The sequence below is a fragment of the Pseudomonas sp. NPDC087029 genome (genome assembly GCF_044745345.1).
Classification (GTDB): Bacteria; Pseudomonadota; Gammaproteobacteria; order Pseudomonadales; family Pseudomonadaceae; genus Aquipseudomonas; species Aquipseudomonas faucium.
The window spans coordinates 1-55536 of record NZ_JBIVAB010000016.1 but is presented as its reverse complement, the minus strand read 5'-3'; the positions used below and the strand labels follow the sequence as shown (position 1 = coordinate 55536).

The 55536-nt window shown below is 65.7% G+C and carries 50 protein-coding genes (1 of these 50 only partly in view); 21 read left to right on the top strand and 29 right to left on the bottom strand.

Translation table 11 applies throughout. The features are described 5' to 3' along the window. Window positions 1–886 carry the 5' portion of a tyrosine recombinase XerC gene (xerC, locus tag ACIPG5_RS21470; RefSeq protein ID WP_176510800.1) on the bottom strand. 29 nt of this gene lie to the left of the window's left edge, so only the first 886 of its 915 coding nucleotides appear in the window; it begins with the start codon at window positions 884–886; its stop codon lies off the left edge, out of view. A 156-nt stretch (window positions 887–1042) separates the two neighbouring features. Here xerC and ACIPG5_RS21465 point away from each other — a divergent pair, with 156 nt between their 5' ends. Beyond that, complete coding sequence (locus ACIPG5_RS21465; protein ID WP_401377993.1) at window positions 1043–1690, top strand: DUF1345 domain-containing protein; 648 nt, start codon at window positions 1043–1045, stop codon at window positions 1688–1690. Window positions 1691–1974: 284 nt separating this feature from the next. Beyond that, entirely contained in the window at window positions 1975–2235 is a 261-nt protein-coding gene (locus tag ACIPG5_RS21460; RefSeq protein WP_176510798.1) for a DUF1652 domain-containing protein, read from the top strand. Window positions 2236–2288: 53 nt separating this feature from the next. Here ACIPG5_RS21460 and ACIPG5_RS21455 read toward each other — a convergent pair whose 3' ends face one another. Then, window positions 2289–2666, bottom strand: coding sequence for a hypothetical protein (locus ACIPG5_RS21455; protein WP_401377990.1), 378 nt, complete (start codon window positions 2664–2666; stop codon window positions 2289–2291). Between the two features lie 489 nt (window positions 2667–3155). On the opposite strand from ACIPG5_RS21455, the gene ACIPG5_RS21450 reads away from it, so the two are divergent. After that, complete coding sequence (locus ACIPG5_RS21450; protein WP_401377987.1) at window positions 3156–4286, top strand: hypothetical protein; 1131 nt, start codon at window positions 3156–3158, stop codon at window positions 4284–4286. Here ACIPG5_RS21450 and ACIPG5_RS21445 read toward each other — a convergent pair. From ACIPG5_RS21445 to ACIPG5_RS21405, 9 genes are all read right to left on the bottom strand, one after another. Continuing rightward, window positions 4279–6372 carry a putative bifunctional diguanylate cyclase/phosphodiesterase gene (locus tag ACIPG5_RS21445; protein ID WP_401377984.1) on the bottom strand — a complete coding sequence of 698 codons (2094 nt, stop codon included), beginning with the start codon at window positions 6370–6372 and terminating at the stop codon, window positions 4279–4281. The two genes, ACIPG5_RS21450 and ACIPG5_RS21445, sit on opposite strands and share 8 nt — an antisense overlap. 240 nt (window positions 6373–6612) lie before the next feature. Further along, on the bottom strand, window positions 6613–8100 hold the full coding sequence (locus tag ACIPG5_RS21440; protein WP_401377981.1) for an efflux transporter outer membrane subunit: 1488 nt from the start codon (window positions 8098–8100) through the stop codon (window positions 6613–6615). Continuing rightward, window positions 8097–11204 carry an efflux RND transporter permease subunit gene (locus ACIPG5_RS21435; protein ID WP_176510793.1) on the bottom strand — a complete coding sequence of 1036 codons (3108 nt, stop codon included), beginning with the start codon at window positions 11202–11204 and terminating at the stop codon, window positions 8097–8099. The genes ACIPG5_RS21440 and ACIPG5_RS21435 overlap by 4 nt, the downstream gene beginning before the upstream one ends. After that, window positions 11201–14299, bottom strand: a complete 3099-nt coding sequence (locus ACIPG5_RS21430; protein ID WP_236235733.1) for an MdtB/MuxB family multidrug efflux RND transporter permease subunit — start codon at window positions 14297–14299, stop codon at window positions 11201–11203. Before ACIPG5_RS21430 ends, ACIPG5_RS21435 begins: the two co-directional genes overlap by 4 nt. Next, window positions 14296–15597: an MdtA/MuxA family multidrug efflux RND transporter periplasmic adaptor subunit gene (locus ACIPG5_RS21425; RefSeq protein WP_176510791.1), complete on the bottom strand. Its 1302-nt coding sequence runs from the start codon at window positions 15595–15597 to the stop codon at window positions 14296–14298. The genes ACIPG5_RS21430 and ACIPG5_RS21425 overlap by 4 nt, the downstream gene beginning before the upstream one ends. A gap of 229 nt (window positions 15598–15826) precedes the next feature. Beyond that, the gene (gene tpx, locus ACIPG5_RS21420) at window positions 15827–16327 is read right to left on the bottom strand and encodes a thiol peroxidase (protein WP_176510790.1); all 501 of its coding nucleotides are present in this window, start codon (window positions 16325–16327) and stop codon (window positions 15827–15829) included. A 168-nt stretch (window positions 16328–16495) separates the two neighbouring features. Then, window positions 16496–17776 carry an HAAAP family serine/threonine permease gene (locus ACIPG5_RS21415; RefSeq protein WP_176510789.1) on the bottom strand — a complete coding sequence of 427 codons (1281 nt, stop codon included), beginning with the start codon at window positions 17774–17776 and terminating at the stop codon, window positions 16496–16498. Between the two features lie 285 nt (window positions 17777–18061). Continuing rightward, on the bottom strand, window positions 18062–19258 hold the full coding sequence (locus tag ACIPG5_RS21410; RefSeq protein WP_401377975.1) for an aromatic amino acid transaminase: 1197 nt from the start codon (window positions 19256–19258) through the stop codon (window positions 18062–18064). 141 nt (window positions 19259–19399) lie between these two features. Next, the gene (locus ACIPG5_RS21405; RefSeq protein ID WP_176510787.1) at window positions 19400–20425 is read right to left on the bottom strand and encodes an Ldh family oxidoreductase; all 1026 of its coding nucleotides are present in this window, start codon (window positions 20423–20425) and stop codon (window positions 19400–19402) included. Window positions 20426–20564: 139 nt separating this feature from the next. On the opposite strand from ACIPG5_RS21405, the gene ACIPG5_RS21400 reads away from it, so the two are divergent. The 8 genes from ACIPG5_RS21400 to ACIPG5_RS21365 all read left to right on the top strand — a co-directional run bounded on the left by ACIPG5_RS21400 (window position 20565) and on the right by ACIPG5_RS21365 (window position 27948). Next, window positions 20565–21428, top strand: coding sequence for a MurR/RpiR family transcriptional regulator (locus ACIPG5_RS21400; protein ID WP_286912267.1), 864 nt, complete (start codon window positions 20565–20567; stop codon window positions 21426–21428). A 21-nt stretch (window positions 21429–21449) separates the two neighbouring features. Beyond that, entirely contained in the window at window positions 21450–22202 is a 753-nt protein-coding gene (locus tag ACIPG5_RS21395; RefSeq protein WP_236235738.1) for a transporter substrate-binding domain-containing protein, read from the top strand. Window positions 22203–22365: 163 nt separating this feature from the next. After that, entirely contained in the window at window positions 22366–23085 is a 720-nt protein-coding gene (locus ACIPG5_RS21390) for an ABC transporter permease (protein WP_176510784.1), read from the top strand. Then, window positions 23082–23792, top strand: a complete 711-nt coding sequence (locus tag ACIPG5_RS21385; protein ID WP_176510783.1) for an ABC transporter permease — start codon at window positions 23082–23084, stop codon at window positions 23790–23792. The genes ACIPG5_RS21390 and ACIPG5_RS21385 overlap by 4 nt, the downstream gene beginning before the upstream one ends. A 16-nt stretch (window positions 23793–23808) precedes the next feature. Continuing rightward, window positions 23809–25053, top strand: a complete 1245-nt coding sequence (locus ACIPG5_RS21380; RefSeq protein ID WP_176510782.1) for an FAD-binding oxidoreductase — start codon at window positions 23809–23811, stop codon at window positions 25051–25053. A gap of 22 nt (window positions 25054–25075) precedes the next feature. After that, window positions 25076–25858 carry an amino acid ABC transporter ATP-binding protein gene (locus ACIPG5_RS21375; protein ID WP_176510781.1) on the top strand — a complete coding sequence of 261 codons (783 nt, stop codon included), beginning with the start codon at window positions 25076–25078 and terminating at the stop codon, window positions 25856–25858. Window positions 25859–26242: 384 nt separating this feature from the next. Further along, window positions 26243–27052, top strand: a complete 810-nt coding sequence (locus ACIPG5_RS21370) for a type 1 glutamine amidotransferase (protein WP_314615567.1) — start codon at window positions 26243–26245, stop codon at window positions 27050–27052. Between the two features lie 566 nt (window positions 27053–27618). Further along, on the top strand, window positions 27619–27948 hold the full coding sequence (locus ACIPG5_RS21365) for a hypothetical protein (RefSeq protein ID WP_236193318.1): 330 nt from the start codon (window positions 27619–27621) through the stop codon (window positions 27946–27948). A 48-nt stretch (window positions 27949–27996) separates the two neighbouring features. Here ACIPG5_RS21365 and ACIPG5_RS21360 read toward each other — a convergent pair whose 3' ends face one another. The 3 genes from ACIPG5_RS21360 to ACIPG5_RS21350 all read right to left on the bottom strand — a co-directional run bounded on the left by ACIPG5_RS21360 (window position 27997) and on the right by ACIPG5_RS21350 (window position 31236). After that, on the bottom strand, window positions 27997–28914 hold the full coding sequence (locus ACIPG5_RS21360; protein ID WP_176516454.1) for a LysR family transcriptional regulator: 918 nt from the start codon (window positions 28912–28914) through the stop codon (window positions 27997–27999). Window positions 28915–28941: 27 nt separating this feature from the next. Next, the gene (locus ACIPG5_RS21355; protein WP_401377969.1) at window positions 28942–29916 is read right to left on the bottom strand and encodes a quinone oxidoreductase family protein; all 975 of its coding nucleotides are present in this window, start codon (window positions 29914–29916) and stop codon (window positions 28942–28944) included. Between the two features lie 105 nt (window positions 29917–30021). Then, the gene (locus tag ACIPG5_RS21350) at window positions 30022–31236 is read right to left on the bottom strand and encodes a YeeE/YedE family protein (RefSeq protein ID WP_176516449.1); all 1215 of its coding nucleotides are present in this window, start codon (window positions 31234–31236) and stop codon (window positions 30022–30024) included. Window positions 31237–31435: 199 nt separating this feature from the next. On the opposite strand from ACIPG5_RS21350, the gene ACIPG5_RS21345 reads away from it, so the two are divergent. Continuing rightward, a complete protein-coding gene (locus ACIPG5_RS21345) occupies window positions 31436–32344 on the top strand; it encodes a LysR family transcriptional regulator (protein WP_401377966.1) in 909 nt (302 codons plus the stop codon). Here the strand turns inward: ACIPG5_RS21345 and ACIPG5_RS21340 are convergent, their stop codons facing one another. The 4 genes from ACIPG5_RS21340 to ACIPG5_RS21325 form a co-directional block, all read right to left on the bottom strand. Further along, the gene (locus tag ACIPG5_RS21340) at window positions 32345–32863 is read right to left on the bottom strand and encodes a DMT family transporter (RefSeq protein ID WP_401377963.1); all 519 of its coding nucleotides are present in this window, start codon (window positions 32861–32863) and stop codon (window positions 32345–32347) included. A gap of 106 nt (window positions 32864–32969) precedes the next feature. Beyond that, window positions 32970–33548 (bottom strand): hypothetical protein, encoded by a 579-nt coding sequence (locus ACIPG5_RS21335; RefSeq protein ID WP_176516443.1) that lies wholly within the window; start codon window positions 33546–33548, stop codon window positions 32970–32972. A 145-nt stretch (window positions 33549–33693) separates the two neighbouring features. Further along, window positions 33694–34986, bottom strand: coding sequence for a PQQ-dependent sugar dehydrogenase (locus ACIPG5_RS21330; RefSeq protein WP_401377959.1), 1293 nt, complete (start codon window positions 34984–34986; stop codon window positions 33694–33696). Further along, a complete protein-coding gene (locus ACIPG5_RS21325) occupies window positions 34983–35411 on the bottom strand; it encodes a DUF2231 domain-containing protein (RefSeq protein ID WP_401377956.1) in 429 nt (142 codons plus the stop codon). The genes ACIPG5_RS21330 and ACIPG5_RS21325 overlap by 4 nt, the downstream gene beginning before the upstream one ends. 178 nt (window positions 35412–35589) lie before the next feature. On the opposite strand from ACIPG5_RS21325, the gene ACIPG5_RS21320 reads away from it, so the two are divergent. Beyond that, window positions 35590–35889 (top strand): hypothetical protein, encoded by a 300-nt coding sequence (locus ACIPG5_RS21320; RefSeq protein ID WP_401377953.1) that lies wholly within the window; start codon window positions 35590–35592, stop codon window positions 35887–35889. Between the two features lie 110 nt (window positions 35890–35999). On the opposite strand, the gene ACIPG5_RS21315 is transcribed toward ACIPG5_RS21320, so the two are convergent. Continuing rightward, entirely contained in the window at window positions 36000–38186 is a 2187-nt protein-coding gene (locus ACIPG5_RS21315) for an OsmC domain/YcaO domain-containing protein (RefSeq protein ID WP_401377950.1), read from the bottom strand. Between the two features lie 296 nt (window positions 38187–38482). On the opposite strand from ACIPG5_RS21315, the gene ACIPG5_RS21310 reads away from it, so the two are divergent. Genes ACIPG5_RS21310 through ACIPG5_RS21300 form a run of 3 tightly spaced genes read left to right on the top strand, consistent with a single transcriptional unit; the run spans window position 38483 to window position 42549 of the window. After that, window positions 38483–38938: a (2Fe-2S)-binding protein gene (locus ACIPG5_RS21310; protein WP_176516433.1), complete on the top strand. Its 456-nt coding sequence runs from the start codon at window positions 38483–38485 to the stop codon at window positions 38936–38938. Further along, the gene (locus tag ACIPG5_RS21305) at window positions 38938–41187 is read left to right on the top strand and encodes a molybdopterin cofactor-binding domain-containing protein (RefSeq protein WP_401377946.1); all 2250 of its coding nucleotides are present in this window, start codon (window positions 38938–38940) and stop codon (window positions 41185–41187) included. The genes ACIPG5_RS21310 and ACIPG5_RS21305 overlap by 1 nt, the downstream gene beginning before the upstream one ends. Window positions 41188–41205: 18 nt before the next feature. Continuing rightward, window positions 41206–42549: a c-type cytochrome gene (locus ACIPG5_RS21300; RefSeq protein ID WP_401377943.1), complete on the top strand. Its 1344-nt coding sequence runs from the start codon at window positions 41206–41208 to the stop codon at window positions 42547–42549. 24 nt (window positions 42550–42573) lie between these two features. On the opposite strand, the gene ACIPG5_RS21295 is transcribed toward ACIPG5_RS21300, so the two are convergent. The 5 genes from ACIPG5_RS21295 to ACIPG5_RS21275 form a co-directional block, all read right to left on the bottom strand. Then, on the bottom strand, window positions 42574–43116 hold the full coding sequence (locus ACIPG5_RS21295) for a membrane integrity-associated transporter subunit PqiC (RefSeq protein ID WP_401377940.1): 543 nt from the start codon (window positions 43114–43116) through the stop codon (window positions 42574–42576). Between the two features lie 27 nt (window positions 43117–43143). Further along, window positions 43144–44784, bottom strand: a complete 1641-nt coding sequence (locus ACIPG5_RS21290) for an intermembrane transport protein PqiB (protein ID WP_176516425.1) — start codon at window positions 44782–44784, stop codon at window positions 43144–43146. Next, window positions 44768–45412 (bottom strand): paraquat-inducible protein A, encoded by a 645-nt coding sequence (locus tag ACIPG5_RS21285; RefSeq protein ID WP_176516423.1) that lies wholly within the window; start codon window positions 45410–45412, stop codon window positions 44768–44770. The genes ACIPG5_RS21290 and ACIPG5_RS21285 overlap by 17 nt, the downstream gene beginning before the upstream one ends. Further along, the gene (locus ACIPG5_RS21280) at window positions 45409–46005 is read right to left on the bottom strand and encodes a paraquat-inducible protein A (protein WP_176516463.1); all 597 of its coding nucleotides are present in this window, start codon (window positions 46003–46005) and stop codon (window positions 45409–45411) included. Before ACIPG5_RS21280 ends, ACIPG5_RS21285 begins: the two co-directional genes overlap by 4 nt. Window positions 46006–46207: 202 nt before the next feature. Further along, window positions 46208–46528: a hypothetical protein gene (locus tag ACIPG5_RS21275; protein WP_176516421.1), complete on the bottom strand. Its 321-nt coding sequence runs from the start codon at window positions 46526–46528 to the stop codon at window positions 46208–46210. A 255-nt stretch (window positions 46529–46783) separates the two neighbouring features. Between ACIPG5_RS21275 and ACIPG5_RS21270 the strand changes: the two genes are divergently transcribed. Genes ACIPG5_RS21270 through ACIPG5_RS21260 form a run of 3 tightly spaced genes read left to right on the top strand, consistent with a single transcriptional unit; the run spans window position 46784 to window position 49492 of the window. Next, window positions 46784–47446 (top strand): TetR/AcrR family transcriptional regulator, encoded by a 663-nt coding sequence (locus ACIPG5_RS21270; protein WP_401377936.1) that lies wholly within the window; start codon window positions 46784–46786, stop codon window positions 47444–47446. A 2-nt stretch (window positions 47447–47448) separates the two neighbouring features. Next, on the top strand, window positions 47449–48972 hold the full coding sequence (locus tag ACIPG5_RS21265; RefSeq protein ID WP_401377933.1) for an MDR family MFS transporter: 1524 nt from the start codon (window positions 47449–47451) through the stop codon (window positions 48970–48972). 46 nt (window positions 48973–49018) lie between these two features. Beyond that, a complete protein-coding gene (locus tag ACIPG5_RS21260) occupies window positions 49019–49492 on the top strand; it encodes a YMGG-like glycine zipper-containing protein (RefSeq protein WP_176516415.1) in 474 nt (157 codons plus the stop codon). Here ACIPG5_RS21260 and ACIPG5_RS21255 read toward each other — a convergent pair. From ACIPG5_RS21255 to ACIPG5_RS21240, 4 genes are read right to left on the bottom strand one after another with little or no spacing between them, the layout of a single operon-like run. After that, entirely contained in the window at window positions 49482–50285 is an 804-nt protein-coding gene (locus ACIPG5_RS21255; RefSeq protein ID WP_401377930.1) for a sugar phosphate isomerase/epimerase family protein, read from the bottom strand. The two genes, ACIPG5_RS21260 and ACIPG5_RS21255, sit on opposite strands and share 11 nt — an antisense overlap. Then, window positions 50282–51022 carry an SDR family NAD(P)-dependent oxidoreductase gene (locus ACIPG5_RS21250; protein ID WP_176516412.1) on the bottom strand — a complete coding sequence of 247 codons (741 nt, stop codon included), beginning with the start codon at window positions 51020–51022 and terminating at the stop codon, window positions 50282–50284. Before ACIPG5_RS21250 ends, ACIPG5_RS21255 begins: the two co-directional genes overlap by 4 nt. Further along, window positions 51019–52368 carry an MFS transporter gene (locus ACIPG5_RS21245; protein ID WP_176516410.1) on the bottom strand — a complete coding sequence of 450 codons (1350 nt, stop codon included), beginning with the start codon at window positions 52366–52368 and terminating at the stop codon, window positions 51019–51021. Before ACIPG5_RS21245 ends, ACIPG5_RS21250 begins: the two co-directional genes overlap by 4 nt. 42 nt (window positions 52369–52410) lie before the next feature. After that, entirely contained in the window at window positions 52411–53238 is an 828-nt protein-coding gene (locus ACIPG5_RS21240; RefSeq protein ID WP_401377925.1) for an amidohydrolase family protein, read from the bottom strand. 146 nt (window positions 53239–53384) lie between these two features. Between ACIPG5_RS21240 and ACIPG5_RS21235 the strand changes: the two genes are divergently transcribed. After that, window positions 53385–54338, top strand: a complete 954-nt coding sequence (locus tag ACIPG5_RS21235; protein WP_401377923.1) for a LysR family transcriptional regulator — start codon at window positions 53385–53387, stop codon at window positions 54336–54338. 3 nt (window positions 54339–54341) lie between these two features. Here the strand turns inward: ACIPG5_RS21235 and ACIPG5_RS21230 are convergent, their stop codons facing one another. Then, complete coding sequence (locus ACIPG5_RS21230) at window positions 54342–54821, bottom strand: isochorismatase family protein (protein WP_401377920.1); 480 nt, start codon at window positions 54819–54821, stop codon at window positions 54342–54344. Window positions 54822–55091: 270 nt separating this feature from the next. Here ACIPG5_RS21230 and ACIPG5_RS21225 point away from each other — a divergent pair, with 270 nt between their 5' ends. Beyond that, entirely contained in the window at window positions 55092–55397 is a 306-nt protein-coding gene (locus tag ACIPG5_RS21225) for a hypothetical protein (protein WP_401377917.1), read from the top strand. Window positions 55398–55536 lie beyond the last annotated feature (139 nt).

The following is a 55536-nucleotide window of genomic DNA, read 5'->3' as shown; positions in this document are numbered from 1 at the left end:
GCCGCTCGTTGTCATCGCGCCGGTCGTAGCTGGCGGTGGTCTGGATGTTGGCGTGGTGCGCCAGCTTCTGGGCAATCGACAGGTCGTGCTCTTCGATCACCCGGGTGATGAACGCCCGGCGAAAATCATGGGGCATGATCTTCACCCCCACCTGGGCGCCGCGCTGGCGGGCGATGTAGTAGATGGCATGCTTGGTGATGCGCGCCCGGGTGATGTGGTTGCCGCGGCGGATGCGGTTGAACAGGAACGGGTCGTCCGCCGCGCCCTCGGGCAGCGCCTCACGGCGCAGGTCGAGCCAGGCCTGCAGCTTTTCGAATGCCCAGGCCGGCGCGTACTTGATCAGCTGCCGGTTGCCCTTGCCCGTGACCTGCAGGCTGCGCGCCTGGAAGTCGACCTGGGCCAGGTCGATGTCCACCGATTCGGACTTGCGCATGCCAGTGCCGTACAGCAAGGCGATGATTGCCGCATCACGCACGCCCTGCGGGCGTGGGTCGGCGGCGCACAGCTCCATCAATTCGCGAATCAGGCTGCGGCGCAGGTTGCGCCCCGGCGGCAGGCGGCTGCCGCTGGCCGGCTTGACCTCACGAATCCTCTGCAGCCGCTCATGGTCGATCAGGCCCTGGCGCCAGGCTTCGTTCATCACCCCGCGCACGGCATTGACATACAACGACGAGCTGTTGGGGGCGTAGCCGTCGGCACGCAACGCCGCCACCAGGCCGATCACATGGCCGGGCTCGAGCAGGTGCCAGGGCACTTCGGCCAGGTTGCAATCGATGAAGCCAAGCCGGTCGGCGGCGTCCTGCAGGATGTAGCGCATGGTCTGCTGGCTGGAGGGGGCCAGGCGGGCCAGGTACTGCAGCAGGGGATTTTGCGAAAGGTCGGACAAAACGTGAATCCTGTAGCGGTGCCTGGCGCGCGGTAGCCCCAGGCGTGAAGCGGCCGTGCCATTTCCTTGGATTTCAGGGGCTTCGACACGGACATGAGTGGGAAATGTTATCCCATAGGCTATCGTGGTAGCCATGACTCCCTGTCGCGAGGCCCCATGGCACTGCACCACCTGACCCGCACCCACCCGCGCCTGAGCATTGCCGCCGTGGCCGGCATCCTCAGCGCCTGGCTGATTCCTGCCGACGACATCGTGCAGCGCATCCTCACCGGCTGGAACCTCGGCGTGTGGCTGTATCTGCTGCTGGTGCTGTGGCTGAGCTGGGGCGCAAGCCCAGAGAAGGTCCGCAAAGTCGCCCAGGTAGAGGACGAAAACGCAGGGCTGGTGCTGTTCACCGTATGCATCGCCGCCATCGCCAGCCTTGCCGCAGTCACCCTGCAACTGGTGTCCAGCCGCGGCCTGCAAGGCAGCGACCTGGTGCTGCACTACCTGTATACCGGCTTCACCGTGGCGGGCTCGTGGCTGCTGATCGGCTGCATCTTCAGCCTGCACTACGCGCGGCTGTTCTACACCGATGACGACCACGACCCGGTGCTGCGTTTTGCCGACGGCGAGCACAACCCGGACTACTGGGACTTCCACTATTTCTCGTTCACCATCAGCGTCGCCGTGCAGACCTCGGACGTCGGCGTTGGCGGGCGCGGCATGCGCCGGGTGGTGCTGGCCCATTCGGTGGTGGGTTTCGTGTTCAACACGGCGATCCTGGGTTTTACCATCAACATTGCCGCTGGCCTGCTCGGTTAGCAGACGCGCCCACCCGCTGCCGCTTGTCCGAAAATGCTGTGCGCCGATTGCCGTTAAAAATGGCAGAAGTTGCCCATCGCGCTCGCGTAGGCGCAAAAAGAAAACGTTTGCACTGCCCTTGGCCGCCATACGGCGTTGATGGCCACTGTGTGACAGGGATCATGCATTAGCACAATTGTCTTATTTCCCACGCAGTATCGGGAATTCAGGTGCTATCTTTAGGTTCCCGGCGGCCACCGCCTGGCCACCGCTCACCGCTTCCAGGCACGGACAAGGAGGCTGGCATGAACAAGATGACGTTCCCCAACGCCTGCCAGGTGATGCGCTGGCACTTTCACCCGCTTGGCTTCGAAGCCAGCATGGATGCACCCCGCAGCATGATCGCCCGCCTGTTCGATCGGGGCACCGGCGAAACCTTGCTGGCCATTGCCGGTATTCCCTGCAGCGCGATCATGGCCGCAGCGGATGTCGAACGCATCATCGAGGCGGTGGAGGCAGAGATGGATGCGTTTTTTCCGGCCTATACGCTAAGAGATGCTGTGTAATCACTACCCCTTCACCCTCGTCCGTTCACCATAGGCAAGATAGCGGTGAAGGCTCAATGGCTCCCAATCATTCCGCTCTTCAGCTTGTAATTCGGGCATAAAAAATCGATATGAAATCCTGATCGCCCATCTCCCACTGCCACATGAATACCCGCCACACCCTCGTTGAGCTGCGAGTTCACGGCGTAATCAAGCTTACTAGATACCGAACGATTAACCCCCACTGCAAATTCAGTTAAGCTCGCGCCCCGCTCACCCGCGGCAGCTACCAACAAGTCGATATACTCCCGGCCCTGCACAATAAAAGAGTTCATTGCATTATTCTCAATGACAGCCGTAGCACCATGCAGTGCAACACTCTGTACAAGCTCATCCAAACTCCCCTTCAACGTCATCCCTTCAAAGTTTTCATCGCGCAATACCAGCAACACCCCAACCACTTCGAGAACACCAGAAAATGAGAATGGACAGGGGTATCACGATTTGTGTGTGCGTGGTGAATCTCAAAGAACTCCGCCACAGAGCGAATATAAGAGCCCTGCAAATCCTCCGCGAGCGTTGCAAAGGCCACAGCATTGTCAAGTAGTCAGATATCAGGATCCGCCCAAACTAGTGGCGCCCAGCCAAAATTATCGGACCCGCTCATGACCCGCATAAGACCCGCCAGAGGTTTGTTTTCCATATTCAAGATTCCTTTTGATTAAGCCCGAAGTGGGCACTTCCTTTTTTAGTTCCATTACAGGTCAGCAGCAATGAAAAATTTGTAACATGCACAAGTAGGTAATTTCCGTAGGAATTTTCGCAGCACTGCAATTAAGGAAGCTTCCTACAGAAACTTCTTTTTTTCCAATGCTGCATTGCCACATGAAGCCTTTGGACTTAGGGTTGCTTGCTCCCGCCTTACACGGAACCCTGAAGTAATGGACAAACTATTAATTAGTAAAGAAAAGCTTGAAGCGGCATTGGAAATACCCGACCTCACCCTCGACACGCCAACACCTCATGCAATCAACCTTTTATTGCAAGAGTTACTGAGCAAACTCAAGCACCGAGGCTGGCCAGATGCCAATATCGTTACCGGGCCGCGCGTGGTGACGGCCGAAGAAAATTACGGCCTGCTTGGCTATTCATCAGACGAAGTGACGTTGGGCAGTGCGCATACCCGCTGGGTAACTTCAGAGCGCCTGCTTCGAACACAAACTACAAGCAGCATACCCTGCGCTTTGCAGGAAGCTGCGTCGATGCGACGCCCAGGGGAACAGCTATTGATAGCGGCGCCAGGCATCACATTTCGCAGAGATACGCGTGATCGCTGGCATTGCGCAGAGCCGCATCAGATGGACCTATGGCTACTCTGCGACCGCGAGCAAGCAACCGCAGAGCGTTTACTTCAGTTGGTAGGAGACATTATCGAATCAGCAGTGCCCGAGATGGCCTGGGCACACGCACCTAGCCCACACCACTACACCGAAGGCGGAATCGAAGTTAACGTCCTTGCGCCTGATCGCGCAGTGGAGGTCCTGGAGTGCGGGCGCATCGCCTCTTCTTTGCTCGAACGACTGAACATCGATGCACATTGCCATGGAGGCCTGGCTCTGGGCATGGGCCTTGATAGGCTGGTCATGCTGCGTAAAGGCATCCCAGACATCCGATTACTCAGAGACCCACACCCCAAAGCTCAGGCCCAAATGCTAAACCTGCTGCCCTGGAAAGAAATCTCCAGATTACCCTCCACTTGCCGAGACATTTCATTGGCCATGGCCCCCGCCCAGAGCGTGGAAAGCATCACCGAAAAGATCATGGCGGCCGCAGGAAACAGGGCGGATTGGATAGAACAAGTGGTGGTCAAAAGCCGCTGGCCAGAGACGGCACTTCCTGAACAGGCCAAACAGCGGTTAGGCCTGCTGCCTGGTCAGGAGAATGTACTGCTGGGCATAGAATTGCGTGACTGCTCCCGGTCTATCACCGCACTGGAGGCCAATGAACTCTATGAAGAACTACAAGCCGCACTCCATGAAGGCGCCGTTGGCGGCGGTTACAGGCTCAGTTGACCGTCAATGTTTCCGAGCAATCCGCTAATGACTGCAGATTGGCCATGAAACGCTCTGCCGGCACCGGCTGCCCCAGCAAATAGCCTTGCAGCGAATCGCAGCCCAGCCGGGTCAGGAAGTCCTGCTGCCGGTCGGTTTCCACGCCCTCGGCGACAATCCGTAGCCCCAGCGCCTGCCCCAGCGCCACGATCGCCGAGACGATCGCGGCATCGTCGCTGTCCTGCTCCAGGTCGCGCACGAAGCCGCGGTCGATCTTCAGTTCGTTGGCGGGCAGGCGCTTGAGGTACATCAGGCTCGAATAACCCGTGCCGAAGTCGTCGATCGACAGGTCCACGCCCATGTCGGACAAGCGCTGCAGCACCGTCAGGCTGGCGTCGGCGTCATGCATGGCGGTGGTTTCGGTGATTTCCAGGGTCAGCTGGTTGGCCGGCAGGCCGTTCTCGCGCAGGGCACGGGCGACGCTGTCGACAAGGCCTGCGTGGCAGAACTGGATGGCCGACAGGTTGACCGCCATGCGCCAGTGCTCATGGCCTTGGTCGAGCCAGTGACGCATCTGCCGGCAGGCTTCATCGAGCACCCACTCGCCGATCGGGATGATCAGCCCGGTCTTTTCCGCCAGGCCGATGAAGCGGTCGGGCAGCAGCAGGCCATGCTGCGGGTGCTCCCAGCGCAGCAAGGCTTCGGCACCGATCGGGGTGCAGGCCTGGGCGTCGAACTTGGGTTGGTAATGCAGGCGGAACTGGCGCTGCTCCAGGGCCATGCGCAAATCCTGCAGCAACTGCAGTTGCTGGCGGGCGTTGCTGTTCATCGACACGTCGAAGAAGCTGTAGCCGTTCTTGCCGGCGCTCTTGGCGTGGTACATGGCGGCGTCGGCGTTGCGCAGCAGTTCGAGCTGGTCCTGGCCATTGCCGGGGTACAGCACGATCCCCAGGCTGGCCGTGAGCTGCAGGTCGTGCTCGGCCACGCGGAATGCTCGCGACACTAGGTTGACCTGCTTGACTGCCACGTCCATGGCGTCGTCAGGCTCCTGCAGCTCAACCAACAGCACGAATTCGTCGCCGCCGATGCGCGCCAGGGTGTCCTGGCTGTGCAGGTGGCCGCGCAAGCGCGCGGCCACGGCCTTGAGCAGCAGATCGCCGACATGGTGGCCGAAGGCATCGTTGACCGGCTTGAAGCCGTCCAGGTCGATGAACATCAGGGCGAAACAACCGCCCTGCTCCGCCACCTTGCCGATGGCCTGCTCGATGCGGTCCGACAGCAGCGTGCGGTTGGGCAGGCCGGTCAGGGTGTCGTGCAGGGCCAGTTGGGTGAGTTCCTGGTTGGCCAGGGTCAAGGAGCGGGCCAGCTCTGCGGTGCGGGCTTCCAGACGGGCGTCCAGCACCGAGGTCAGCAAGGCCACCGCCAGCACCGCCAGGGTGGTGATCAGTACCAGGTAGACCAGGCCATCGCCCTGCAGGCCAGCGCCCAGGGCGCCGCAGAAACTGCCTACAGGGAAATTCGCCGCAGCCATGCCGGTGTAGTGCATGCCGACGATGGCAAGGCCCATCAGCACCGCCGCCAGGCCGCGGACCTGGCGTACATACGGGGTGTGCTGGCGCAGGCGGAAGGCAATCCACAAGGCCGCCGCCGAGGCGCCGACCGCTATGGCCAGGGAGGCGCCGAACAGCGTCGGGTCGTAGTCGATGCCCGGCAGCATGCGCAGCGCCGCCATGCCGGTGTAGTGCATGCAGCTGATGCCCGCGCCCATGATCAGGGCGCCGAAGGCCAGTTGCAGCATCGGCAGGCTCGGTTGGCTCACCAGCCACAAGGCAAAACCGGACGACAGCACGGCAATCAGCAGCGATAGCGCGGTCAGGCCGATGTCGTAGCCCAGGTCGATCGGCAGGCTGAAGGCAAGCATGCCGATGAAGTGCATCGACCAGACGCCGATGCCCATGGCCAGCGCCCCGCCGCTCATCCACAGGTAGACCGCCCGGCCCTTGGCCGTGGCGATGCGGCCGGTCAGGTCAAGGGCGGTGTAGGACGCCAGGATGGCCACGCACAGCGAGATCAGGACCAGCGAGAAGGAGTAGCTACCGGTGAGCATTGGGAGTTCCAGCGTCGGGACAGGGGGCCCCGGAAAAACTGACGATTGTACTCAAGCTTTGGCGAAACGCACGGGGTTTTTGCGAATGGGAATGGATCCAATAAACCGGGCCGACCTGTGGGAGCCGGCTTGCCGGCGATGGGCCGGAGCAGGCGGATTCGGTCAGCCTGTTCGGGCCTCATCGCCGGCAAGCCGGCTCCCACAGGGGGGGGTAGGAGACTTCAGAGATTGCGGGGGGCCTCATTGCTGCTGGGCAAACGCCTGTTCTGCGTCCCAGCCACCGCCCAGCGCGGCAATCAGCTGCACACTGGCCACCAAGCGCCCCTGCAGCAGGTTCAGCACGCTGCGCTCGTTGCTCAGCGCGGTGGTCTGCACGTTCACCACATCCAGGTAGCCGATCAGCCCGGCGCGGTACTGGTTCTCGGTCAGGCGCAGCGATTCACGGGCTGCATCCAGCGCTTCCTGGCGCACCCCGGCCTCGTCGGCATACACCTTCAGTTGCACCAGGTAGTTCTCCACTTCCTTGAAACCATCGAGCACGGTCTGGCGATACTGCGCCACGGTCTGGTCGTACACCGCGACGGTACGGTCCACTTCGGCGCTGCGCTTGCCGGCATCGAACAGGGTCAAGGCAAGCTGCGGGCCCACCGACCAGTAGCGGTTGGGCAACTCGATCCAGTTGCTGAAGCTGCTGCTGGAGTAGCCGCCGCTCATGCTCAGGCTCAGGTCCGGGAAGTAGGCGGCGCGGGACACGCCGATGTTGGCGTTGGCCGCCATCACGTTACGTTCGGCCGAGGCAATGTCCGGCCGCCGTTCGAGCAGTTGCGACGGCAGGCTGACGGGAATCTGCGGCAAGGCCGGGATGTTCTTGCTGTCGGCCAGGGCAAAGTCTGCCGGCGCCCGGCCCAGCAACACGGCAATGGCGTTCTCGAACTGCGCGCGCTGCCAGATCAGGTCGATCAGGTCGGCCTCGGTGCTCTTGAGCTGGGTACGCGCCTGAGCGACCGCATCCGGGCCGGCAACCCCGGCGCGGTATTGGTTTTCGTTCATCCGCAGCGAGCGCTGGTAGGCCGCCACGGTGGCTTCCAGCAGGCGCTTCTGCTCGTCGATCACGCGCAGCTGCAGGTAGTTCTGCACCAGCTCGGACTGCTGGCTGAGGCGGATGGCGGCCAGGTCGGCAAAGCTCGCTTCAGCGCTCGCCTCGTTGGCGTTGAGGGTCTCGCGCAGCTTGCCCCACAGGTCGATTTCCCAGCTCACGCCCAGCTGCGCGTTGTAGGTGTTGCGAATGCCGCTGCTGTTGTTCGACAAGCTGGAACTTGAGCTGCCGGTGCCCTGGGCCGAACGGTTCTTGCTCGCGCTCAGGTCCAGGCTCGGGAACAGCGAGGCGCGGCTGCTGCGCACCAGCGCTTGGGCCTGGCGGTACTGGGCTTCGGACTGGGCGACGGTCTGGTTGCTGCGGTTGAGCTCCTCGACCAGGGCATTGAGCCCTTTGTCACCGTACACCTCCCACCAGGCGCCACGGGCAATGGCATCGGACGGGCTGGCCTGGGTCCAGCCTTCGGCCTGCTTGAACTGCGCCGGGGTGCTCAGCTCGGGGCGGTGGTAGTCCGGGCTCAAGGTACAGGCGCTGAGCAGCGCCACGCACAGCCCGGCGCCGACCAGGCGCGAGCCGCGCCCGCGAGTCAGCAGCTGCAGGGCACGGTGAAGTGGGGTCTGGGCAAAAGTCATAGCGGAGTTTCCAGGGCGGCGTCGGTGCGCACGCCGCGCCAACGGTTGAATCGGTGGCGCAGGCGGTCGAGGTAGAGGTACACCACCGGCGTCGTGTAAAGGGTCAGAACCTGGCTGAAGACCAGCCCGCCAATGATGGTCAGGCCCAGCGGCTGGCGCATCTCGGCGCCCTCGGCACTGCTGAGCAGCAGCGGCAAGGCGCCGAGGATGGCGGCCAGGGTGGTCATCAGGATCGGCCGCAGGCGCAGCAGGCAGGCGCGGCGGATCGACTCTTCCGGGGTCAGGCCCTGGTGGCGCTCCAGCTGCAGCGCCAGGTCGATCATCAGGATGGCGTTCTTCTTCACCACGCCAATCAGCAGGAACAGGCCCAGCAGCGAAATCAGGCTGAACTCCCCGCCCGTGGCGTACAAGGCCAGCAAGGCGCCGACCCCGGCCGAGGGCAAGGTGGAGAGGATGGTCAGCGGGTGGATGTAGCTTTCGTAGAGGATGCCCAGCACAAGGTACACCAGCACCAGCGCGCCGAGGATCATGAACGGCTGCCCTTCCTGGGTCTTGGCGAAGGCATTGGCGGTACCGCCGAGCTTGGCGATCACTTCCTCGGGCAGGCCGACCTTGGCCACCGCCCGCTCCACCGCGGCCATGGCCTGGTCGGTGCTGTAGCCTTCGGCAACGTCGAAGGCGATGTCCTCGGAGGCGAACTGGCCCTCGTGGCTGACCCGGTCGTTGGCCAGGCTGTTCTCGTAGTGGGCGATGGTCGACAGCGGCACCCGCGCGCCGTCGCCGGTGATCACCTGCACCTGTTCCAGGGTGCTCGGGTCCCAGGCGTACTTGGGGTTGATCTCCAGCACCACCTGGTACTGGTTGAGGCTGTCGTAGATGGTCGAGATCTGCCGCTGGCTGTAGGCGTTGTTGAGCACCGAGGTGACCATGTCCATGTCGATGCCCAGGCGCTTGGCCTGGTCGCGGTCGACCACCAGGGTCACCTGCTGGGTACCGGAGCCGTCGCGGGCGTCGATGGCGGTGAGCTCGGGCAGCGCGCGCATCGCCGCCACCACTTTCGGGAACCACTCGCGCAGGGCCGCGAGGTCGCCGCTCTGCAGGGTGTAGAGGTACTGCGAGGAGGTCTGGTCGCGGCCACCGCCGCCCAGTTGCAGGTCCTGGTCGGCCATCAGGAACAGCCGCCCACCCGGCACCTTGGGCATTTCCTTGCGCAGGCGCTCGATGACCTTCTGCGCGTCGAGCTTGCGCTCGCTGATCGGCTTGAGGCGCACCAGCACCATGGCGTTGTTGGTGCCGCTGTTGCCACCGATGAAGCCGGCCACGCTCTGCACCGCAGGGTCGGCGAGCAAGGCGCGGCGGTAGATTTCCATCTTCGGCTGCATCACGCTGAACGACAGGCCGTCGTCGCCGCGGATGAAGCCGATCAGCTGGCCGGTGTCCTGCTGCGGCATGAGGGTTTTGGGCACCACCACGTACAGCGCGATGTTCAGGCCAATGGTCGCCAGCAGGCTGAGCAGGGTCAGGCGCTTGTGGCGCAGGGCCCAGCCCAGGCTGGTGTCATAGGCGCCGACCATGCGCCGGTGCAGGTTGTCGCTCCAGCGCTGCAGGCGGGTCGGTTCGGCCCGGTGCGGCTTGAGCCAACGGGCGCAGAGCATCGGTGTGAGGGTCAAGGACACCACCAGCGAGACGATGATCGCCGCCGCCAGGGTGATCGAGAACTCCTGGAACAGGCTGCGCACGATGCCGCCCATGAACAGGATCGAGACGAACACCGCCACCAGCGAGACGTTCATCGACAGCAAGGTGAAGCCGACTTCCTTGGCGCCGAGAAACGCTGCGCGCATCGGCGGCTGGCCATCCTCGATGTGCCGGGAGATGTTCTCCAGCACCACGATGGCATCGTCCACCACCAGGCCGGTGGCGAGGATCAGCGCCATCAGCGACAGGTTGTTCAGCGAGAACCCGCACAGGTACATCACCGCGAAGGTGCCCACCAGCGACACCGGCACCGCCAGGCTCGGGATCAACGAGGCGCGCAGGCTGCCGAGGAACAGGTAGACCACCAGGATCACCAGCGCCACGGCGATCAGCAAGGTGTGCTCGGCCTCCTTGAGGGTGGCCTTGATCACCGGCGAGCGGTCCATGGCCACGTTCAACTGCACGTTGGCCGGCAGCAGCGACTGCAGCGCCGGCAACTGCGCCTTGATCTGGTCGACCGTCTCGATGATGTTGGCGCCGCTCTGGCGGTTGACCACCAGCAGCACCGCGCTCTGGTCGTTGAAGAAGCCACTGTTGTAGCGGTTCTCGACGCTGTCGGTGACGGTCGCCACGTCAGACAGGCGCAGGATCGTGCCATTGGCCTGGCGGATCACGATCGGCTCGTAGTCCTTGGCGGTTTCCAGCTGGTCGTTGGCGCGCACCTGCCAGCTGCGCTCGGGGTCTTCGACATAGCCCATGGGCCGGCGCTGGTTGGCATTGGCCACCGCCGTGCGCACCTCGTCCAGCGACAGGCTGTACTGGTTGAGCAGCTGCGGCTCCACCGCGATGCGCACCGCCGGCAGCGAACTGCCGCCGATCTGCACCTCCCCTACCCCGATGACCTGGGCCAGGCTCTGGGCCAGGATGGTGTCGGCCAGGTCGTACAGCTGGCCCTTCTGCAGCACGTCCGAGGTCAGCGACAAGACCATGATCGGTGCCTGGGACGGGTTGAACTTCTTGTACGTGGGCATGCTGCGCATGCCGCTGGGCAGCAGGTTGCGGGTGGCGTTGATGGCCGCCTGCACCTCGCGCGCCGCGCCGTCGATGTCACGCCCCTGGTCGAAGCCGATGATCACCCGGGTCGAGCCCTGGTTGGAGCTGCTGGTCAGGGTGCTGACCCCGGCGATGCTGCCCAGCTTGCGCTCCAGCGGCGTGGCCACGGTGGCGGCCATGACCTCGGGGCTGGCGCCGGGCAGGTTGGCCTGCACCACGATCACCGGGAAGTCCATCTGCGGCAGCGGCGCCACCGGCAGCAGGCCGAAGCTGACGCCACCGAGCAGCATGATCGCCAGGCTCAGCAGCATGGTCGCCACCGGCCGGCGAATGAACGGGCCCGACAGATTCATGCCTGGGCCTGCTGGGTATCGGTGGCCGGGCGCCAGCGGCGTGCCAGGCGGTCGAAGTACAGGTAGATGACCGGGGTGGTGAACAGGGTCAGCACCTGGCTCACCAGCAACCCGCCGACCATCACCAGGCCCAGCGGCTGGCGCAGCTCGGCGCCGGAGCCGGTGGCGAGCATCAGCGGCACCGCGCCGAACAGCGCGGCCAGGGTGGTCATCAGGATCGGCCGGAAGCGCAGCAGCGCGGCCTGGTAGATGGCATCCTGCGGGCTCATGCCCTGGTGGCGCTCGGCCTCGAGGGCGAAGTCGATCATCATGATCGCGTTCTTCTTGACGATGCCGATCAGCAGGATGATGCCGATGATGGCGATCATGCCCAGGTCGTTGCCGCTGATGATCAGCGCGAGCAAGGCGCCGACCGCCGCCGATGGCAGGGTCGAGAGGATGGTCACCGGGTGGATGTAGCTCTCGTAGAGCACGCCGAGCACGATGTACATGGTCACCACGGCCGCCAGGATCAGCAGCAAGGTGCTCGACAGCGACGCCTGGAACGCCTCGGCGGCGCCCTGGAACTTGGTCTGCACGCCGATCGGCATGCCGATGTCCTGCTGCACCTGCTCGATCACCTGGACCGCCTCGCCCAGGGACGCGCCATGGGCCAGGTTGAACGACATCATCACCGCCGGGAACTGGCCGATGTGCGAAATGGCAAGCTGAGCCTGACGCTGCTCGATGCGCGCCAGCGCCGACAGGCGCACCTGGCCGCCATCGGCCGACTTGACGTGGATCGACTCCAGCGCCTGCGGGCCGATGGTGGCCGCGTCGCGTGCCTGCAGCACCACCCGGTACTGGCTGGCCTGGGTGTAGATGGTGGAGATCTGCCGCTGGCCGAACGCGTCGTACAGGGCGTTGGTGATCTGTGCCACGTTGATGCCCAGGCGGCTGGCCATGTCGCGGTCGATCACCAGGTACACCTGCAGGCCCTTGTCCTGCAGGTCACTGGCAACGTCCTGCAGTTCCGGGCGTTGCTGCAGGGCCTCGACCAGCTTGCCGCTCCATTGCGCGAGCAGGTCGGCGTCGGGCGAGGACAGGCTGAACTGGTACTGGGTGCGGCTGACCCGGTCTTCGATGCTCAGGTCCTGCACCGGCTGCATGAACAGGCGGATGCCGACCAGCTTGTCCAGTTGCGGCTGCAGGCGGCCGATGACCTCGGCCGCGGTCACGTCACGCTCGCCGTGGGGCTTGAGGTTGATCAGCAGGCGGCCACTGTTGAGCGTGGCGTTGTCGCCGTCGACACCAATGTAGGACGACAGGCTCTGCACCGCCGGGTCCTGCAGGATCACCTTGCTCAGGGCCTGCTGGCGTTCGCTCATGGCGGCGAACGAGGTGGACTGCGGCGCCTCGGAAATGCCCTGGATCACGCCCGTGTCCTGGGCCGGGAAGAAGCCCTTGGGCACCGCCAGGTAGAGCACCACGGTCAGGCCCAGGCTGGCCACGGCCACCAGCAGGGTCAGCGGCTGGTGCCTGAGCACCCACTGCAGGCCACGGCCGTAATGCTCGATCAGCCAGTCGATCCAGGCGCCGCTGGCGCGGTAAAAGCGGCCCTGCTCTTCTTCCTTGGGCTCGCGCTTGAGCAGGCGCGCGCACATCATCGGCGTCAGGGTCAGCGACACCACCAGGGAAATCAGGATCGCCACCGCCAGGGTGATGGCGAACTCGCGGAACAGCCGGCCGACCACATCGGCCATGAACAGCAGCGGAATCAGCACCGCGATCAGCGAGAAGGTCAGCGAGATCAGGGTGAAGCCGATCTGCCTGGCGCCCTTGAGCGCTGCCTGCAGCGGCGTCTCGCCTTCTTCGATGTGGCGGGAGATGTTCTCCAGCATGACGATGGCATCGTCGACCACGAAACCGGTGGCGATGGTCAGGGCCATCAGCGTCAGGTTGTTGATCGAGAAGCCGGCCAGGTACATGACCCCGAAGGTGCCGATCAGCGACAACGGCACGGCGATCGAGGGAATCAGCGTGGCGCTGAAACGGCGCAGGAACACGAAGGTGACCATCACCACCAGGACGATGGCGATCAGCAGTTCATGCTGCACGTCCTTGACCGCGGCGCGGATGGTCTGGGTGCGGTCGGTGAGTACCGAGACATCGAGGCCGGCCGGCAGGTTGTCGGTGATCGAGGGCAGCAGTTCCTTGATGCGGTCTACCACCTCGATGACGTTGGCCCCCGGCTGGCGCTGGATGTTCAGCAACACCGCCTGGTTCTGGTTGGCCCAGGCGGCCAGGCGCTCGTTCTCGGCGCCATCGACGATTTCGGCAACGTCCCTCAGGCGCAGCGGCGCGCCGTTGTTGTAGGCCAGGATCAGGTTGGCGTACTCCTCGGGGGAGCGCAGCTGGTCGTTGGCGTCGAGCATCGACACCCGGGTCGGGCCGTCGAAATTGCCCTTGGGCTGGTTGACGTTGGAGGCACCGATCAGGGTGCGCACGTCGTCCAGGTTCAGGCCGTTGGCGGCCAGCGCATCGACGTTGACCTTGACCCGCACCGCCTGGCGTTGGCCGCCGGCGATGCTGACCATGCCCACCCCGCTGATCTGCGCGAGCTTCTGCGCAACGCGGGTATCGACCAGGTCGTTGAGCTTGGGCAGCGGCATGGTCTTGCTGGAAATTGCCAGGGTCAGCACCGGCGTGTCGGCCGGGTTGACCTTGTTGTACACCGGCGGCGCCGGCAGGTCGCTGGGCAACAGGTTGCTGGCGGCGTTGATCGCGGCCTGCACCTGTTGCTCGGCCACGTCCATGTTCATGTCCAGGCTGAAGCGCAGGGTCAGCACCGAGGCGCCGCCGGAGCTGGTCGAGGCCATCTGGGTCAGGCCGGGCATCTGGCCGAACTGGCGCTCCAGCGGCGCGGTGACGGCACTGGTCATCACCTGGGGGCTGGCGCCGGGGTACAGGGTCATGACGCGGATGGTCGGGTAGTCGACCTGGGGCAGCGCGGCGACTGGCAGCAGCTTGTAGGCGATCAGGCCGGCCAGGACGATGGCCAGCATGCTCAGCGTGGTGGCGACCGGGCGAAGGATGAACAGGCGCGACAGGTTCATGCGCCCGCCTTGCCTGCTGCTTTGCCGGGTTGGGCTTCATCGGCCTGGGCCGAGCCTTTGGCGTCCTGGCCTTGCAGGTGCTGGCCGGGGGTGGTCGGCACTTGCGAGCTGTCTTCGACCACTTCCACCTTGGTGCCTTCGCGCAGACGGTCGGTGCCTTCGAGCACCAGGCGCTCGCCGGCCTTGAGGCCTTCGACGATCACGCTGTTCTGGCCGTCGCTGGCGCCGACCTTGAGCTTGCGAATGTTGACCGTGTTCTGGTCATTGACCACATAGGCGAAGGTGCCGTCATTGCCGAACTGGATCGCCGCCGCCGGGGCCAGCACCACCTGCTTGAGGGTGTCGGCCAGCAAGCGCACGTTGACGAACTGGTTGGGGAACAGCGCCAGGTCCTTGTTCTCGAAGCGGCCCTTGAATTTCAGGGTGCCGGTGGTGGTGTCGATCTGGTTGTCGATGCTGCCCAGCACGCCCGTGGCCTGCATTTTATTGTCGCTGCGGTCCCACGCCTCGACCGGCAGGCTGGCGCCGCTGCGGTAGCGCTCGAGCACGGTGCTCAGCTCGGTTTCCGGCAAGGTGAAGGCCACGCTGATCGGCTCGGTCTGGGTGATCACCACCAGGGCGGTGGCGTCGTTGGCCGCCACCAGGTTGCCCAGGTCGAGCTGGCGCAGGCCCACGCGGCCATTGATCGGCGAGCGGATCTGGGTGAAGTCGAGGTTGAGCTTGGCGTCGTTGACCTGGGCCTGGTTGGTCTTGACCAGCCCCAGGAACTGCGCCACTTGGGCCTCGGCGGTGTCGAGGGTCTGCTTGGCGATGCTGTCTTCGGCGAACAAGCCTTTATAGCGCGCCAGGTCGACCTGGGCGTTCTTCAGCTGGGCCTGGTTCTGCGCCAGGGTGCCTTCGGCCTGCTGCAGGGCGATGCGGTAGGGGCGTGGGTCGATCTCTGCGAGCAGGTCGCCCGCCTTGACCTGCTGGCCTTCCTTGAAGTGGATCTTGACCAGCTCGCCGGCAACGCGGCTGCGCACGTTGACCGTGTTGAGCGCGGTGACCGTGCCCAGGGCCTTGTAATAAAGCGGGAAGTCGCCCACCCGCACCGGGTCGACACGCACCGGCACAGGGTCAGTGGAGCCACCGAAGCCTGGGCGCCCGCCCATGCCCATGCCTTTGCTCGGGCGCCCGCCCACCGCCTCTTTATGGGCAGGCGTTGCAGGCCACAGCCACCAGGCCAGCAGGGCCACCAGCAGCAGGATCAGCAGGCCGACGAGCCAGCGACGGGGGGATCGGGAGACAGAAGCTTGCATGGGTTGAACGAACCTTGTTCGAGATGACGGCTTGGGGAGGGTGAACGATAAGCACTGGCATCGTTTTAGCAAAGGGCCTTTACCAGAGGTTTACCTTTGCCTGACGTTGCCAAGACGCTGAACTTTAAATGAAAACGGCCCGGAAAGTATTCCGGGCCGTTTCAGGGCGTTGCTTGGAGAGAGGAAGGCCTGGAGAGTTCCGTCGCCAGAACCGCCCCCTGGGCAATCCTTATTTCAGAACAGCCAGCGCTGCTTCGTAGTTCGGCTCGTCGGCGATTTCGCCAACCAGCTCGCTGTGCAGCACTTTATCGTTCTCGTCCAGCACCACTACCGCGCGGGCAGCCAGGCCAGCCAGCGGGCCGTCGGCGATGGCCACGCCGTAGGTTTCGAGGAACTCGCGACCGCGCAGGGTCGACAGGTTCTTGACGTTGTCCAAGCCTTCGGCGCCGCAGAAGCGGGCCTGGGCGAACGGCAGGTCGGCGGAGATGCACAGCACCACGGTGTTGGCCACGTCATTGGCCTGGGCGTTGAACTTGCGAACCGAGGTGGCGCAGGTTGGGGTGTCGACGCTTGGGAAGATGTTCAGCACCTTGCGCTTGCCAGCGAAGTCCTTGAGCGACTTGTCGGCAAGGCCCTCACCTACCAGCGAGAAAGCAGGCGCCTGGGCACCGGCCTGCGGCAGGTTGCCTTTGACTTGCACCGGGTTGCCTTTGAGAGTCACTTGAGCCATGGACGAAATCCTTATGCGGGGTTTGAAAAAGACCCTGAGTTAAGCATGAAGGCGGCCGGGTGCCTATGGGGGGCGATAAAATTGTTCTATTGCCAGACAATTATTGTGGACAAAAAAATGCCCGGGTGGCGACAAGCCAACCGGGCATTGCTTGCATCAGGGCAGGTATCAGGCCAGCAGGCCGTACACCACCGAGGTCAGCGCGACCAGGCCGACCACCGTGACGAACACGTTGGACAGCGCGCCGCTGTACTTGCGCATCGAAGGTACGCGACGGATGGCGTACATCGGCATCAGGAACAGCAGCACCGCGATGATCGGGCCGCCGAGCGATTCGATCATGCCGAGGATGCTCGGGTTGAGCGTGGCGACGATCCAGCACACCACCAGCATCAGCGCCGCGACCACTCGGTCCAGGGCCTTGGCCCCCGGACGCGCGCCGGTCTTGGCGATGATGCCCTTGAGGCCCTCGCTGGCGCCGATGTAGTGGCCCAGGAACGACTTGGCGATGGCGACGAAGGCAATCAGCGGCGCGGCGAAGGCGATGGTCGGGTTGCTGAAGTGGTTGGCCAGGTAGGACAGGATCGACAGGTTCTGCGCCTTGGCCTCGGCCAGCTGGGCGCTGTCCAGGGTCAGCACGCAGCTGAACACGAAGAACAGCACCATGGCCACCATCAGCAGGTGCGCACGGGCCAGGATTTGCCCGCTGCGCTGGTCGGCGTGCTCGCCGTAGCGGCGCTTCTGGTCGACGGCGAAGGCGGAGATGATCGGCGAGTGGTTGAACGAGAACACCATCACCGGAATCGCCAGCCAAACGGTGTGCAGGAAGGCCGAGCCCGACGGCACCTGGCTGGCGCTGTCGAGGATGCCGCCAGTCCAGTGCGGCACCAGGTACAGGCCCAGCAGCGCCAGGGCGACGATGAACGGGTAGACCAGCAGGCTCATGACCTTGACCGTGGCCTGCTCACCGCAGCGCACGATCGCCAGCAGGCCGAGGATCAGCACGAACGACAGCAGCGCCCGCGGTGGCGGTGCCATGTGCAGCTGGTGCTCCATGAAGCTGCTGACCGTGTTGGTCAGGGCCACGCTGTAGATCAGCAGGATCGGGAAGATGGCGAAGAAGTACAGCACGGTGATCAGCGCACCGGCAGTGATGCCGAAATGCTCTTCGACCACTTCGGTGATGTCGCCGCCATTGCGCCCGGAGAGCACGAAGCGGGTCAGGCCACGGTGGGCGAAGTAGGTCATGGGGAAGGCCAGCGCGGCCAGGATCAGCAGCGGCCAGAAGCCGCCAAGCCCGGCGTTGATCGGCAGAAACAGCGTGCCGGCGCCGATGGCGGTGCCAAACAGGCCAAGCATCCAGGTGGTGTCGTGACGCGACCAGCTCTGCAGCGTTGCCGGGGTCGATTCTTCAAAGCGTTGTTCAACGCTTGGGGCCTGCTCATTCATTCCGGGTGAAGCTCCACTCGCAAGACTGCAACAGGCTGAGAATGGCGAAATAGACCTTCCGCCCTACTCAACCGAATAAAGAAGGGCGCGATTGTGCGCTGATGGTTGCACTTTGGAAAGCCCCACCCGAGGGACGGTTGCACTTGTCATGACAACTGGATGAGCAAAGGGGCCGCTTCGCGCCCCAATCGCCGGCAAGCCGGCTCCCACAAACAGCCCTTGGTGCGGCGCCTGTGGGAGCCGGCTTGCCGGCGATTGGGCCGCCAAGCGGCCCCTTGCGTCACATCACCTCTGAACGGCGGCAAACGCCTCGGCAACCCGTTGCAGGTTGGCCGGACGCAGGCCCGACATGCACACCCGGCCGCTGTCGATCAGGTACACGCCGAACTCGTCACGCAGCCGGCGCACCTGCTCGACGCTGAAACCGGTGTAGCTGAACATGCCGCGCTGGCGCAGGAAGAACTGGAAGTCCTGGCCCGGCAGCAGCACGGCCAGGGCATCGACCAGCGCCTGGCGCATGTCGAGGATACGCTTGCGCATCACCTCCACCTCTGCCGCCCACTGGGCGTTCAAGGCGGTATCGCCCAGCACCCCGGCCACCAGCTGGGCGCCGAAGTTGGGCGGGCTGGAGTAGTTGCGGCGCACGGTCGCCTTGAGCTGGCCGAGCACACTCTGGGTGGTGGCTTCGTCGTCGCAGACCACCGACAGGCCGCCGACGCGCTCGCCATACAGCGAGAAGATCTTCGAGAACGAGTTGCTGACCAGGCACGGTACGCCGGCACGGGCCATTTCGCGGATGGCGAAGGCATCTTCGACCAGACCTTCACCGAAGCCCTGGTAGGCGATGTCGAGGAACGGGATCAGCTGGCGTGCCTTGACCACTTCCACCACTTGCTGCCACTGCTGCGGCTCGAGGTCCGCGCCGGTGGGGTTGTGGCAGCACGGGTGCAGCAGCACGACGCTGTTGGCCGGCAGGCCCTGCAGGGTGGCCAGCATGCCGTCGAAGTCGACGCCGCGGGTGGCCTGGTCGAAGTACGGGTAGGTGTTCACCTTGAACCCGGCACCTTCGAAGATGGCGCGGTGGTTGTCCCAGGTCGGGTTGCTGACCCAGACTTCGGACTGCGGGAAGTAGCGCTTGAGGAAGTCGGCACCGACTTTCAGCGCGCCGGAGCCGCCGACGGTCTGCACGGTGGCCACGCGCTTGCCGGTCACCGCCGGGTGCTCGGCACCGAACAGCAGCGCCTGGATCGCCTGGCGGTAGGCGGCCAGGCCTTCCATCGGCAGGTACAGCGAGGCTTCGTGGTCTACCCCAGCGATGCGTTTTTCCACCGCATCCACCGCCGCCAGCTGCGGCACCACGCCAGCCTCATCGTAGTACAGGCCGATACTCAGGTTGACCTTGTCGGCGCGCGGGTCGGCCTTGAAGGTTTCCATCAACGAGAGGATCGGGTCGCCGGCATAGGCATCGACATGTTTGAACACAGCGTGCAGCTCCTTGGATCAGGACAGTTCGGAAAGACTGCCCTGAGGATACCCGCAGTCGCGGGCAAGGAACATCACCTAATGTGCAAGGTTGTCTATGCAAGATTGCATGGGGGCCGGCTGGCCGGCGATGAGGCCGGTTCAGCCTGCCAACGCCTCAAGCTCCTGCAGCTCCCGCTCGGTCACCGCCACCCCTTCGCGCTCGGCGATTTCCCGCTCCCGATAACGCCGCTCACCCGGCATCCGCGACAACCCCACCGCCTGCATCTGTTCGACCAGCTCACGGCTGCGCAAGGCAAACCGCTCGCCTTCGGCCTTGCTCGGGTCGATGACGATGATCAACTGCCCGGTCCAGGGCGTCTTCGCCCCCGGATGCCCCGACCAGTCGAACTCCCAGGAGAAATGCCCGCCGGTCAGCGCCGCCGCCAGCAGCTCGACCATCATCGACAGCGCCGAGCCCTTGTGCCCGCCGAACGGCAGCAACGCGCCCCCTTCGAGGATCGCCTTGGGGTCGGTGGTCGGCTGGCCACTGGCGTCCACGCCCATCCCTTGCGCCAGCTGCTGCCCGGCACGCGCGGCAATCTGCACATCGCCATGGGCCATGGCGCTGGTGGCCATGTCGAAGACGATCGGATCATGCCCGGCGCAGGGCGCGGCGAAGGCGATCGGGTTGGTGCCGAACAACGGCTTGCGCGCCCCGTGCGGCACCACGCAGGTCATGCTGTTGACCACGCTCAAGGCCACCAGGCCTTCATCGGCGAATGGCTCGACATCGGGCCACAACGCGGCGAAATGGTGCGAATTGTGGATCGCCAGCACGGCAATGCCGGCGGTGCGCGCCTTCTCCACCAGCAGGCCACGGGCGGCGGCCAAGGCTGGCTGGGCAAAGCCGCCGCCGGCATCGACGCGCACATACGCCGGCGCCACGTCGGTGACCTGCGCCAAGGCCTGGCCGTTCACCCAGCCGCTGGCCAAGGTCGAGACGTAGCCTGGAATGCGGAACACGCCATGGCTGTGGGCACCGTCGCGCTGGGCGCTGGTGCAGTTGTGGGCCAGCACGCCGGCCACGCTTTCGCTGCAGCCGTGGCGCTGCAAAATCGCTTGCAGCAGCCCCTGCAATTGGCTGAACGGCACGCGCACGATGGGGCTGTTGGAAGGTGCGGACATCTGAAGCTCCTTATTGGAATTGGAATGGCAACAGCGTTGGCAACGACAAAAACTTTCCTGCAAGTGACAGCTATCTGTCAAATATTGACTTGATGACAGAAAACATCCATTTTCTGTTTCACCCCTCTGGAGTGGCAGCATGAACCAACCGATCAAGCAACGCCTGGAAAACAGCCTGCAAGGGGCCGCCGCCTCGGGCCGCAAGATCGCCAGCTACATGCTCGCCAACCTCCACGAACTGCCCTTCCAGACCTCGGCCAGCATCGCCGCCAAGCTCGGCGTCAGCGAGTCCAGTGTCGGGCGCTTCTGCCGCTCCCTCGGTTATGCCCATCTCAAGGCGCTCAAGCAAGACCTGCAGAACGACCTGGGTGACGGCCCGTGGCTGGTCGGCGACCGCCTGCAGGAATACCGCCAGCAGCGCGACGACAGCGCCAGCGCCGGCAGCCTGGAGCTGGAAATCGCCGCCCTGGTGCGGGTGCACGAGTACAGCCGCAGCGCGCCCTGGCACCGCGCCGCCCAGCGCCTGGCCGAGCGGCCGCGGGTGTTCGTCGCCGGGTTTCAGACCGAGCGCGGCGTCGCCCAGTGCATGGCGCACCTGCTGCATTACCTGCGCGACGGCGTGCAGGTGGTCGATGGCAGCGCCGGGCATTTCGGCGAAGTGCTGCTGGGCCGCCCGGAAAACAGCGCCCTGGTGGTGTTCGAGGCGCGCCGCTATTCCCGCCATGCCCTGATGCTGTGCCAGAAGGCGCGCCAGGCAGGCATCCCGGTCACGCTGGTGACCGACACCTTCTGCGACTGGGCCGATGCCAACGCCGACGAGGTGTTTCGCATCCCCACCGAGTTCAATCTGTTCTGGGAATCCACCTCGGCGATGCTGTCGTGGGTGCACCTGATGGTCAACGAGGTCTGCAAGAAACTCGGGCCTGATGTTGAAAAACGCTTGGAAGCGACTGCCGCTCTACATAACGAGTTCGTCGGCTATACGGCGGGCAAACAACAATAGCAAGAGTGCAAGAGGTGCAAGATGAACAAGACCATGGCTATGGTGGGTGCGTGTGCCCTGCTGCTGGCGGGTGCGGCCAGCGCCGAGACCCTGCGCTTCGCCACCGAAGGCGCCTACCCGCCCTTCAACTATGTGGATGCCGATAACCAGCTGCACGGCTTCGACATCGACATCACCCACGCCCTGTGCGAACAGATGAAAGTCCAATGCACCCTCGTCGCCCAGGACTGGGAAGGCATCATCCCGGCGCTGATGGCGCGCAAGTACGACGCCGTGGTGGCGTCGATGATCGACACCGAGGAACGGCGCAGGAAAATCGCCTTCACCGACCACTACTACCGCACCCCGCTGACCGTCGCCGTGCCCAAGGACAGCAAGATCAGCGACGCCCAGACCACCTTCAACGGCTACACCGTGGGCGCCCAGTCGTCCTCGACCCAGGCGATCTACGCCGAGGACGTGTACGCCAAGGCCGGCGCCGACGTGAAGCTGTACCCGACCCTGGACGAAGCCAACGCCGACCTTGCCGCCGGCCGCCTGGACGGGGTGATCGCCGACAAGTTCCCGCTGCACGAGTGGCTGAACAAGAACGGCCAGGCCTGCTGCAAGGTGCTGGGTGACGTGGCCGGGACCAAGGCCGACGCCGCCATTGCCGTGCGCAAGGACGACGAGGCGCTGCGCCAGCGGCTCAATACCGCCCTGGCCGCGATCGTGGCCAACGGCACCTACCAGAAGATCGCCAGCAAGTACTTCGACTTCGACATCTACAACTGATCCCGCCCTGTAGGGGCGGCCTTGTGTCGCGAAAGGGTCGCAAAGCGACCCCAAAATTTCAGCGCCGCTGCGCAAATGGCGAGGGCTGCTTCGCAGCCCTTTCGCGACACAAGGCCGCTCCTACAAGGGCAGCGCATGGAGCAGTCAACTCAAGGAATACGTCATGCTCGACCAATTGTCCTTGCTGTCCTTCGCCAGCGGTGGCTGGGGCCAGGCGCTGCTGGCCGGCGCCCTGGTGACCGTGTCACTGGCCCTCGCCTGCCTGCCCATCGGCCTGCCCCTGGGCCTGGCCGTGGCCCTGGCGGCGCGCTCGAAGAAAAAACCCGCCCGCGCCTGGGCCACCACCTTCTCCACCGTATTTCGTGGCCTGCCCGAGCTGCTGACGCTGCTGATCATCTACTACGGCTGCCAGATCGCCGCGCAGAAACTGCTGGCCGCCATGGGCTATGAGGGCGAGTTCCTGATCAACACCTTCCTCGCCGCCATGGTCGCCTTCAGCCTGGTGTTCGCCGCGTTCTCCAGCGAAATCTGGCTGGCCGCCTTCAAGACCCTGCCCAAGGGCCAGCTGGAAGCCTGTGCCGCCCTGGGCCTGGGCAAGCGCACGGCGTTCTTCAAGGTGGTGCTACCCCAGCTCACCCGCATCGCCTTGCCTGGGCTCTCCAACAACTGGCTGTCGCTGCTCAAGGACACCTCGCTGGTGTCGACCATCTCGCTGGTCGACCTGATGCGCCAGACCAACCTGGCCGTCAGCGTGACCAAGGAGCCGATGTTCTTCTACGGCGTCGCCTGCCTGGGCTACCTGTTGTTCTCGGCGCTGTCGGGGCGGGTGTTTGCCTACCTCGAACGGCGCAGCAACCGCCACCTTTTGGGAGCACGCACATGAGTGCCGAACAACTGCTGGCCCTGGTCGTGGACCCCGACCTGCTGGAACGCTACGGCCCGCGCTTCGTCGATGGCTTGCTGGTGACTGCAAAGCTGGTGGCGATCTCCTTCAGCCTGGGCGCCGTGCTCGGCCTGCTGCTGGCCCTGGCACGCCTGTCGCGCCACCTGCTGCTGCAGCGCCTGGCGGCCGGCTACATCTACTTCTTCCGCGGCTCGCCGCTGCTGGCCCAGCTGTTTCTGCTGTACTACGGCCTCGGCTCGCTCAAGGGCTTCTGGCAGGACGTGGGGCTGTGGTGGTTTTTCCGCGATGCCTGGTTCTGCACCTTGCTGGCCTTCACCCTGAACACCGCCGCCTACCAGGCCGAGATCTTCCGCGGCAGCCTGATGGCGGTGGCCCCGGGGCAGCATGAAGCGGCCCGGGCGCTGAACCTCAAGCGCTCGACCACCTTCTTCAAGGTGATCCTGCCGCAATCGCTGCTGGTGGCCATAGGCCCCCTCGGCAACGAACTGATCCTGATGATCAAGGCCAGCGCCATCGCCTCGCTGGTGACCATCTACGACCTGATGGGCGTGACCAAGCTGGCCTTCTCGCGCAGCTTCGACTTCCAGATCTACCTGTGGGCCGCGGTGCTCTACCTGGTGATCGTGGAGGTGGTGCGGCGCCTGCTCAAACACCTGGAAGCCCGCCTGGGCCGCCACCTGAACTGAACGAAGGATGACATCCATGCATTGCCAGACCCTAGTCCTCGGCGCCGGCATCGTTGGCGTCAGCACGGCCCTGCACCTGCAGGCACGCGGGCGCCAGGTGATCCTCATCGACCGCGACGCGCCCGGCAGCGGCACCAGCCATGGCAACGCCGGGCTGATCGAGCGCTCCAGCGTCATTCCCTACGCCTTCCCACGCCAGTTCAGCGCCCTGCTGCGCTATGGCCTGAACCGCCAGCCGGATGTGCGCTACAGCTTGCGCCACCTGCCCAAGGCCGCGCCCTGGCTGCTTCGCTACTGGCAGCAATCGGCGCCCGGGCGCCTGGCCGGCGCCGCCGCCGACATGCTGCCGCTGGTGCAGCGCTGCGTGGAGGAGCACGACGCCCTGATCGAGGCGGCGGGCCTGCAGAGGCTGGTGCGGGCCAAGGGCTGGATCGAGGTGTATCGCGACCCTGCCCTGTTCGACAAGGCCAAGGCCGAGCTCAAGGGCCTGGCCCGCTACGGCCTGCAGTACGAAATCCTCGAGCGCAGCCAGCTGCAGGGGCGCGAGCACCAGCTCGACAGCGCCGTGGTCGGAGGCATCCATTGGCTGGACCCGAAAACCGTCAGCGACCCCGGTGCCCTCACCCGTGGCTACGCTGCGCTGTTCGCCCAGCGCGGCGGGCAGTTCCTCCACGGTGACGCGCGCAGCCTGCGCCAGGCAGAGGGCACATGGTGCGTCGACACCCAGCGCGGGCCGATCAGCGCCGATGAAGTGGTGGCCTGCCTGGGCCCGCAATCGGCCGAGCTCTATCAGCACCTGGGCTACCAGTTCCCGCTGGGGATCAAGCGCGGCTATCACATGCACTACGCCACCCAAGGCGGCGCGCAACTGCAGCATTCGATCTGCGACACCCAGGGCGGCTACGTGCTGGCGCCCATGGCGCGCGGCGTGCGCCTGACCACCGGCATCGAGTTTGCCGCCAGCGACGCGCCGGGCAACGAAATCCAGCTCGCTCGCTGCGAGGCCCTGGCCCGCAAGCTGTTCCCGGCCCTGGGCGAGCGCCTCGACGACAAGCCCTGGCTGGGCCGGCGCCCGTGCCTGCCGGACATGCGCCCGATCATCGGCCCGGCGCCGCGGCACAAGGGCCTGTGGTTCAACTTCGGCCATGCCCACCACGGCCTGACCCTGGGCCCGGTCAGCGGCCGCCTGCTGGCCGAACTGCTGACCGGCGAGCGCCCTTTCACCGACCCTGCGCCCTACAGCGCGGCACGTTTCGACTGAAACCTTGCGGGAGAACAACAACATGACCGCCCCTCTCAGCGTTGCCAGCCTTGCCCCTGAACCCGACCCACGCCCGGTGCTGATCCGGATCGAAGGCCTGAACAAGCACTATGGCGCCTTCCATGTGCTGCACGACATCGACCTGCAGGTGCGCGAAGGCGAGCGCATTGTCCTGTGCGGGCCTTCCGGCTCGGGCAAGTCGACCCTGATCCGCTGCATCAACCGCCTGGAAATCGCCCAGCAGGGCAGCATCCAGGTCGCCGGTATCGACCTTTCGGCCACCACGCGCCAGGCCGCCCAGGTGCGCAGCGAGATCGGCATGGTGTTCCAGCATTTCAACCTGTTCCCGCACATGAGCGTGCTCGACAACTGCCTGCTGGCGCCCACCAGCGTGCGCGGCCTGTCGCGCAAGGATGCCGAGGAACGCGCGCGCATGTACCTGAGCAAGGTCGGCATCGAGAGCCAGGCGCACAAGTACCCCAGCCAGCTCTCCGGCGGCCAGCAGCAGCGCGTGGCGATCGCCCGGGCGCTGTGCATGAAGCCGCGGATCATGCTGTTCGACGAGCCGACCTCGGCGCTGGACCCGGAAATGGTCGCCGAGGTGCTGGATGTGCTGGTGCAGCTGGCAGGCACGGGCATGACCATGCTCTGCGTCACCCACGAAATGGGCTTTGCCCGGCAGGTGGCGGAGCGCGTGCTGTTCCTGGAGGGTGGGCAGATCATCGAGGACAGCCCGCCAGAGGTGTTCTTCAACCAGCCGCGCACGGCGCGGGCCAAAGGGTTTCTGGCGCAGATCCTTCACTGATTTCACGGGCCCCATCGCCGGCAAGCCGGCTCCTACAGGCCTTGTGGGAGCCGGCTTGCCGGCGATGGGGCCGCAAGCCCCCCTTTATTGCACCGCTGCAATGAACCAACTGCGTCGTTAAATATTATTGACCTCACCCCCTGGCAAACCCTTGCCGCCTCAGGCTCGCAAGGGTTTCAGCCCCTTGAAATTGGCGCAAAACCCCTCCCCACGGCCCCTTCAGCCGTTTGACATATCGAACGGCTCTGGCAAGCTATCTCCAAGCCCCGACCGGAATCGTCGCCTCTGACGAGCCGGCAGTGCTCGGGGCTTCAGGTGACACACCAGGCCCTGAGCCGTGCGCCTGCACAACAACGGTAGGTCGAACCTGCCATAAGGTGACATATGTCCAACAGCAACATTGGCAACAAGCAACCCTCCCTGCGCAAACCCGTCGTCCTGATGACCATGGGCAGCCAAGAGCGCAAAGGCCATGACTACCAGGTCATGACCCACAAATACATCACCCCGCTGGTCGAGTTCTCCGATTGCGTCCCGGTACTGGTGCCCACCTGCTGTGGCGTCGAAGACCTCGAGACCTATCTGGACATGGCCGACGGCGTGTACCTGACCGGTGCCGGCAGCAACATCGAGCCGAGCCTGTACGGGCAGGAAAACCAGACCCCTGGCAAAGGCCAGGACGTCAACCGCGACCTGTTCGATATCCCGCTGGTCAAGGCAGCGCTCAAGCGCGGCCTGCCCATCTTCGGCATCTGCCGTGGCATGCAGGAAATCAACGTGGCGCTGGGTGGCGACATCTACCAGAAGGTCTACGCGGAGCCTGGTTTCAACGACCACCGGGAAAACCCGGAAGACCCGGTCGAGGTGCAGTACGCCCAGGTTCACAGCGTGAAGATCAAGCCAGGCAGCTGGCTGCGTGACACCCTCGGCACCGACGAGATTCGCGTGAACTCGCTGCATGGCCAGGGCCTGCGCAACCTCGGCGCCGGCATCGAGCCAATCGCCCACGCCGAAGACGGCCTGGTCGAGGCGATCCACGCGCCAAGCATCTCGCCGTTCCTGTTCGCGGTGCAGTGGCACCCGGAATGGCAAGCCGCGAAGAACCCTGACTCGATCAGGATCTTCCAAGCCTTCGGCGACGCCTGCCGCGCCCAGGTGCGCAAGGCCCAGGTCAAGCGCCAACACGCTGCCTGACCCCAAGCTTCGTTAGTTTTGATCGCGGGGCGGCGCAACGTCGCCCCCGCTTCCCCGGTCACCCTCTGCTGGTCCCAGAACACTTCCCGTGGATGCGGGCGGCGGGCTTGTGCCTGTCTCCGCGATCGTTTTTTTCCTTGTTCGTTCTCTCGTTCTAGAGATAGGCAGACCGTTTAGGTGGTTGTCGTGAAATCGTGGGTGCCTGTGAGACCGAGCGCCGCCCGCGCGGCGCATCGCGGATAAATCCGCTCCTACATTTGTTGCAACGTGCCTATGCCTGATAGGCCATGGTTGCCAGCCTTGGTGGCACGACGCGGTTTCTCGGCGGGCACCAAAAGCGGACAACCATGGCCTGACAGACCGTGGCACGTTGCAACAAATGTGGGAGCGGATTTATCCGCGATGCGCCGCGCGGGCGGCGCGCGATGTCCGCCACCCCGCAATATCACGGCAGGCCACTGGCACTTCGCTTACGGATCGCCACCACCATTGCGGCAAAATACTGGCCCCCAGCCTGCGCAAGCAGAGGCAAACTCCTTTCATCTTCAGATGCTTAGGACAGCAACATGCGGGTATTTCTAGCAACGATGGCCGGCTGCATGCTGGTCTCGACCGCTTTCGGCGCCCACGCCAGGACGCTGAGCCAGAATGATCGCCAGGTCTGTAACTGGGGTTCGCAGATCGCCGCCGAGGCCCAGCAGGCCAAGCTTTCCGGGGTTACCCTGTACGCCACGCGCAACAAGCTGCAGGCGCGCAAGTTCGCCAAGCCATGGATGCGCATGACCGCCTTCGGCATTACCGAGCAGACCTACAACAGCCGCTCGCAACTGAAGCCGCCCGCGATCAAGCAGACTTACTATGAACAGTGCGTTCAGCATGCAATTGCCAAACGTTAAATCTTTTTGAATCAGCTAGTTAGAAGGCTTTTCTAACATTTATTCTAGTTACCGCCATGGCGCGCCATCCTTGAAGCGCGCTTGCAGCCACTCCTTGAACGCCCCCATGGCCGCCGTATTCAGGCGTGCCGTGGGGCGTACAAGGTAGATGCCCGCTGCCACATCCAGCTGCCATTGCGGCAATACCCGCACCAGGCGCCCGGCGGCAATGTCCTCGACCATCAGCCAGTCGCCACCAGCAAGAATCCCTACACCACGCCGCGCCGCTTCCAGCAGGGCCTCGTTGTCGTTTGCGCGCAACGAGCCACTGATCTTGACGCTCACGCCTTCGTTTCCACGGGTGAGTCGCCATTCAGGAAATGACCGTAAACCACTGAAACCCAAGCAATTGTGCTGCGATAGCTGTGCGGGAAATTCGGGTTCTCCAGCGCGTGCCAAATACTGCGGCGAGGCACACAGAATCCGCAGGTGGTCGCACAGCCGAGTGGCCACCAGGCGATTGTCGGCCAGTTCACCGATGCGGATGGCGGCATCGAAACCCTCGCCCACCAGGTCGACGAAGCGGTCTGCGTACTCGGCCTCGACCGTCACCTGCGGGTAGGCCAGCACGAAATCGGCCAGCATGCCGCTCAGCCAGCGCCGGCCCATGGCCGCCGGCAATGCCAGGCGCAAGCGCCCGCGCACCGCCGCCGCGCCCTCGGCAGCCTCTTGCTCGGCCTCGGCGATCAAGCGGTTGGCCTCGCGCACACGCGTCACCAGCCGTTCGCCCTCGTCGGTGAAACGCAGTTGCCGGGTAGTGCGCTCCACCAGGCGGATGCCCAGGCGCTGCTCCAGGGCGCCGAGGCGCTTGGACAGCACCGTGGGGTGTCGCTGCAGCTGGCGCCCGGCAGCGGCAAACGAGCCCTGTTCGTGCAGGGCCAGCAAGGTGGCGAGTTCATCGGCGCGGCGGCTGTCAAAGGCGTCCATGGCAAGGCTCGGTGGCGAGATCGGCAATCAGGCGGTGAGCACCAGCGCCCCTTGCGACAGGCCTTGCTCCAGGTCCCCATGGGCCCTGGCCGCCTCGGCCAATGGGTAACGGCGCCACACCGTGGGCCGGATGATACCCTCGGCGACCGCCGCCAGCACATCGCTGGCGCGCTGCTGGTACGCCTCGGGGGTCGCGGTATGCGCGGCCAGCGAAGGCCGCGTCAGGTACAGCGAGCCCTTGGCATTGAGGGTGGCCACCTCGACAGGCGCCGGCGCACCCGAGGTGCCGCCGAACGACACCAGCAACCCGCGCGGGCGCAAGCTGTCGAGCGAAGCCTGCAGCGAGTCCTTGCCCACGCAGTCGTACACCACATCGACGCCCTGCCCCTGGGTCAGTTCACGCACCTGGCCGGCCAAGGTGGCGGCGTCGAATACCAGCACATGCTGGCACCCCGCTGCTTGCGCCCGGGCAACGCTTTGCGGCCGCGAAACCACGCCAATCACGGTCGCCCCCAGATGGCACGCCCACGGCGCCAGCAGCTGGCCAAGTGCGCCAGCGGCGCCATAAAGCAGAATCTGAGTGCCCGGCCCGACCGGGTAGGTGGTCTTGAGCAGGTACTGCGCGGTAATTCCTTTGAACAGCACCGCCGCCGCCGCTTCCTCGCTCAACCCCTGCGGCAGCTTCACCAAGCGCTCTGCCGGGTACAGGCGCCCGCTGGCGTAAGCCCCGACCGGCCCGGTGGCGTAGCCAACCCGGTCACCTGGCTGCACGTTGAACACCCCCTCGCCCACCGCCATGACCCGCCCGGCGCCTTCCAGCCCCAGGCCCGAAGGCAACGCCAGTGGCGCGCCGCCTTTGCGCTGCAGAATGTCGAGAGGGTTGACGCCGATGGCGCGCTGTTCCAGCCAGACCTGGCCGGGGCCAGGCTGTTGGGCCTGCAGCGCTTGCAGCTGCAGGACGTCGGCGCCGCCGGTGGCGCTGAGGACGATACGGGTGGCCATGTTCGATTCCTTGAGAGTGGGTAGACCCGCTCAGGCTAATTAGCAGCCAGGAATCGAACAATCAGGCTGGGTGCAGATGATTCCTGCACCCGGTGAAGCAGTTGCTCAGCAGCCGGTGAGTGCCACCGGCCGGCGCTCGCCGGCAAAGAACAGCGGGCGCAGGCGCACGCCGATGACGTTGCCGCAGTAAGCCGCCAGCAGCCACAACCAGCCATGCACGCTGCCGGAGGCGATGCCGCTGAAGTACGCGCCAATGTTGCAGCCATAGGCCAGGCGCGAGCCATAACCCAGCAGCAGGCCACCGATCACCGCAGCGACCAGCGACGCCAGCGGAATCTTCAGGCTCGGTGCGAAACGCCCGGCCAGGCCTGCCGCCAGCAATGCGCCGAGCACGATGCCGATGTCCATGACCGTGGTGATGTCCTGCCACAGCGGCGAGGCCAGCGCCTTGGCATTGGCTGGCGCCTGCCAGAACACCCAACTGCCGACATCCACGCCGAAGCTGGACAGGGCCTTGGCGCCCCACAGGGCGAAGGCCGAGGTGATGCCCCAAGGGCGCCCGGCCAGGGCCAGGGTGGCGTAGTTGAGCAGCGCCAGGGCAATGGCGCCCCACAGCAGGGGCCAGGGGCCGCGCAGGAAGCGGCGCAGGCCCTGGTGCTCGCTGCTGGCCGGTGCTTCCAGGGCGCCATGGCGGCGTTTTTCCAGGACCACGGTGGCCCAGGCGATCAAGGCGAACACCGCGACGCTCGCCAGCAAGGCCGGCGCAACGCCCCAGGCCTGGACGATCGAGGTGGCCGGGAACGATGGCAGGGCGAACCACCAGTCGGCATGGTGGGTGGCGGTGACCGAGCCGATGATGAAGAACAACAGGGTCACCAGCATCCGCGCGTTGCCGCCGCCGACGGTGAACAGCGTGCCCGAAGCGCAGCCGCCGCCCAGCTGCATGCCGATGCCGAAGATGAAGGCGCCGAACACCACCGACACCCCGGCCGGCGCCACCAGGCCGGTGACCGGGTTGCCGAACAGGTTGCCTGCGGCCAGTGCCGGGAAGAACAGCAGCACGGCCAGCGTCAGCATGACCATCTGCGCGCGCAGGCCGGCGCCGCGGCGTTCATTGATGAACACCCGCCAGGCCGAGGTGAAGCCGAAGGCGGCGTGGTAGAGCGTCAGGCCCAGGGCGGCACCGACGATCAGCAGCAAGACCTGCTTGAAACCGGCATTGAGGTTGAGGAACCAGGCGCCGGCGAGCAGCAGGGCCAAGGCGATCAAGGGTGCGCCCAGGCGGCGCGGTTCGGGTGTGGCAGTGGCGGAAAGACCCATTGGAGTGCTCGGATACAGTGAAACGGGCGGCGATTATAGCGCCGTGGGTCTCTTTTGTGCCTGTTCTGGCCTCATCGCCGGCAAGCCGGCTCCCACAAGGTTCGGTGCGCTACCTGTGGGAGCCGGCTTGCCGGCGATGAGGCCAATATATCTGTTAGGCTGATAACACCTTCGCCAAAGCCACCAGGCCATTCGCCCCATGGATGAACTGCGCAAGATCGACCTCAACCTGCTGCTGGCCCTGCATGCCCTGCTCAGCGAACGGCACGTCACCCGCGCCGCACTGCGCCTGCACCGCAGCCAGCCGGCGGTGAGCCATGCGCTGGCACAACTGCGCGCGCATTTCGACGACCCGCTGCTGATTCGCCAGAACGGCCAGATGGCCCTGAGCGCCCGCGCCCAAGCCCTGGCCAAGCCGCTGCAGGATGCCCTGGGCAGCCTCAACGGCCTGCTCGCCACCCCGCGCTTCGACCCGGCCCTGGCGCAGCGGCGCTTTCGCCTGTCGTTGTCCGACTATTCCTCGCGCATCATCCTGCCGCCGCTGGTGCGCTACCTGCGCCGGGTGGCGCCGGGGATCGACCTGGCGATCAGCCAGGCCAGCCGCGAGACCATGCTCGCGCAGCTGCTCGATGGCGAGCTCGACCTGGCGCTGGGCATCTTCCCCGAACTGCCGCCGGCCATCACCGCGCAAACCCTGTTCGAGGACAGTTTCATCAGCGTCGCCGACCGCCAGGTACTGCCCGCCAAGGGCGGCCTGGCGCTGGACGACTGGCTGGCCCGCCCGCATGTGCTGATGGCCATGCGCCCCGATGCCCACGACGAAATCGAACGCGCCCTGGCCGAGCGCGGCATGCGCCGGCGCATCGCCTTGGCGTTGCCACACTGGAGCGCGGCGGTGGAGGTGCTCGCCGGCACCGACCTGGTGCTGACCGTGGCCAGGCGCGCCGTCGGCCCGCTGCGCCCGTACAAGACGCTGCGTGCGTTCACCCCGCCGCTGCCCATCCCTGCCCTGGCCTACCAACAGGCCTGGCACACGCGAAAGGACAGCGACCCCGGCCACCGCTGGTTGCGCGAGGCCGTGTGGGCGTGCAGCCAACCCGGCCAGTAATCAGCCTTCCGGCTGCTTGGCCACGACCGCGCCACTGCCTGCCGGGCTCGACGCCCAGGTACCCTGCACCAGAAACACCCCCGCCAGGATCAGCACCACACCGGCCACCCTGGCCAGGTTGATCGGCTTGCTGGGCACGCCCATCAGGCCGAAGTGGTCGACCACCACCGAGGTGATGATCTGCCCCGCCACCACCAGCACCAGGAAACCTGCGGTCCCCAGGCGCGGGATCAATGCCGCCGCAGCCGCCACGTAGAAGGCGCCCAGCACGCCACCGATCCACAGCCACCAGGGGCCTTGCAGGGCCTTGCCCAGGTCGGGCATGGGCACCCGCATGATCAGCAGCGCGGCGATCACCACCAGGGAGCTGACCGTCAGCGAGGTGAACGCCCCCCACAGCCAGTGCCCCAAGGCACGACCGACAGTGGCATTGGCAGCCGCCTGAAATGGCAGCACGGCCCCCGCGAACAGGGCCATGAGCAGCGGAAGAAAACTGAGCAGGAGGGTCTTGTTGGACATGGATGCACTCATCGCAAGAACGGATGAGTGCATCATGGGTGAATTGACAGGGTGAATGGAAATCGAAACGGTGCACCCTGCTTATTCGTCAGATGGATAGCCGCGCTTAGCGCGAGGTTTCCACCCTCAGCACTTCGGTATAGATCGCATCGACGGTCTGGCCGACCTTGAGGTTTTTCATGCGTGCCTGCAGGTCTGGGTTTTCCACCTTCACCACTTGCAACTTGCCTTCAGGCGGCAGCAGGCTCACTTCGTGGGTCTTCAGGTCGATCTTCTTGATCTGCGAAGTGACCTTGACCTGGCGGAACGCCTCGCCGCCCGGGTTCGGGTTGTCCTTGGTGGCGCGAATGGTGCCGGACTCTTCGCTGGCCTTGGTCGCCCCGCCAACGTCGGTGTTGAGCACATAGGCCACCGCGCGGGTGACATAGATGTCGACCTGGTCGCCCACCTTGAGGTTGGGCAAGGCCTTGGCCTTCTCCGTCAGCTGGAAGGTCACAGGCTTGTCGTGCGGCCCCTTGACCGTCACCTGGCGGTTGGCCTGGTCGATGGCCGTGACCTCGGTTTTGACATGGCTTTCCAGTGCTTCGCTGGCAATCGGAATATCCGCCGCCTGCACGCTGATGCTGGCAGTGGCGACCAAGCTTGCAAGTGCAACGGCACGTGCGAGTGTGCAAAGAGAATTCATAGGCCTGCTTCCCTGTGTTCAAGACCGGAGTCGTGTGCGTGAGAAGTTCACGCGCAAACAAGCATAGTCGCTGATCCGCGCCTGGCATTGATCTGCCGCAGGCTGCGTGGCAGCAGATCGCTGCGCCACGCAGCCTGCGCCAGGCTCAGCGGTTGCGGGTGACCCGCCACACGGTGTTGGCCAGGTCATCGGCGATGATCAACGCCCCGCGCGGGTCGACCGTGACGCCCACCGGCCGGCCGCGGGTCTTGCCGTCCTCACCCCGGAAGCCGGTGGCGAAGTCGATCGGCTCACCGGCCGGCTTGCCGTTGCTGAACGGCACGAAGATCACCTTGTAGCCCACCGGGTTCGGCCGGTTCCAACTGCCGTGCTCGCCCACGAACACGCCGTCGGCAAAGCGCTCGCCCATGGCCGGCAGGGAGAAGCCCACGCCCAGCGCGGCCACATGCGAACCCAGGCTGTAGTCGGGCTTGATCGCGGCGGCCACCTTGGCCGGGTTCTGCGGTTTGACCCGCTCATCGACGTTCTGCCCCCAGTAGCTGTAGGGCCAGCCATAGAAGGCGCCGTCGCGCACCGAGGTCAGGTAGTCCGGCACCAGGTCCGGGCCCAGCTCGTCGCGTTCGTTGACCACCGCCCACAGTTGCCCGCTGCCCGGCTGGATCGCCAGTGCCGTGGGGTTGCGCAGGCCGGTGGCGTAGGGCCGGTGCGCGCCGCTGGTGGCGTCGACCTGCCAGACCATGGCCCGGTCCACCTCGGCCTCCATGCCGCGCTCGGTGATGTTGCTGTTGGAGCCGATGCCCACATACAGGTAGCGCCCGTCGGGGCTGATGGCCAACGACTTGGTCCAGTGGTGGTTGATCTCGCCGGGCAGGTCGGTGACCTTGGTCGGCGCGCCGCTGGCCTTGGTCTGTCCCTCCTGGTAGTCGAAGCGCACCAGCGCATCCTGGTTGGCCACGTACAACTTGCCGCCTGCGAAGGCCAGGCCATAGGGCGCGTTGAGGTTTTCGGCGAAGACGGTCTGCAGCTCGTAGGTGCCATCGCCATCGGCATCGCGCAGCAAGGTCAGGCGATTGCCGCCCTTGACCGAGGTGTTGCCCTTGGCCTTGATCTGGCTGGCGATGACGTCCTTGGGCTTGAGTTTCGCGGCATTGCCGCCGCGCCCCTCGGCCACCAGGATGTCGCCGTTGGGCAGCACCAGGCTCTGGCGCGGGATCTTCAGGCCGGTGGCGATGGCCGTGATGCTGTAGCCCTCGGGCACGCTGGGCTTGTGCTCGCCCCACTGCGCCGGCTGGGCAATCTTCATGCTCGGCAGCAGGCCGCGTTCCGGGGACGGCAATTTCGGGTCCGGGCCGAGCGCCTGGGTGGCCTCGCCGTCACCGCCACAGGCGCTCAACAACAGCGCCACGCTCAACACGGGCAACGCCTGCAAAGGCTTCATGCCGCACCTCCCGAACGCAGGTTGCTCATGCCCAGCCACGCGGCGACGCAGGCCAGCACGGTGACGATCAGCGACAGCACCAGGCCCGCCGGCATCACGGCCCAGGCATCCTTGGCGTGCTCGAAGGCGTTGACCAGCCCCAGCACCCAGGTCACCAGCAACAGCAAAAAATACAACGTCGGGCGGCCAGCCTTGCGCGGGGCACGAACCAGGTTGGCCAGCGCGAACAACAGCGCCAGGCCGCAGAACACCAGCCCGCCAGCGATCAGCCAGGCGGCGAAGTTGCTCCACTGGATCTGGTAGCTCTTGAAGTAGGCGATGTCACTCAACAAGGCGCCGAGGAACAGCGGCACCGTACCGGCCAGCAGAATCGCATGCAGTGGGCTGGGCGTGCATCGGTAGAGGGTTTGCTCGGTAGCGGTCACGGCGCCTCCTTATCAGTCAGTGACCCGGAACTGATGGCGTGGGCGCGGTTGCCCGCTCCATCAGGCCTGCGCAGGGGTGCGCTTAGCAACGGATCGCCAAGTCATCCGATAAGTTCACCGCTTGGCTTGATTGACATATCCTGAAAGCATTAACCCTCCCCCTGGCAGAGGCACTGGCATGACCGCTCGCACCGCTCCCCCCTACGCGCAATGGGCCGCGCATGCCCTGCTCGCCCTGGCGCTGGTGCTGGCGGCCGGGTGTTCGAGCAAGGGCAGCAAGGCGCGCCAGTACGCGGCGGCGCCTGGCGCCAACTGCTTTGCCAAGGCGGTGCCGACCACGGGCGAAGGGGGGCTGGCGTGGGGCAATACGCTGAGCATTGCCAGGCAGAAGTCGATGAACAACTGCATTCGCTATGCGGGGCGCTCGGGCGGTACGCCGAACACCTGCCAGGTGGTCATGGCCAAGTGCAAGAACTAGCCCGACTAAGGGTTTGCCTGTGGCGGCCGGCTCCCACACACCGGCGGCAAGCCGGCTCCTACAGGTGAGGTGGGAGCCGGCTTGCCGGCGATGAGACCGGCCAGGTCGCCTCAGACCGCCTTGGCCCGCGCAGCGTGAAGCTTCTTGTAGCTCTCGATCAGGCGCAGATGGCGGTCCAGGCCTTCGAGCTTCATGCTGGTCGGGGTCAGGCCATGGAAGCGCACGCTGCCGTCCACCGAGCCCAGCACCGCATCCATGCGCGGGTTGCCGAACATGCGGCGGAAGTTGGCCTCGTAATCTTGCATTTCCAGCTCATCGTCCAGCTGCACTTCCAGCACCACGTTCAGCGCCTGGTAGAACAGGCCGCGCTCGACGGTGTTGTCGTTGAACTGCAAGAACGCCTCGACCAGCTCCTTGGCATCTTCGAAACGCTTCAACGCCAGGCAAATCAGCAGCTTCAGCTCAAGGATGGTGAGCTGGCCCCAGACCGTGTTGTCGTCGAACTCCACGCCAATCAGTGTGGTGATGGTGGTGTAGTCATCCACCTCGCAGTTGTCCAGGCGCTTGAGCAGCGCGCGCAGGGCGCGGTTGTCGAGGCTGTGCAGGTTGAGGATGTCGGCACGGAAGCCCAGGGCGCGGTTGGTGTTGTCCCAGATCAGGTCCTCGACCGGGTAGATCTCCGAATAGCCCGGCACCAGGATGCGGCAGGCGGTGGCGCCGAGGTTGTCGTACACGGCCATGTACACCTCCTTGTCCAGGCTCTCGAGGATACCGAACAGGGTCGCGGCTTCCTGGCTGTTGGAGTTTTCGCCGTGGCCGGAGAAGTCCCACTCGACGAACTCGAAGTCGGCCTTGGCGCTGAAGAAGCGCCACGACACCACCCCGCTGGAGTCGATGAAGTGCTCGACGAAGTTGTTCGGCTCGGTCAGCGCGTGGCTTTCGAAGGTCGGCTGCGGCAGGTCGTTCAGGCCCTCGAAGCTGCGCCCTTGCAGCAGCTCGGTCAGGCTGCGCTCCAGCGCCACCTCGAAGCTTGGGTGGGCGCCGAACGAGGCGAACACACCGCCGGTGCGCGGGTTCATCAAGGTCACGCACATCACCGGGAACTCACCGCCCAGCGAGGCATCCTTGACCAGCACCGGGAAGCCCTGTTCTTCCAGGCCCTGGATGCCGGCGAGGATGCCCGGGTACTTGGCCAGCACTTGCTGCGGCACGTCCGGCAGGGCCAGCTCGCCCTCGAGGATCTCGCGCTTGACCGCCCGCTCGAAGATTTCCGACAGGCACTGCACCTGGGCTTCGGCCAGGGTGTTGCCGGCGCTCATGCCGTTGCTGAGGAACAGGTTCTCGATCAGGTTGGACGGGAAGTACACCACCTGCTCATCGGATTGGCGCACGAACGGCAGCGAACAGATGCCGCGCTCGGTGTTGCCCGAGTTGGTGTCGTACAGGTGCGAGCCGCGCAGCTCGCCGTCCGGGTTGTAGATTTCCAGGCAGTACTCATCGAGGATCTCGGCCGGCAGCGCGTCTTTGGGGCCGGGCTTGAACCACTGCTCGTTGGGGTAGTGCACGAACGGCGCGTTGGCGATCTCTTCGCCCCAGAACTGGTCGTTGTAGAAGAAGTTGCAGTTCAACCGCTCGATGAACTCGCCCAGCGCCGAGGCCAGCGCGGCCTCCTTGGTCGAGCCCTTGCCGTTGGTGAAGCACATCGGCGACTGCGCGTCGCGCACGTGCAGCGACCAGACGTTGGGCACGATGTTGCGCCACGAGGCGATCTCGATCTTCATGCCCAGCCCGGCGAGGATGCCGGACATGTTGGCGATGGTCTGCTCCAGCGGCAGGTCCTTGCCGGGGATGTAGGTGCTGGTGTCGGCCACCGGCATCAGCAGGCCCTGGGCATCGGCGTCGAGGTTGTCGACCTGTTCGATGATGAATTCGGGGCCGGTCTGCACCACCTTCTTCACCGTGCAGCGGTCGATGGAGCGCAGGATGCCCTGGCGGTCCTTTTCGCAGATGTCTTCGGGCAGCTCGACCTGGATCTTGAAGATCTGGTTGTAGCGGTTCTCCGGGTCGACGATGTTGTTCTGCGACAGGCGGATATTCTCGGTGGGGATATCGCGGGTCTGGCAGTACAGCTTGACGAAGTACGCCGCGCACAGCGCCGAGGAGGCAAGGAAATAGTCGAACGGCCCCGGCGCCGAGCCATCGCCCTTGTAGCGGATCGGCTGGTCGGCGATCACCGTGAAGTCGTCGAACTTGGCTTCAAGACGAAGGTTGTCGAGAAAATTGACCTTGATTTCCATGCGGGATTACCGTGATTTGAGCGTGCAAAACGAAATTTGGCCGGCATTATCCGGGTTTTTCCGCTGGAAGTCCTGTTTGTCGGCACTGCGGGCCTCAAGCGCGCTGCAGCCTCTGTGGGAGCCGGCTTGCCGGCGATGGGGCCGCCACCCATTTGCGCATTCCGCCGGATTGCTTGCCTGATCCTCTGAACCTGCAGCCCCCGCCAGACGAATGGTTTCAGCTGTGTGCTAGCGTTTCTAGATTGGGGGACAACGTATTCCCCAGGCGACGACAACCGATGATCAGCAGGTGAGCCATGGAACTTCGAATCAATCAGCAGACCTACCAGGTCGAGGCTGAAGCCGACACGCCCCTGCTGTGGGTGCTGCGCGACGACCTGGGCATGACCGGCACCAAGTACGGCTGCGGCCTGGCCCAGTGCGGCGCGTGTTCGGTGCTGGTGGACGGCAACGTGGTGCGTGCCTGCGTCACCCCGGTGGCAGGTGTGGTCGGGCGCGAGGTGACCACTATCGAAGCCATCGAGGCCGACGCCGTGGGCAAGCGTGTGGTGGCCGCCTGGGTCGAACACCAGGTGGCCCAGTGCGGCTACTGCCAATCCGGCCAGGTGATGGCGGCCACGGCGCTGCTCAAGCACAGCGCCAGCCCCAGCGACGAGCAGATTGCCGCGGCGATGGTCAACCTGTGCCGCTGCGGCACCTACAACGCCATCCATGCCGCCGTGCACGCACTGGCCCAAGGGGAGAAGGCCTGATGAACGTGCCCTTCGATACCCCCGCCAGTCTGCTCGACCTGCCCGTGGGCGAAGCCGTCAACCTGTCGCGCCGGCGCTTCGTGGCCGGCACCGCGATCGGTGCGCTGGTCCTGGGCTTCGGGCTGCCCCTGGGCAGCGCCCGGGTGCAGGCGGCCACCGCCAGCGCCACCGAACGCGGCACCCAGGTGCCGGCGTTCCTGGAAATCCGCCCGGACAGCAGCGTGCGCCTGCTGTGCCCGTTCATGGAGGGCGGGCAAGGCACCTACACCGCCATGGCGCAGATCGTCGGCGAAGAACTGGACGCCGACCCGGCCACCTTCCTGGTCGACAGCGCCCCGCCCGGTGAAGCCTACGTGGTGATGGAAAACGGCATGCGCATCACCGGCGGCAGCATGTCGGTGCGCATGAGCTACCCGACCATGCGCCGCCTCGGCGCCCTGTGCCGGGCCATGCTGATGCAGGCGGCCGCCGATCAATGGGGCGTGCCGCTGGGCGAGCTGAGCACCGAACCTGGCAAGGTGCTGCACAGCGCCTCGGGCCGGGCGCTGGCCTACGGCGAACTGGCCGGGCGCGCCATGGACCTGCCGGTGCCGGACCCTGCCAGCGTCAAGCTGCGCGACCCTAGCCAGTTCCGCTGGATCGGCAAGCCGGTGCGGCGCGTGGACGCCTACGACAAGTCCACCGGCAAGGCCCTGTACACCATCGACATCAAGCTCGACGGCATGCTCCACGCCGCCGTGCAGCACGCCCCGCGCCTGGGCATGACGGTGGGCAGCGTGCGCAACCAGGACCAGGTGCAGGGCCTGCCAGGCGTGCACTCGGTGCACCAGCTACCCGGCGCCGTGGCGGTGGTGGCCGAACGCTGGTGGCATGCCAAGCGCGCCGTCGAAGCGCTGCAGGTCGACTGGCAGGAACCGGCCGCAGACAGCCAGGTGCGCGCCATGCCGGCGGATTTTTCCAGCGACGCCTGGCGCGATCATCTCGCGGCCCAGCAAGGCCCGGCCCGCGACGATGAACACGAAGGGGATGTGCAAGGCGCGCTGGCCAATGCCAAGACCAAGGTCGAGGCCACCTACCACAACCAGTACCTCAACCACGCCCAGCTGGAGCCGCCCTCGGCGCTGGCGCGCTTCAACCCCGATGGCTCGCTGGAGGTGTGGCTGCCGAACCAGGCACCGGACATGTTCCGCGACGACATCGCCAAGCGCACGGGCCTGGCCCCTGCGCAGATCACCCTGCACTCACCGCTGCTCGGCGGCTTCTTTGGCCGCCACTTCCTGTATGACTCGGCCAACCCCTACCCGCAGGCCATCGCCCTGGCCAAGGCCGTGGGCCGGCCAGTGAAGCTCATATGGAGCCGCGAGGAAGAGTTTCTGCGTGATGTGCTGCGCCCGGTGGCCGTGGTCAAGTTCCGCGCAGGCCTGGATGCCGACGGCCTACCCGTCGCGCTGGAAGCGGTGAGCGCCACCGAGGGCCCGACCGAAGCCCTGGCCGGCAAGCAAGGCGAAAAGATCGACCCCACCGCCCTCGAAGGCCTGTCGGGCAAGGCCTACGCCATTGCCAACAAACGCATCGCGCAGATCTACGTAAAAGGCCCGGCGATGCTCGGCTACTGGCGTTCGGTCGGCAACTCGCTGAACGACTTCTTCTACGAGGCATTTCTCGACGAGCTGGCCGACAAGGGCGGCAAGGACCCCTTCGAGCTGCGCCTGCACCTGCTGCGCGACAACCCCCGGCTGACCACCCTGCTCAATGCGGTCGGTGAGCTGTCCGGTGGCTGGAAGCGCGGCCCGTTCACCGCCGAGGACGGCAGCAAGCGCGCCCGCGGCGTGGCCATGGCCTCGCCGTTCGGCTCCCAGGCGGCGGTGATTGCCGAGGTGTCGATCGAACAGGGCCAGGTCAAGGTGCACGACATCTGGCAGGCCATCGACCCCGGCAGCATCGTCAACCCGGCGATCATCGAAGCCCAGGTCAACGGCGCCGTGGCCCTGGGCCTGTCGCAGACGCTGGTCGAAGAGGCGGTGTACCTGGACGGCAAGCCGCGTGCGCGCAACTACGACCTGTACCCGATCCTGCCGGCTTCGCGCATGGCCCGGGTGCATGTACGCATCGTCGAAAGCGGCGAGAAGATGGGCGGCATCGGCGAGCCGCCGCTGCCTGCGGTGGCGCCGGCGGTGGCCAATGCGGTGGCGCACCTTACCGGCCAGCGCATCCGCAGCCTGCCCCTGAGCCGCTACACCTTCAGCTGACCGGACAAGGACGGCCCCATGACCCAACGCCGATTGGCAACGACCCTGGGCTGGCTGGCAGTGCCCTGCCTGCTCGCCGCAGGCCTGCTGGCCTGGTACGTGACCCGCGAGCCCGCCTCGCCCTTTGCCGCCGAACAGGCCGCCAGCCCCGACCCGGCGCTGGTCAGCCGTGGCGAGTATGTGGCCAGGCTCAGCGATTGCGTGGCCTGCCACAGCCTGCCCGGCGCCAAGCCGTTTGCCGGCGGGCTGCAGATGGCCACCCCGCTGGGTGCGATCCACGCCACCAACGTCACCCCTGACCGCGCCACCGGCATCGGCGCCTACAGCCTGGCCGACTTCGACCGCGCGGTTCGCCATGGCGTGGCGCCGGGCGGCAAGCGCCTGTACCCGGCCATGCCCTACCCCTCCTACGCCAAGCTCAGCGATGACGATGTGCGCGCCTTGTATGCCTTCTTCATGCACGGCGTGCAGCCCGCGCAGCAGGCCAACATCCCCAGCGACATCCCCTGGCCGTTGAACCTGCGCTGGCCCATCGCCCTGTGGAACGGCCTGTTCGCCCCCACCACGCCCTACGCCGGCAAGCCGGGCCAGGACGCGCTGTGGAACCGCGGCGCCTACATCGTCCAGGGCCCGGGCCACTGCGGCAGTTGCCATACCCCACGTGGCCTGGCGTTCAACGAAAAGGCCCTGGACGAAGCCGGCGCGCCCTTCCTCGCCGGCGCCTTGCTCGACGGCTGGTACGCGCCCAGCTTGCGCACCGACCACAACACCGGCCTGGGCCGCTGGAGCGAAGCGCAGATCGTGCAGTTTCTCAAGACCGGGCGTAACCAGCACGCGGTGGTGTTCGGTTCGATGACCGAGGCGTTCAACAACTCCACCCAGTTCATGGCCGATGACGACCTGGCGGCGATCGCCCGCTACCTCAAGTCGCTGCCGGGCGACCCGGGGCGCGACGGCACGCCCTGGCAGTACCAGGCAAACGCCGGCGAGCGCCTGGACCACCCCGGCGCGCACACCTACCTGACCCGCTGCGCCACCTGCCATGGCCTGGACGGCAAGGGCCAGCGCGAATGGATGCCGCCGCTGGCCGGCGCCACCTCGGCCTTGGCCAAGGAAGATGCCTCGGCCATCAACATCACCCTCAATGGCTCGCAACGCATCGTCGCGGCGGGGTTGCCGGATGCCTACCGCATGCCGGCCTTCCGCGAGCAGTTGTCGGACCAGGAGATTGCCGAGGTGCTGAGCTTCGTGCGCAGCACCTGGGGCAACCATGGCGGCGCGGTGCAGGCCAAGGCCGTCGGCAAGCTGCGCGGGCATACCGACCCCGCCAGCAGCAGCCCGATCATCCTGCACATGCGCTGAGCCGCCAGCCGGCCAGCGACCGGGTCATTGCAGGGACGGGCAACTGCTTCTGCCAGGCACCGCCGCCGCCCGCACGGCTTCGGCGAGCTTGCGCAGGTTGGCCTGCTGGGCGTTGACCAGGCTGTTGATGCTGTTGTCGGCCGGCGTCTGCACCGCGGTGCGGCAGGTCAGCTCGGCCTCGCCCGGGCGTTTCAGGCGCCACAGCGTGTCCAGCGCGGCGTATTGCCCGGGCACGCTGTCAAAGCGCTGCACATCCACCCTGAGCAGCGCCTTGGCACCGGCGGCTGGGCCACCCAGTAGGTCCTGCAGGGCACTGCGGAACTCGTCGACCAGGTTGGCGCCCCACCACTCGGTTTCCAGAATCGCCAGGCCACTGGCACCTTGGCGCACCACCAATTGCGGGCGGTCCACCTGCGGCGGCAGCACCACCCGGCCGACCAGCACCGGCTGGCCGCCGCTGTTCACCGGCTGGGCCGGCACCAGGGTGTGGTAGTTGTTCGGCGTACTGCTGCAGCCCCACAGCAGCGTGAGCACAGCGGCCCCACACAGGTTGCGCATTCGATGCATCGGGTGGCACTCCTCTGGCCTGCGCCCTCAAGGTTTCAGGTTGTCTGCACCGGCCGCCTTGGGCCGGCCACGAATCAGCGATTCGGGGTGGCGGCCCAGGTAGTCCGACAGGTCGCGCAAGGAGCGCGACATGCGTTCCAGCTCGTCCAGCGTCTCGCCTAGCCGTTCGCGTTGCGGCGAGTCCTCGGAGATCGCCGCGTTGGCGGTCTGCAAGGTCTTGTGGATCTCGTCCAGGGTGGTTTTCACCCCAGGCAAGGTCTGGCCATTGAACTGCTTGAGGTTGGCGCGCAGGTCGCGCAGGCTGCCGTCGAGGTTGTTGGCGATGCTCTCCAGCGGCAACTTGCTGATACGGGCGATGAAGTGCTGCAACTGCTCCTGGAGTTTTTCCAGGCTGCCCGGCAGCGTGGGGATGACGATGGGCTCGGCCGCCATGTCGAAGGTGACCTTGGGCGCATCGGGGTAGAAGTCCAGGGAGATGAACATCTGCCCGGTGATCAGGTTGCCGCTGCGCGCCTGGGCCCGCAGGCCATGCTCGACGAAGGTGCCGATCAGGCGCCGGGCGCCGGCCATGTCGCCTGGGGTCTGCTTGAACACGCCGAGCATCTTCTGGTGCACCGGGCCCAGGCGCTGCGGGTAGATCACCGCATCGACCACCACCGGGAAGCTCTGCTTGACCGGGTCGTAGTCGAGCTGGATCGAGGTGACCTTGCCGAATTCCACCCCCTTGAACTCCACCGGCGCGCCCACCGACAGGCCGCGCATGGCCTGGTCGAAGCGCAGCTGCAGGTACTGGGCCTGGCCGTTGGGCGGCGACAGCGCCGTTTCGCGGTCGGCGAACAGCTGGAACTGCGCCTGGTCCTGGGCGGGGTGGGCGTCGGGGGCGAAGTCGGGCGAACCGAATGCCAGCCCGCCCACCAGGATCGACGACAGCGACTCGGTATCGACCTTCAGGCCATTGGCGCCGATCTGCATGTCGACGCCGCTGGCGTTCCAGAAGCGCGTGTCGTCGGTGACGAAGGCATCGTAGGGCGCCTGCACGAACACGCCGATTTCCACGCCCTTGCCATCCTCCTGCAGATTGAAGGACACCACCTCGCCCACCGGGATCTTGCGGTAGTAGATCGACGAGCCGATATCCAGCGAACCCAGGTCACTGGCGCTGAGCTTGAAGCGCTTGCCCTTCTCGCCATAGGTGATCGGCGGCGGCAGGTCCAGGCCGGTGAAGTTTTTTGCCGGCGCCTTCGATTCACCGGCATCGGCGCCGATGAAGCTGCCCGACAGCAGCGTATCCACCCCGGAAATGCCCCCGGCGCCAATCCGCGGGCGCACCACCCAGTAGCGCGCGCCTTCGGTGGCGAACGACTTGGCATCGTTGGACAGCTGCACCTTGACCAGCACGCTCTTGTGGTCTTCGGCCAGGTCCACCGTGGTCACCTCGCCAATCACCACGCTGCGGTACTTGACCTGGGTCTTGTGCGCCACCAGGCCTTCGCCGGAAGGAAACGAAATCGAGATCACCGGCCCTTGCTGCATCCAGTTGCGCACCACCAGCGAAGCGCCGACCAGGATCGCCAGGATCGGCACGATCCACACCAGCGATACATTCCAGCGCCGGGTACGAATCTGCGCCTGCCCTGGGCCTTCTCGGTTGTCACTCGCTTGCGCCATCGGTGCCGCCTCCGTCGTTGCCAGGGTCGTCCCAGATCAAGCGTGGGTCGAAGCTCATTGCCGAAAACATGGTCAGCACCACCACCATGCCGAAAAACAGGATGCCCGGGCGCGGCTCGATGGTGCCCAGGCCGCGCAACTGCACCAGGGCAGCCACCAGCGCCACCACGATCACATCGAGCATCGACCAGTAGCCGATCAGCTCCACGGCGCGGTACAGCTGCGAGCGCTGCCGGCGCGCCCAGCGCGAGCCGCTCTGGGCGGTGAACAGCAGCAGGCCGAGGGAAAAGAACTTCACCGCCGGCACGCCGATGCTGGCGATGAAGATGATCAGGGCGATGTCCCAGGCGCCGGCTTCCCAGAACTCCAGCACCCCGCCACCGATGGTGCTGTCGCTGCCGCTGCCGAGCATTTCGGTGTGCATGACCGGCAGCAGGTTGGCCGGGATGTAGAACACCAGCGCCGCCAGCAGAAAGGCCCAGCCGCGGCTGATGGCGTTGCTCTTGCGCGGGTGCAGCGGCGCGCCGCAGCGGTTGCAGGTGTGCGCGCCGTCGCGCAGGTCACAGGCCTGGCCGCAGCCGTGGCACAGGCACAGGCCCAGGTCCTCGGCCTGCAGCGGTGTGCTCATACCAGCTCCCACAGGTCGCGAATGTCGCGCCCGGCGATATAGATGATGAGCATGCTCAGCGCGGCCAGGGCGATCAGGCCGATGCCGGGGATCACATCGAGCAGGCCGGCCAGCTTGATCACGGCCACCAGCGCGCCCAGCAGGCAGACTTCCAGCATGCTCCAGGGCCGCAGGCCCTCCAGGCAGCGCATGCACAGGGCAAACCCGGGCGCCCGGCGGCCGGCCAGGGCGAAGCTCAATAGCCAGCACAACAAGGCGATTTGCAGCACGGGGGCGAAGATCACGGCCAGGGCCATCACCAGGGCGATGAAGGTGATGCTGCCGCTGCTCAGGATCAGCACCGAATCCCACAGGGTGGCCGAGTTGGTCAGCCCCTGCATGCCGATGGTCATCATCGGGTAGAGGTTGGCGAACACCAGCAGCACCGCGCCGGTGACGCTCAGTGCCAGGCGCTGCTGCACGCTGAGGCTGGTATGGCGGTACAGCACGCCGCCGCAGCGCGGGCACAGCGCACGCTGGTGCCGCTGCACGGGCGCACGCGCGTACACCGCATCGCAGTATTCGCAGATGACCAGGTTGCCGGGCCCGTTCATGCTCATGTGGTTTCCCTGAGGACAGTCTTGTAACAAGCAGTCATTCCAGGCCTTCCTGCACGCTGACAGGTGCAAGCCTAGTAGGAAAATGTACTTGTGCAGGGAAGGAACACGAATTGCGGGCGGAGATGGCAAAACGGCGAGGCCAGGGCATCGACCTGATCATCGATACCCTGCCCTCGCCGTGCGGGCGAAGCGCGGATCAGCTGCGGATGCGTGCCAGGGTGCGTTCGGCCGCCGTCTGGAAGACCCGGCGCAGGCCGTCGGTCTGGGCCTGGGAGAGGCCCTTGGCACAGGTCACCCCTTGCAGGAAGCCGATGCCCCAGTTGCGGGCCTCTTCCAGTTGCTGGCGGTCTTCGGCGTCAGCGATGTCGCCCAGGTGCAGGGCGGCGTGGTGTTCGTAGCGGTCTTCCAGCGCCAGGTCGCGCAATGCTTTGAGCGCGATCTTGAATTCGGCAGCGGCAACATCGTCCAGGCCCAGGTGCTCGAATTGCAGCAGGCTCAGACGGTCGGTGGCGGTCATCGGCGAATCTCCGTTTCTCAATCAGGGCAGCAAGGCATGAACATCACCAGCCATGCGTCGACGCCTCCAGGTGGCGGACGATGATGGTAGCGGTAACCGCTTGTATACCATAGGTGAAGCCTCTGGCCCTAGTGGCGGGCGCCATCCGGTCGGCTTTGCCGTGCGCGGGTGCCTTTCGTCGTCATCACTAAATTTAAATTGAATTTAAGTTAAATCTGACCCAGGCTCGGCACATCCCTACAAGGAAACCAGACCATGGCGATTACCCAGCGTGAACCCCGCAAGGATGGCGAAGCCACCCGTGCCCGCATCCTGCAGGCGGCCGGTGAACTGTTCGCCGCCGTCGGCTACGCCGAAGCCAGCAACAAGGCGGTGGCGGCCAAGGCCGAGGTCGACCTGGCGTCGATCAACTACCACTTCGGCAGCCGCAACGGCCTTTACCTGGCGGTGCTCGATGAGGCCCGCCGGCGCTTCCTGGACATCGCCGACCTGCAGCGCATCACCCTTGGCCAGCAGCCGGCAACGCAACGGCTGCGCGAGCTGATCGAGCTGGTGGTCAGCAAGGCCACCCAGGTGCGCAACAACTGGCACCTGCGCGTGCTGGCCGCCGAGGTGCTGGCGCCCAGCCCGCATGGCCAGGCCCACCTGCAGGCCGGCACGCCGCTGAAGCTGGCACTGCTCAAGGGCCTGTTCAGCGAGATCACCGCCATCCCGCTGCAGGCGCCCGCGCTGACCCGCTGCATCCTCTGCGTCACGGCGCCCTGGGCGATGCTGCTGATCGGCCCGCGCGGCACCTCCAGCGCCCTGCACGAGATTCTCGGCATGCCGGCCGACGAGGTGAGCGACCACCTGTACCACTTCGCGCTGGCGGGCCTTGAGGCCACCGGGCGCCAGTACGCCCAGGGCGAGGCCCAGTGAACATGAACGCACCCGCCTCCCAATCCGAGATGCCACCCCTCGCCGCCGACGCGCCCAAGGCCTCCCTCCCCTGGCTGCTCGGCGCCTTGATGCTGGTGATGTTCCTCGCCGCCCTCGACCAGACCATCGTCTCCACCGCCCTGCCGACCATCGTCAGCGACCTGGGCGGCCTGCGCTGGCTGTCCTGGGTGGTCACCGCCTACCTGCTGGCCTCGACCGTGGTGGTGCCGCTTTATGGCAAGTTCGGCGACCTGTATGGGCGCAAGCGCGTGCTGCAGATCGCCATTGCCCTGTTCCTGCTCGGCTCGGCCCTGTGCGGCCTGGCCCAGGACATGACCCAGCTGATCCTGTTCCGCGCCTTGCAAGGGCTGGGCGGTGGCGGCCTGATGGTGGTGGCGATGGCCGCCATCGGCGATGTCATCCCGCCTGCCGAGCGGGGCCGCTACCAGGGCCTGTTCGGCGGCGTGTTCGGCCTGGCGACCGTGGTCGGGCCGCTGATTGGCGGTTTTCTGGTCGAGCACCTGTCGTGGCACTGGATCTTCTTCATCAACCTGCCGCTGGGCCTGCTGGCGGTGCTGGTCATCGGCGGCGTGTTCCGCCCGCATGTGGCGCCGGTCAAGCACGTGGTGGACTACATCGGCGCGTTCTTCCTCACCGTGACCCTGGGCTCGCTGGTGCTGATCACCAGCCTTGGCGGCAGCCTGGTGCCCTGGGCGTCGCTGGACATCCTGTGCCTGGCGCTGTTCGCGGTCATCGGCCTGGTCGGCTTCATCTTCGAGCAACGCCGCGCCGCCGAGCCGATCATGCCGCTGCACCTGTTCCGCCACCGCACCTTCGTGCTGGCCGGGCTGATCGGCCTGATCGTCGGGGTGTCGCTGTTCGGTTCGGTGACCTTCCTGCCGCTGTACATGCAGGTGGTCAAGGGCGCCACGCCAACCAGCGCCGGCTTGCAGATGCTGCCGTTGATGGGCGGCCTGCTGGTGGTGTCGGCCATTACCGGGCGGCTGATCAGCCGCTGGGGGCGCTACCGGATCTTCCCGATCGTCGGCACCTTGCTGCAGGTGATTGCCCTGGGGCTGTTGAGCCGGCTCGAGCTGGACACGCCAAAGCTGCTGTTGAACCTGTACATGGGCCTGTTGGGCGCAGGCCTGGGCATGGTCATGCAGGTGCTGATCCTGGCGGTGCAGAACAGCGTGGAACGGCGCCACATGGGCGTGGCCACCTCGGGCGCGACGCTGTTCCGCTCGATTGGCGGCTCGGTCGGCGTGTCGGTGTTCGGCGCGCTGTTCTCCCATTCGCTGCTCAACAGCCTGTCCAGCGATTTCGCCGCCACCCCCGGCGGCCCCGCGAGCCTGTCGCCCACGGCCGTGCACGCACTGGCCGCGCCGCTGCAGCAGGCCTACCTGCAGGCGTTTTCCGGGGCGATGCATGGGGTGTTCCTGGTGGCAGCGGTTGTTACCAGCGTGGCGTTCGCGCTGTCCTGGCTGCTGCGCGAGGTGCCGCTGCGTTCGGCAGCTACCCCGTGACCCAACTATTCTGAGTGATGCGGTTTCTATCCAGTGGAGGTGTGCCATGCATGCGCGCTCGTGGCGTTACCTGCTGGTGCTGCTTTTGGCAGCGCCGGCAGTCCAGGCCCAGTCGGTGGTACCGCTCAAGGGCCAGAGCAGCCAGCAGATGCAGCTCGATATCAATGATTGCAACACCGTGGCCAGCAATGCCGCCAACAGTGCCGGCGGCAGCACCAGCCCGCATGTCGGTGGCCGGGTCAAAGGCGCGGCCGCGGGCGCTGCGGCGGGCGCTGTAGGTGCGCAGGTGCGCGGCAACCAGCACGAAGCGATCTACGATCGCGCCAGCGACGATGCCAAGCAGCAGTATCGCCAGAACCGCGCCGGCGAAGTGGCCGCCGCCGGGGCCGTGGTCGGCGGCGCGCGCCAGCGCCAGGAGCGCCGCCAGGACCGGCGCGACCAGGGCCAGGCACAGAGCTCGGCATACGCCAGTGCCAACAGCGGCTGCCTGCAGGGGCGTGGCTACCAGGTCAATCCTTAAGGGCGCGATCAAACAGCCAGGCACAGGTGGCATCATGTGCCTGGCGCAGGCGCTGGTGATCAGCACGCCCCCGCGAGGGCGTTTCGACACTGATCTGCACCTGCGCTGGCAACGCCGCCAGCAACGCGGCCAATGGCAGTTGCCCGTGCCCCGGCAACAACCGCCCCTCCCGGGCCTCCTCGATGATCTGCGCATCCACCGGCGCCTGCCACGGCGCATCGCACAGTTGCACGCTGCGCAGGTAACCCGCAGGCACCTGGGCAATGTCCGCCACCCCACCCCCTGAACGAAACAGGTGCAAGGCATCGAGCAACACACCGGCGTTGCCCTGCCCGGCTGCAGTTACCACGCCCGCCGCGTGCTGCAGCGTGCTCACCGGCCGCCAGCGCATGAACTCGAGGTCCACACGCAGCCCGTAGCCACGGGCCAGCTCGCACAACGCCGCGAAATGCTGGGTCAGCCGCGCATCATCCGGGTCGTCCCCGGACACCGTGAGGCTCTGCGCGCCAAGCTCGGCACCTGCGGCGAGCAAGGCGTGGAGCTCGGCAACCCGCACCTCGGGTGTCAGCGCAACGAATTCGATATCGGCAACCCGCACGCCCTCGCCCGCCATCACCCGTTTGAGCTCCCCCAGCGCCTGGCTGCCCGGCACCAGCGAGTAAGCCTGCGCCCCCGGTTGTACCGGGTGCAGGCGCAGCCCGACGGCGCCAAAGCCTGCCCGGCCGGCCTCGCGCACCAGCGCCGCGGGGGCCAGGTCCAAGGCCGTCAGGTGCGCTACCGCCAGGGTTCTCAATAGGTCGCCCTGCCGCCACTGAGGTCGAACACAAAGCCGGTGGTGAAGCTGCATTCCGGCCCGGCGACCCAGGCCACCATGTTGGCGATCTCTTCGGCCTTGAGAAACCGCCCCATGGGGATCTTGGCCTTGCTGGCGGCGATGTGCTCTGCGGTCATCTCGGCCATCAGCGGGGTTTCGACCATGGCCGGGGCGATGCAGTTGAGCAGCACGCCGTCCTGCGCCAGCTCCTTGGCTGCCGCCTTGGTGAAGGCGATGACCCCGGCCTTGGCCGCGGAGTATCCCGAGATGTACTGCACCCCGTCCTTGCCCGCCATCGAAGCGATGTTGACGATGCGCCCGAAACCGCGCTCGCGCATGTGTGCGATTGCTGTGCGGCAGCAATAGAAGACGCTGTTAAGGTCAACGGCAATGACCTTGTCCCAGGCCTCAGGCGGGTACTCCCAGCACGGCAGCACCGGGCCGTTGATGCCGGCATTGTTGACCAGGATCTCGACCTGCCCCAGGCGCTCCAGCACCTGGGCGAACGCCGCCTGCACCGAGGCCAGCGAGGCCACGTCCAGCGCCTGGCGCAGCACCGGCTCAAAGCCATTGGCGGTGCTGTCCCAGCCATCGACCGCGAGGTCCCAGATCACCACCTGGGCGCCTGCGCTGTGCAGCCGCTGGGCGATGGCCAGGCCGATGCCGCGCATGCCGCCGGTGACGATTGCAGTTTGCCCTTGCAGGGTTTGGCTCATTGTCTTGCTCCATTTTCGACACAGGGGAGATCCGGCAGGCGACGCAGGTCGCGCACCATGAACAGGTAGCACAGCGCACCCAGCGCCGTGATGGTGGCCACGAAGGCCAGGGCCCAGACGAACGAGCCCGTGGCGCTGACGATCAGGCCGATGGTCAGCGGGGTGACGATGCCGGCGGCGTTGGCGAACAGGTTGAACAGCCCGCCACTGAGGCCCAGCAGCCCCTTGGGGGCGATATCGGAAACGATCATCCAGGCCAGCGCCGACATGCCCTGGGCAAAATAGGCGACACAGAGGATGGCGATCACCCAGGCATCGGACTGCACGTAGTTGGCCAGCACGATCACCGAAGCGCTCAGCAGGCCGGCGATCACCGGCAGCTTGCGCGCCAGGTTCAGCGAGTAGCCACGGCGCAGCAAGGCGTCCGACAGCCAGCCGCCGGCCAGGGTACCCAGGGACGCGGCGATGAAAGGCAGTACCGCGACCCAGCCGACCTTGAGCCAGGGCATGTGCCGCTCGGTGACCAGGTAGGTGGGGAACCAGGTCAGGAAGAACACGTTGGTCGAGTTGCAGGCGAACTGCCCCAGGCAGATGCCCAGCATGTTGCGGTGCCTGAGCAGCGCCGGGATCTGCGACCAGCGAAACACCGTGGCCTTCTGCCCGCCATCGACCACCCCACCGCCGGCGGCGATGTAGTCGAGCTCGGCGCGGTTGGCAGAGGTGGATTGATGCGGCTCGTGGTACTTGCGCCACCACACAAGGCCATACAGCACCCCCAGAAGGCCCACCGCCATCAGCAGAAAGCGCCAGCCGTAGGCGTGCAGCAGCCAAAACAGCAAGGGCGTGAGAAACGCCAGGCCCGTGTACTCGGCAAAGGTGTAGATGCCCGTGGCCCGGGCCCGCTCGCTCTGCGGGAACCAGGTCGCCACCACGCGGCTGTTGGTGGGGAAGCACGGCGCTTCGGTCACGCCCACCAGAAAGCGCATGCCCAGCAGCGACAAGAAGCCCTGGGCCAGGCCTTGCAGGCCGGTGAACAACGACCACAGGGTCAGCGCCAGCCAGTAGGTGAACTTGGTGCCGAGGCGGTCAATGAGGATGCCGCCGGGTATCTGCGCGGCGGCGTAGGTCCAGGAGAACGCCGAGAAGATCACCCCCATCAACGCCGCGTTCAAACCCAGGTCGGCGCTGATGCTGGGGGCTGCGATGCCCATCACGCTGCGGTCCAGGTAGTTGATCATGGTGCCGCCGGAGATCAACGCCAGGATCATGAAGCGGGTGCGGGTCCTTTGTTGCAGGCGTGCGGGCGTGTCTAGCACGCCTTGGCCAAGGTGCTGTTCGACAGTCATGACAAATGCTCTGTTGTTATTGGAATGGCAAATGCGCGCAGGTCAGGCGAAGCCGAACAGGCGCCTGGGCGTGTCCCACAGGACTTTGCGGCGTAACCGATCGTCGGGCATCAGGCGCTCGGCCAGCTTCAGCAGCGGGCCGTAGTCGACCCGCACAGGTTGGCGGATGAACGGCCAGTCCGAACCCCACACACAGGCCTCGGCGCCGAAGGCAACGAGCAGCGCCTGCACGTAGGCGCTGCTCTGCGCGTGCAGGGCATGGGCGGCGGCGAACTTCTGCATGCCGGAGAGTTTCACGTAGACCCGGCCAAGCCGGGCCAGCCCGAGCAAGGCCTGAAAGCCCGCCTGCTGCACGCCGGCGGCGGCGTTCGGGCGCCCGCAGTGGTCGATCAGCACGCGCACCGGGCTGCGGGTGATCAGGCCCTGCAAGTCGACCAGCTGGTCATCGCAGACCTGGATCTGCGCGAACAGGCCCAGTTCGGCCAGCCTGGCCAGCAACGGCTCGGCCTCCTGCAACCTGGAAAGACCATGCATCGCCGGGTTGAACGCCACGCCCACCACCCCTTGCTCACGCAGCGCGGCCAGTTGCTCCAGGCTGATGTGGCGATCGACCACCGCCACGCCCTTGAAGCGCCCCGCCCCGCTGGCCAGCGCATGGAGAAGGCAGCGGTTGTCGGTGTGGTAGCCGCTGTTGGGCCCCACCAGCAAGGCGTGGCGCACGCCGTAAGCGTCCATCACCTGGTTGAACTGCTCGAGCGGCGCCACCTCCTGGCCAGTAGGTGCATAGGGCGCATCCGGGTGGTAGGGAAAGCGTGCAGGGTCAAACAAATGGTTATGGCAATCGATCTTCGGTTCATCAAAGATGTTCAAGGGCGCCTCCTTCAAGCGTCGCTGCGCTTGCCTGCAGATCTTGTTATCGTTCGCCGTCCAGGCGATTTACCTGGGCTCACGATACTGCGGGGGCGTGCATTACGCTCATACACAGATGGCCAGGACCATAACCGGAGGTAATACCCATGCAGCCCGGCAAAGCAGGCGCCGACGCCAGCACGATGCTGTTCAAATTGCGGCACATGGAAGTGTTTCGCGCGGTCATGCTGACCGGCTCGATCAGCGCCGCCGCCAAGCTGCTGTATGTCTCGCAGCCGGCGGTGAGCAAGTTGATCGGCTACATCGAGGGGCGGCTGAGCTACCGCCTGTTCGAGCGCATCAACAACCGCCTGGTCCCCACCGAGGAAGCGCAGGTGCTGTTTCGCGAGGTCGAGCGGGTGTACCAGGCAGCGCTGCAGGTCAATGAATGCGCCCTGTCACTGGCAGCCGGCAGCCACCGCAAGCTGCGCCTGTGCTGCAGCGCTTCGTTGTCGACGGTGGTGATCCCCATGGGCCTGGCGCAGCTCAAGCGCGAGTCGCCCGCGCTGCAGATCGAGTGGCAGACCACGCTGATGGGCGAGATGCCCAACCAGATCCTGTCGAAGAAGGTCGACCTGGCGATCGCCGCCCTGCCGGTGGTTCACGATCACCTGCATTCGCAGCCCTTCATGCGCGGGCGCATGGTGGCGGTGATGCCCCCTGAGCATGTGCTCGCGCAGCAGCCCACGCTAAGCCTGCACCAGTTGCAGGGCCATGCCCTGCTGCTGTTTCGCCCGGACATGCCGTTCGGCCAGCTGCTGGCCGAGGCGATCGCGCGCCAAGGGCTGCAGCTCGAGTCGCTGCTGTCGTTCACCAATGCCAACGAAGCCGTGGCGCTGGTCAAGCAAGGCATGGGCGTTACCCTGATCGACGAGTTCGTGGCCCAGGACAGCGGCCTGGCGGTGGTGCCTTTGGCCGAGGACATTCATTTCGACATCAGCTTCGTCCACTCACGCTTCGAGCCGCCGTCGCAGGCGGCGCTGCAGCTGATGCGCGTGCTGCAGGAGCAGGCGCTCAAGCTGGGGCGGCATATCGAGGCGGGCAGCATTCATGCCGCCTGATCGTCAGCCTTGCAGTTCGGCAAGGATCTCGGCGCGGGTGGTGACGTTGCCGAAGTGGTGCTTCCACAGCTCGATGCCCATTTTCCCCGAGCTGTCCAACGACGAGCCGACAGTAAGGTCGGTGATCAGGGTCGGCATCAACCCCGCATCGAACAGGGCAAAGCCTGCGGCCAGCACGCAGGTTTCGGTCTGCAGGCCACACACCAGGACCCGCTGCGCGCCCAGCTGGCGCAGGTGTTCGAGGGTTTCTGCGGTCTGCCCGTAGCCGTGCTTGACGAACACCCTGTCGGCTTCGACCAGGCTCTCGTCCTGGGCCGCGGGGTGCCAGCCGAGCTGTTTCTGGAAGGGCGTGGCCTGTTCGTCGTGCAGCTCGATCGAGGCGATGGTCGGAATGGTCGCCGACAACGCCCGGATGCCATCGACCAGCCATTCGGGCGGGCTGAAGGTGGACTGGACATCGACGATGAGAAGAACCTGCCGCATGAGCGCTCCGGGGCCTGGATAAGGGCGCGGAGTATAACGCCCCTGGCCGCCGATGACTGCATCGGGCCAGCAGCGGGTGATGCCGGGGCGAGCATTTAAGTTACGGTTTTCTAGAACTTTTTCCGCTTTGCTGGTCTATGTGAACAGGCCCTTGGCCTAACGCCCCATAGTCAGCAGAGGTTGTCTTCGCTCATGAAAATCCATGTCCCACGGATAGTGCTGGTTGGCCTGTTCGCGTTCGCGGCAATGGGCTCGGCATCTGCAACACCGATGAACGTTTCGGCCCCTGCGCGGGCCACCGAGGCCGTTGCCGTGAAGGCTGCCGAGAACCCCTGGCCGAACCTGGCCAGCATGGCGGTGGAGCAGCCGGCGACCTTGCTGGCCCATGACGACCGTTACTGGCACGACGGCCGCCGGCACGACCGCGACGACTGGCGCCGGGAAAACTGGCGCCGCGAGCAATGGCGCCGCGAGCAGGCACGGCGCGACTATGAACGGCGCCGCGATTGGCAGCGCCAGCATGAGCGCGCCATGCGCCATCGCTATGAAGCCGATCATCACTACTACCGCCGTTAAGGTGCCTGGCGTTGGGGGAGTAGCGTTATTGAGATCGCGCGCCGCCCGCGCGGCGCATCGCGGATAAATCCGCTCCTACATTTGTTGCAACGTGCCTATGCCTGATAGGCCATGGTTGCCAGCCTTGTTTGTACGACGC

Excerpts from the sequence above, each read along its gene's own strand:
- ACIPG5_RS21465 (WP_401377993.1), top strand. The coding sequence starts at position 1,043 with ATGGCACTGCACCACCTGACCCGCACCCACCCGCGCCTGAGCATTGCC.
- ACIPG5_RS21460 (WP_176510798.1), top strand. The coding sequence starts at position 1,975 with ATGAACAAGATGACGTTCCCCAACGCCTGCCAGGTGATGCGCTGGCAC.
- ACIPG5_RS21450 (WP_401377987.1), top strand. The coding sequence starts at position 3,156 with ATGGACAAACTATTAATTAGTAAAGAAAAGCTTGAAGCGGCATTGGAA.
- ACIPG5_RS21445 (WP_401377984.1), bottom strand. The coding sequence starts at position 6,372 with ATGCTCACCGGTAGCTACTCCTTCTCGCTGGTCCTGATCTCGCTGTGC.
- ACIPG5_RS21440 (WP_401377981.1), bottom strand. The coding sequence starts at position 8,100 with ATGACTTTTGCCCAGACCCCACTTCACCGTGCCCTGCAGCTGCTGACT.
- ACIPG5_RS21435 (WP_176510793.1), bottom strand. The coding sequence starts at position 11,204 with ATGAATCTGTCGGGCCCGTTCATTCGCCGGCCGGTGGCGACCATGCTG.
- ACIPG5_RS21430 (WP_236235733.1), bottom strand. The coding sequence starts at position 14,299 with ATGAACCTGTCGCGCCTGTTCATCCTTCGCCCGGTCGCCACCACGCTG.
- ACIPG5_RS21425 (WP_176510791.1), bottom strand. The coding sequence starts at position 15,597 with ATGCAAGCTTCTGTCTCCCGATCCCCCCGTCGCTGGCTCGTCGGCCTG.
- tpx (WP_176510790.1), bottom strand. The coding sequence starts at position 16,327 with ATGGCTCAAGTGACTCTCAAAGGCAACCCGGTGCAAGTCAAAGGCAAC.
- ACIPG5_RS21415 (WP_176510789.1), bottom strand. The coding sequence starts at position 17,776 with ATGAATGAGCAGGCCCCAAGCGTTGAACAACGCTTTGAAGAATCGACC.
- ACIPG5_RS21405 (WP_176510787.1), bottom strand. The coding sequence starts at position 20,425 with ATGTCCGCACCTTCCAACAGCCCCATCGTGCGCGTGCCGTTCAGCCAA.
- ACIPG5_RS21400 (WP_286912267.1), top strand. The coding sequence starts at position 20,565 with ATGAACCAACCGATCAAGCAACGCCTGGAAAACAGCCTGCAAGGGGCC.
- ACIPG5_RS21395 (WP_236235738.1), top strand. The coding sequence starts at position 21,450 with ATGAACAAGACCATGGCTATGGTGGGTGCGTGTGCCCTGCTGCTGGCG.
- ACIPG5_RS21390 (WP_176510784.1), top strand. The coding sequence starts at position 22,366 with ATGCTCGACCAATTGTCCTTGCTGTCCTTCGCCAGCGGTGGCTGGGGC.
- ACIPG5_RS21385 (WP_176510783.1), top strand. The coding sequence starts at position 23,082 with ATGAGTGCCGAACAACTGCTGGCCCTGGTCGTGGACCCCGACCTGCTG.
- ACIPG5_RS21380 (WP_176510782.1), top strand. The coding sequence starts at position 23,809 with ATGCATTGCCAGACCCTAGTCCTCGGCGCCGGCATCGTTGGCGTCAGC.
- ACIPG5_RS21375 (WP_176510781.1), top strand. The coding sequence starts at position 25,076 with ATGACCGCCCCTCTCAGCGTTGCCAGCCTTGCCCCTGAACCCGACCCA.
- ACIPG5_RS21370 (WP_314615567.1), top strand. The coding sequence starts at position 26,243 with ATGTCCAACAGCAACATTGGCAACAAGCAACCCTCCCTGCGCAAACCC.
- ACIPG5_RS21365 (WP_236193318.1), top strand. The coding sequence starts at position 27,619 with ATGCGGGTATTTCTAGCAACGATGGCCGGCTGCATGCTGGTCTCGACC.
- ACIPG5_RS21360 (WP_176516454.1), bottom strand. The coding sequence starts at position 28,914 with ATGGACGCCTTTGACAGCCGCCGCGCCGATGAACTCGCCACCTTGCTG.
- ACIPG5_RS21355 (WP_401377969.1), bottom strand. The coding sequence starts at position 29,916 with ATGGCCACCCGTATCGTCCTCAGCGCCACCGGCGGCGCCGACGTCCTG.
- ACIPG5_RS21350 (WP_176516449.1), bottom strand. The coding sequence starts at position 31,236 with ATGGGTCTTTCCGCCACTGCCACACCCGAACCGCGCCGCCTGGGCGCA.
- ACIPG5_RS21345 (WP_401377966.1), top strand. The coding sequence starts at position 31,436 with ATGGATGAACTGCGCAAGATCGACCTCAACCTGCTGCTGGCCCTGCAT.
- ACIPG5_RS21340 (WP_401377963.1), bottom strand. The coding sequence starts at position 32,863 with ATGTCCAACAAGACCCTCCTGCTCAGTTTTCTTCCGCTGCTCATGGCC.
- ACIPG5_RS21335 (WP_176516443.1), bottom strand. The coding sequence starts at position 33,548 with ATGAATTCTCTTTGCACACTCGCACGTGCCGTTGCACTTGCAAGCTTG.
- ACIPG5_RS21330 (WP_401377959.1), bottom strand. The coding sequence starts at position 34,986 with ATGAAGCCTTTGCAGGCGTTGCCCGTGTTGAGCGTGGCGCTGTTGTTG.
- ACIPG5_RS21320 (WP_401377953.1), top strand. The coding sequence starts at position 35,590 with ATGACCGCTCGCACCGCTCCCCCCTACGCGCAATGGGCCGCGCATGCC.
- ACIPG5_RS21315 (WP_401377950.1), bottom strand. The coding sequence starts at position 38,186 with ATGGAAATCAAGGTCAATTTTCTCGACAACCTTCGTCTTGAAGCCAAG.
- ACIPG5_RS21310 (WP_176516433.1), top strand. The coding sequence starts at position 38,483 with ATGGAACTTCGAATCAATCAGCAGACCTACCAGGTCGAGGCTGAAGCC.
- ACIPG5_RS21305 (WP_401377946.1), top strand. The coding sequence starts at position 38,938 with ATGAACGTGCCCTTCGATACCCCCGCCAGTCTGCTCGACCTGCCCGTG.
- ACIPG5_RS21300 (WP_401377943.1), top strand. The coding sequence starts at position 41,206 with ATGACCCAACGCCGATTGGCAACGACCCTGGGCTGGCTGGCAGTGCCC.
- ACIPG5_RS21295 (WP_401377940.1), bottom strand. The coding sequence starts at position 43,116 with ATGCATCGAATGCGCAACCTGTGTGGGGCCGCTGTGCTCACGCTGCTG.
- ACIPG5_RS21290 (WP_176516425.1), bottom strand. The coding sequence starts at position 44,784 with ATGGCGCAAGCGAGTGACAACCGAGAAGGCCCAGGGCAGGCGCAGATT.
- ACIPG5_RS21285 (WP_176516423.1), bottom strand. The coding sequence starts at position 45,412 with ATGAGCACACCGCTGCAGGCCGAGGACCTGGGCCTGTGCCTGTGCCAC.
- ACIPG5_RS21280 (WP_176516463.1), bottom strand. The coding sequence starts at position 46,005 with ATGAACGGGCCCGGCAACCTGGTCATCTGCGAATACTGCGATGCGGTG.
- ACIPG5_RS21275 (WP_176516421.1), bottom strand. The coding sequence starts at position 46,528 with ATGACCGCCACCGACCGTCTGAGCCTGCTGCAATTCGAGCACCTGGGC.
- ACIPG5_RS21270 (WP_401377936.1), top strand. The coding sequence starts at position 46,784 with ATGGCGATTACCCAGCGTGAACCCCGCAAGGATGGCGAAGCCACCCGT.
- ACIPG5_RS21265 (WP_401377933.1), top strand. The coding sequence starts at position 47,449 with ATGAACGCACCCGCCTCCCAATCCGAGATGCCACCCCTCGCCGCCGAC.
- ACIPG5_RS21260 (WP_176516415.1), top strand. The coding sequence starts at position 49,019 with ATGCATGCGCGCTCGTGGCGTTACCTGCTGGTGCTGCTTTTGGCAGCG.
- ACIPG5_RS21250 (WP_176516412.1), bottom strand. The coding sequence starts at position 51,022 with ATGAGCCAAACCCTGCAAGGGCAAACTGCAATCGTCACCGGCGGCATG.
- ACIPG5_RS21245 (WP_176516410.1), bottom strand. The coding sequence starts at position 52,368 with ATGACTGTCGAACAGCACCTTGGCCAAGGCGTGCTAGACACGCCCGCA.
- ACIPG5_RS21235 (WP_401377923.1), top strand. The coding sequence starts at position 53,385 with ATGCAGCCCGGCAAAGCAGGCGCCGACGCCAGCACGATGCTGTTCAAA.
- ACIPG5_RS21230 (WP_401377920.1), bottom strand. The coding sequence starts at position 54,821 with ATGCGGCAGGTTCTTCTCATCGTCGATGTCCAGTCCACCTTCAGCCCG.
- ACIPG5_RS21225 (WP_401377917.1), top strand. The coding sequence starts at position 55,092 with ATGAACGTTTCGGCCCCTGCGCGGGCCACCGAGGCCGTTGCCGTGAAG.